Origin of the sequence: Streptomyces sp. NPDC048297 (genome assembly GCF_043201585.1) — a bacterium.
In the GTDB taxonomy this organism is placed as follows: Bacteria; Actinomycetota; Actinomycetes; order Streptomycetales; family Streptomycetaceae; genus Streptomyces.
Genome location: NZ_JBICZA010000005.1, coordinates 102,090 through 158,424 on the forward strand (window position 1 = coordinate 102,090; position 56,335 = coordinate 158,424).

The 56,335-nt window shown below is 71.4% G+C and carries 51 protein-coding genes and 1 riboswitch; of the genes, 32 read left to right on the forward strand and 19 right to left on the reverse strand.

The features are described 5' to 3' along the window. Nucleotides 1–490: 490 nt before the first annotated feature. Complete coding sequence (locus ACGFYV_RS07225) at nucleotides 491–2,455, forward strand: AMP-dependent synthetase/ligase (protein ID WP_393877375.1); 1,965 nt, start codon at nucleotides 491–493, stop codon at nucleotides 2,453–2,455. On the opposite strand, the gene ACGFYV_RS07230 is transcribed toward ACGFYV_RS07225, so the two are convergent. Beyond that, the gene (locus ACGFYV_RS07230) at nucleotides 2,388–2,897 is read right to left on the reverse strand and encodes an ATP-binding protein (RefSeq protein ID WP_393877376.1); all 510 of its coding nucleotides are present in this window, start codon (nucleotides 2,895–2,897) and stop codon (nucleotides 2,388–2,390) included. The two genes, ACGFYV_RS07225 and ACGFYV_RS07230, sit on opposite strands and share 68 nt — an antisense overlap. Nucleotides 2,898–2,980: 83 nt before the next feature. Between ACGFYV_RS07230 and ACGFYV_RS07235 the strand changes: the two genes are divergently transcribed. Beyond that, nucleotides 2,981–3,868, forward strand: coding sequence for a Scr1 family TA system antitoxin-like transcriptional regulator (locus tag ACGFYV_RS07235; RefSeq protein WP_393877377.1), 888 nt, complete (start codon nucleotides 2,981–2,983; stop codon nucleotides 3,866–3,868). Next, on the forward strand, nucleotides 3,865–4,119 hold the full coding sequence (locus ACGFYV_RS07240; RefSeq protein ID WP_393877378.1) for a DUF397 domain-containing protein: 255 nt from the start codon (nucleotides 3,865–3,867) through the stop codon (nucleotides 4,117–4,119). The genes ACGFYV_RS07235 and ACGFYV_RS07240 overlap by 4 nt, the downstream gene beginning before the upstream one ends. A gap of 81 nt (nucleotides 4,120–4,200) precedes the next feature. Here ACGFYV_RS07240 and ACGFYV_RS07245 read toward each other — a convergent pair whose 3' ends face one another. Further along, complete coding sequence (locus tag ACGFYV_RS07245; protein WP_003998944.1) at nucleotides 4,201–4,404, reverse strand: cold-shock protein; 204 nt, start codon at nucleotides 4,402–4,404, stop codon at nucleotides 4,201–4,203. A 287-nt stretch (nucleotides 4,405–4,691) separates the two neighbouring features. Between ACGFYV_RS07245 and ACGFYV_RS07250 the strand changes: the two genes are divergently transcribed. From ACGFYV_RS07250 to ACGFYV_RS07275, 6 genes are all read left to right on the forward strand, one after another. Next, nucleotides 4,692–5,540 carry a menaquinone biosynthetic enzyme MqnA/MqnD family protein gene (locus tag ACGFYV_RS07250; protein WP_393877379.1) on the forward strand — a complete coding sequence of 283 codons (849 nt, stop codon included), beginning with the start codon at nucleotides 4,692–4,694 and terminating at the stop codon, nucleotides 5,538–5,540. An 81-nt stretch (nucleotides 5,541–5,621) separates the two neighbouring features. Continuing rightward, entirely contained in the window at nucleotides 5,622–7,379 is a 1,758-nt protein-coding gene (locus ACGFYV_RS07255; protein ID WP_393877546.1) for a protein kinase, read from the forward strand. A gap of 4 nt (nucleotides 7,380–7,383) precedes the next feature. After that, nucleotides 7,384–8,244, forward strand: a complete 861-nt coding sequence (locus tag ACGFYV_RS07260) for a prepilin peptidase (protein WP_393877380.1) — start codon at nucleotides 7,384–7,386, stop codon at nucleotides 8,242–8,244. 94 nt (nucleotides 8,245–8,338) lie between these two features. Beyond that, nucleotides 8,339–9,538 carry a cyclic dehypoxanthinyl futalosine synthase gene (gene mqnC / locus ACGFYV_RS07265; protein ID WP_393877381.1) on the forward strand — a complete coding sequence of 400 codons (1,200 nt, stop codon included), beginning with the start codon at nucleotides 8,339–8,341 and terminating at the stop codon, nucleotides 9,536–9,538. A gap of 7 nt (nucleotides 9,539–9,545) precedes the next feature. Beyond that, nucleotides 9,546–10,145 (forward strand): hypothetical protein, encoded by a 600-nt coding sequence (locus ACGFYV_RS07270; RefSeq protein ID WP_393877382.1) that lies wholly within the window; start codon nucleotides 9,546–9,548, stop codon nucleotides 10,143–10,145. Between the two features lie 126 nt (nucleotides 10,146–10,271). Next, on the forward strand, nucleotides 10,272–10,964 hold the full coding sequence (locus ACGFYV_RS07275; RefSeq protein WP_393877383.1) for a demethylmenaquinone methyltransferase: 693 nt from the start codon (nucleotides 10,272–10,274) through the stop codon (nucleotides 10,962–10,964). Between the two features lie 59 nt (nucleotides 10,965–11,023). On the opposite strand, the gene ACGFYV_RS07280 is transcribed toward ACGFYV_RS07275, so the two are convergent. Both ACGFYV_RS07280 and ACGFYV_RS07285 read right to left on the reverse strand, forming a co-directional pair. After that, a complete protein-coding gene (locus ACGFYV_RS07280) occupies nucleotides 11,024–11,341 on the reverse strand; it encodes a PASTA domain-containing protein (protein ID WP_393877384.1) in 318 nt (105 codons plus the stop codon). A gap of 162 nt (nucleotides 11,342–11,503) precedes the next feature. Then, nucleotides 11,504–12,010 carry a GNAT family N-acetyltransferase gene (locus ACGFYV_RS07285; protein WP_393877385.1) on the reverse strand — a complete coding sequence of 169 codons (507 nt, stop codon included), beginning with the start codon at nucleotides 12,008–12,010 and terminating at the stop codon, nucleotides 11,504–11,506. Between the two features lie 47 nt (nucleotides 12,011–12,057). On the opposite strand from ACGFYV_RS07285, the gene ACGFYV_RS07290 reads away from it, so the two are divergent. Continuing rightward, nucleotides 12,058–13,392, forward strand: coding sequence for a geranylgeranyl reductase family protein (locus ACGFYV_RS07290; protein WP_393877386.1), 1,335 nt, complete (start codon nucleotides 12,058–12,060; stop codon nucleotides 13,390–13,392). A 61-nt stretch (nucleotides 13,393–13,453) separates the two neighbouring features. Here the strand turns inward: ACGFYV_RS07290 and ACGFYV_RS07295 are convergent, their stop codons facing one another. From ACGFYV_RS07295 to ACGFYV_RS07305, 3 genes are all read right to left on the reverse strand, one after another. Then, entirely contained in the window at nucleotides 13,454–13,900 is a 447-nt protein-coding gene (locus tag ACGFYV_RS07295) for a DNA-binding protein (protein WP_393877387.1), read from the reverse strand. After that, nucleotides 13,897–14,139 (reverse strand): hypothetical protein, encoded by a 243-nt coding sequence (locus ACGFYV_RS07300; protein ID WP_393877388.1) that lies wholly within the window; start codon nucleotides 14,137–14,139, stop codon nucleotides 13,897–13,899. Before ACGFYV_RS07300 ends, ACGFYV_RS07295 begins: the two co-directional genes overlap by 4 nt. A 164-nt stretch (nucleotides 14,140–14,303) precedes the next feature. Next, a complete protein-coding gene (locus ACGFYV_RS07305; RefSeq protein ID WP_393877389.1) occupies nucleotides 14,304–14,753 on the reverse strand; it encodes a hypothetical protein in 450 nt (149 codons plus the stop codon). Between the two features lie 105 nt (nucleotides 14,754–14,858). On the opposite strand from ACGFYV_RS07305, the gene ACGFYV_RS07310 reads away from it, so the two are divergent. Beyond that, on the forward strand, nucleotides 14,859–15,095 hold the full coding sequence (locus ACGFYV_RS07310) for a hypothetical protein (RefSeq protein WP_393877390.1): 237 nt from the start codon (nucleotides 14,859–14,861) through the stop codon (nucleotides 15,093–15,095). Between the two features lie 87 nt (nucleotides 15,096–15,182). Here ACGFYV_RS07310 and ACGFYV_RS07315 read toward each other — a convergent pair whose 3' ends face one another. Continuing rightward, nucleotides 15,183–16,004: a C40 family peptidase gene (locus ACGFYV_RS07315; RefSeq protein WP_393877391.1), complete on the reverse strand. Its 822-nt coding sequence runs from the start codon at nucleotides 16,002–16,004 to the stop codon at nucleotides 15,183–15,185. A gap of 742 nt (nucleotides 16,005–16,746) precedes the next feature. Here ACGFYV_RS07315 and ACGFYV_RS07320 point away from each other — a divergent pair. From ACGFYV_RS07320 to recQ, 15 genes are all read left to right on the forward strand, one after another. Then, nucleotides 16,747–17,106: an NADH-quinone oxidoreductase subunit A gene (locus ACGFYV_RS07320; RefSeq protein WP_030379754.1), complete on the forward strand. Its 360-nt coding sequence runs from the start codon at nucleotides 16,747–16,749 to the stop codon at nucleotides 17,104–17,106. Nucleotides 17,107–17,121: 15 nt separating this feature from the next. Continuing rightward, nucleotides 17,122–17,676, forward strand: coding sequence for a NuoB/complex I 20 kDa subunit family protein (locus tag ACGFYV_RS07325; protein ID WP_393877392.1), 555 nt, complete (start codon nucleotides 17,122–17,124; stop codon nucleotides 17,674–17,676). Continuing rightward, a complete protein-coding gene (locus tag ACGFYV_RS07330; protein ID WP_393877393.1) occupies nucleotides 17,673–18,437 on the forward strand; it encodes an NADH-quinone oxidoreductase subunit C in 765 nt (254 codons plus the stop codon). The genes ACGFYV_RS07325 and ACGFYV_RS07330 overlap by 4 nt, the downstream gene beginning before the upstream one ends. Further along, nucleotides 18,434–19,756: an NADH-quinone oxidoreductase subunit D gene (locus ACGFYV_RS07335; protein WP_393877394.1), complete on the forward strand. Its 1,323-nt coding sequence runs from the start codon at nucleotides 18,434–18,436 to the stop codon at nucleotides 19,754–19,756. The genes ACGFYV_RS07330 and ACGFYV_RS07335 overlap by 4 nt, the downstream gene beginning before the upstream one ends. Continuing rightward, the gene (nuoE, locus tag ACGFYV_RS07340) at nucleotides 19,753–20,535 is read left to right on the forward strand and encodes an NADH-quinone oxidoreductase subunit NuoE (protein WP_393877395.1); all 783 of its coding nucleotides are present in this window, start codon (nucleotides 19,753–19,755) and stop codon (nucleotides 20,533–20,535) included. The genes ACGFYV_RS07335 and nuoE overlap by 4 nt, the downstream gene beginning before the upstream one ends. Further along, nucleotides 20,535–21,881, forward strand: coding sequence for an NADH-quinone oxidoreductase subunit NuoF (gene nuoF, locus ACGFYV_RS07345; protein ID WP_393877396.1), 1,347 nt, complete (start codon nucleotides 20,535–20,537; stop codon nucleotides 21,879–21,881). Before nuoE ends, nuoF begins: the two co-directional genes overlap by 1 nt. After that, the gene (locus tag ACGFYV_RS07350; protein ID WP_393877397.1) at nucleotides 21,878–24,382 is read left to right on the forward strand and encodes an NADH-quinone oxidoreductase subunit G; all 2,505 of its coding nucleotides are present in this window, start codon (nucleotides 21,878–21,880) and stop codon (nucleotides 24,380–24,382) included. Before nuoF ends, ACGFYV_RS07350 begins: the two co-directional genes overlap by 4 nt. Then, entirely contained in the window at nucleotides 24,379–25,743 is a 1,365-nt protein-coding gene (gene nuoH, locus ACGFYV_RS07355) for an NADH-quinone oxidoreductase subunit NuoH (protein ID WP_393877398.1), read from the forward strand. The genes ACGFYV_RS07350 and nuoH overlap by 4 nt, the downstream gene beginning before the upstream one ends. Next, a complete protein-coding gene (gene nuoI, locus ACGFYV_RS07360; protein WP_393877399.1) occupies nucleotides 25,736–26,374 on the forward strand; it encodes an NADH-quinone oxidoreductase subunit NuoI in 639 nt (212 codons plus the stop codon). Before nuoH ends, nuoI begins: the two co-directional genes overlap by 8 nt. Then, entirely contained in the window at nucleotides 26,371–27,213 is an 843-nt protein-coding gene (locus ACGFYV_RS07365; protein ID WP_393877400.1) for an NADH-quinone oxidoreductase subunit J, read from the forward strand. The genes nuoI and ACGFYV_RS07365 overlap by 4 nt, the downstream gene beginning before the upstream one ends. Further along, a complete protein-coding gene (gene nuoK / locus ACGFYV_RS07370) occupies nucleotides 27,210–27,509 on the forward strand; it encodes an NADH-quinone oxidoreductase subunit NuoK (RefSeq protein ID WP_393877401.1) in 300 nt (99 codons plus the stop codon). Before ACGFYV_RS07365 ends, nuoK begins: the two co-directional genes overlap by 4 nt. 15 nt (nucleotides 27,510–27,524) lie before the next feature. Continuing rightward, the gene (gene nuoL / locus ACGFYV_RS07375) at nucleotides 27,525–29,420 is read left to right on the forward strand and encodes an NADH-quinone oxidoreductase subunit L (protein ID WP_393877402.1); all 1,896 of its coding nucleotides are present in this window, start codon (nucleotides 27,525–27,527) and stop codon (nucleotides 29,418–29,420) included. Nucleotides 29,421–29,425: 5 nt separating this feature from the next. After that, nucleotides 29,426–30,997: an NADH-quinone oxidoreductase subunit M gene (locus ACGFYV_RS07380; RefSeq protein WP_393877403.1), complete on the forward strand. Its 1,572-nt coding sequence runs from the start codon at nucleotides 29,426–29,428 to the stop codon at nucleotides 30,995–30,997. Further along, nucleotides 30,994–32,643 carry an NADH-quinone oxidoreductase subunit NuoN gene (gene nuoN, locus ACGFYV_RS07385; protein WP_393877404.1) on the forward strand — a complete coding sequence of 550 codons (1,650 nt, stop codon included), beginning with the start codon at nucleotides 30,994–30,996 and terminating at the stop codon, nucleotides 32,641–32,643. The genes ACGFYV_RS07380 and nuoN overlap by 4 nt, the downstream gene beginning before the upstream one ends. Before the next feature lie 236 nt (nucleotides 32,644–32,879). After that, on the forward strand, nucleotides 32,880–34,886 hold the full coding sequence (gene recQ, locus ACGFYV_RS07390; protein WP_393877405.1) for a DNA helicase RecQ: 2,007 nt from the start codon (nucleotides 32,880–32,882) through the stop codon (nucleotides 34,884–34,886). Nucleotides 34,887–34,975: 89 nt separating this feature from the next. Here the strand turns inward: recQ and ACGFYV_RS07395 are convergent, their stop codons facing one another. Beyond that, on the reverse strand, nucleotides 34,976–35,914 hold the full coding sequence (locus tag ACGFYV_RS07395) for a M56 family metallopeptidase (RefSeq protein WP_393877406.1): 939 nt from the start codon (nucleotides 35,912–35,914) through the stop codon (nucleotides 34,976–34,978). 160 nt (nucleotides 35,915–36,074) lie between these two features. Beyond that, nucleotides 36,075–37,292 carry a fumarylacetoacetase gene (fahA, locus tag ACGFYV_RS07400; protein ID WP_393877407.1) on the reverse strand — a complete coding sequence of 406 codons (1,218 nt, stop codon included), beginning with the start codon at nucleotides 37,290–37,292 and terminating at the stop codon, nucleotides 36,075–36,077. A gap of 195 nt (nucleotides 37,293–37,487) precedes the next feature. Between fahA and ACGFYV_RS07405 the strand changes: the two genes are divergently transcribed. Beyond that, nucleotides 37,488–38,300 (forward strand): HAD family hydrolase, encoded by an 813-nt coding sequence (locus tag ACGFYV_RS07405; RefSeq protein ID WP_393877408.1) that lies wholly within the window; start codon nucleotides 37,488–37,490, stop codon nucleotides 38,298–38,300. Nucleotides 38,301–38,445: 145 nt separating this feature from the next. Here ACGFYV_RS07405 and ACGFYV_RS07410 read toward each other — a convergent pair whose 3' ends face one another. Continuing rightward, nucleotides 38,446–38,934, reverse strand: a complete 489-nt coding sequence (locus ACGFYV_RS07410) for a transglycosylase SLT domain-containing protein (protein WP_393877409.1) — start codon at nucleotides 38,932–38,934, stop codon at nucleotides 38,446–38,448. Nucleotides 38,935–38,938: 4 nt separating this feature from the next. Next, nucleotides 38,939–39,135: riboswitch (cyclic di-AMP (ydaO/yuaA leader) on the reverse strand. Between the two features lie 705 nt (nucleotides 39,136–39,840). Between ACGFYV_RS07410 and ACGFYV_RS07415 the strand changes: the two genes are divergently transcribed. The 4 genes from ACGFYV_RS07415 (at nucleotide 39,841) to ACGFYV_RS07430 (ending at nucleotide 44,562) form a co-directional block, all read left to right on the forward strand. Then, the gene (locus ACGFYV_RS07415; protein WP_393877410.1) at nucleotides 39,841–40,851 is read left to right on the forward strand and encodes a polyprenyl synthetase family protein; all 1,011 of its coding nucleotides are present in this window, start codon (nucleotides 39,841–39,843) and stop codon (nucleotides 40,849–40,851) included. Between the two features lie 451 nt (nucleotides 40,852–41,302). Further along, nucleotides 41,303–42,610, forward strand: coding sequence for an outer membrane lipoprotein carrier protein LolA (locus tag ACGFYV_RS07420; RefSeq protein WP_393877411.1), 1,308 nt, complete (start codon nucleotides 41,303–41,305; stop codon nucleotides 42,608–42,610). 58 nt (nucleotides 42,611–42,668) lie between these two features. Beyond that, nucleotides 42,669–43,670 carry an ABC transporter ATP-binding protein gene (locus ACGFYV_RS07425; RefSeq protein WP_393877412.1) on the forward strand — a complete coding sequence of 334 codons (1,002 nt, stop codon included), beginning with the start codon at nucleotides 42,669–42,671 and terminating at the stop codon, nucleotides 43,668–43,670. After that, on the forward strand, nucleotides 43,657–44,562 hold the full coding sequence (locus tag ACGFYV_RS07430) for an ABC transporter permease (RefSeq protein WP_393877413.1): 906 nt from the start codon (nucleotides 43,657–43,659) through the stop codon (nucleotides 44,560–44,562). Before ACGFYV_RS07425 ends, ACGFYV_RS07430 begins: the two co-directional genes overlap by 14 nt. A gap of 101 nt (nucleotides 44,563–44,663) precedes the next feature. Here the strand turns inward: ACGFYV_RS07430 and ACGFYV_RS07435 are convergent, their stop codons facing one another. Further along, on the reverse strand, nucleotides 44,664–45,995 hold the full coding sequence (locus ACGFYV_RS07435; protein WP_393877414.1) for a hypothetical protein: 1,332 nt from the start codon (nucleotides 45,993–45,995) through the stop codon (nucleotides 44,664–44,666). A 144-nt stretch (nucleotides 45,996–46,139) separates the two neighbouring features. Beyond that, nucleotides 46,140–48,746 (reverse strand): hypothetical protein, encoded by a 2,607-nt coding sequence (locus tag ACGFYV_RS07440; RefSeq protein ID WP_393877415.1) that lies wholly within the window; start codon nucleotides 48,744–48,746, stop codon nucleotides 46,140–46,142. A gap of 112 nt (nucleotides 48,747–48,858) precedes the next feature. On the opposite strand from ACGFYV_RS07440, the gene ACGFYV_RS07445 reads away from it, so the two are divergent. Further along, a complete protein-coding gene (locus ACGFYV_RS07445; RefSeq protein WP_393877416.1) occupies nucleotides 48,859–49,413 on the forward strand; it encodes a hypothetical protein in 555 nt (184 codons plus the stop codon). Between the two features lie 17 nt (nucleotides 49,414–49,430). Here ACGFYV_RS07445 and ACGFYV_RS07450 read toward each other — a convergent pair whose 3' ends face one another. Genes ACGFYV_RS07450 through ACGFYV_RS07475 form a run of 6 tightly spaced genes read right to left on the reverse strand, consistent with a single transcriptional unit; the run spans nucleotide 49,431 to nucleotide 56,104 of the window. Then, nucleotides 49,431–50,564, reverse strand: coding sequence for a zeta toxin family protein (locus tag ACGFYV_RS07450; RefSeq protein ID WP_393877417.1), 1,134 nt, complete (start codon nucleotides 50,562–50,564; stop codon nucleotides 49,431–49,433). Beyond that, nucleotides 50,561–50,830: a hypothetical protein gene (locus tag ACGFYV_RS07455; protein WP_393877418.1), complete on the reverse strand. Its 270-nt coding sequence runs from the start codon at nucleotides 50,828–50,830 to the stop codon at nucleotides 50,561–50,563. Before ACGFYV_RS07455 ends, ACGFYV_RS07450 begins: the two co-directional genes overlap by 4 nt. Before the next feature lie 60 nt (nucleotides 50,831–50,890). Next, on the reverse strand, nucleotides 50,891–51,364 hold the full coding sequence (locus tag ACGFYV_RS07460; RefSeq protein WP_393877419.1) for a DUF4913 domain-containing protein: 474 nt from the start codon (nucleotides 51,362–51,364) through the stop codon (nucleotides 50,891–50,893). After that, on the reverse strand, nucleotides 51,361–53,118 hold the full coding sequence (locus ACGFYV_RS07465) for a type IV secretory system conjugative DNA transfer family protein (RefSeq protein ID WP_393877420.1): 1,758 nt from the start codon (nucleotides 53,116–53,118) through the stop codon (nucleotides 51,361–51,363). The genes ACGFYV_RS07460 and ACGFYV_RS07465 overlap by 4 nt, the downstream gene beginning before the upstream one ends. After that, entirely contained in the window at nucleotides 53,115–54,614 is a 1,500-nt protein-coding gene (locus ACGFYV_RS07470; protein ID WP_393877421.1) for an ATP/GTP-binding protein, read from the reverse strand. Before ACGFYV_RS07470 ends, ACGFYV_RS07465 begins: the two co-directional genes overlap by 4 nt. After that, nucleotides 54,611–56,104 carry an SCO6880 family protein gene (locus tag ACGFYV_RS07475; protein WP_393877422.1) on the reverse strand — a complete coding sequence of 498 codons (1,494 nt, stop codon included), beginning with the start codon at nucleotides 56,102–56,104 and terminating at the stop codon, nucleotides 54,611–54,613. The genes ACGFYV_RS07470 and ACGFYV_RS07475 overlap by 4 nt, the downstream gene beginning before the upstream one ends. Nucleotides 56,105–56,335 lie beyond the last annotated feature (231 nt).

Below are 56,335 nucleotides of genomic sequence, written 5' to 3' on the forward strand. Positions count from 1 at the left end.
CGTGGGTGCCTCGTCGTTGTCGGCTGCGGCTGCGCGGGGGCCGTTCGCGCAGTTCCCCGCGCCCCTTGGGTCGGTGCCTCGCCGTTGTCGGCTGCGGGTGTGTTGGGGTTGTTTGCGTAGTTTCCTGTGCCTCTTGAGAGTGCTGGAGCTGACCAACCTAAGGGGCGCGGGGAACTGCGCGACAAGCCACGAACTACTCGCACCCGGCAACGCTCAGACGCCCTACGGTGACTAGCCCGCACCGGCGCCCTGAAGCGGAGCTGCCCTCACGGAAACTCCGAGGCTGCACACGCCCGGCCCCGGATCGCCGCCGAACCCGCACGAGCCCCCCACACCGGCCTCGTACGATCACCTGGCTAACCGGCGGTAACTCGCTAACCGGCGGTAACTCGCCCCCGAAGGCCCGCCCACGGTGAACGCCTCGGTGTGCGAGGCACGTACGTCATGCAGCCGGCACTTCGCCGCCGCTGCACGCCACAGGAGCCGCCCCGTGTCGACCTCTTACTCGAGCGTCCCCCTCTCCTCCGGTACGCCCGTCACGGCCGTCGACTACGACGGCCGGCCGATCCTGGTGGAGCCCCTGATCCAGCGGCTGAACGGGACCGTGCGGGAGGCGTACGTCCCGCCGTTCACACCCCCGGTGCGGCACGGCTCGCTCGCGGACCTGCCGTTCGACAACGCGAAGGCCGCCCCCGGCACGGTGGTGATCAGCCGCAAGCGGACCGACGGCCACTGGGAGGACGTGACGGCGGAGGCCTTCGCCGCCGAGGTCCTGGCCGCGGCCAAGGGACTGATCGCGGCCGGACTCGTGCCCGGCGACCGGATCGCCGTCATGGCCCGCACCACCTACGAGTGGACCCTGCTGGACTTCGCCGCCTGGGCCGCCGGCCTGGTCACCGTGCCGATCTACCCCACCGCCTCCCTCTTCCAGAGCCGCTGGATCCTGCACGACTCCGGCGCCGTCGCCCTCGTCACCGAGACCGAGGAACAGGCCGCCGAGATCGGCCCCGAGCGGGAGCGCCTGCCCCACCTCAGGCACCTGTGGGCGATGGACCAGGGGCACGTGCGCCAACTGGCCCAGGTCGGCGAGCCCGTACCGGACGGCGAGGTCAGCGTGCGCCGGGGCATGCTCGGCCCCGACACCCTCGCCACGCTCATCTACACCTCGGGCACCACCGGCCGCCCCAAGGGCTGCGCCCTGTCCCACGGCAACTTCTTCGCCGAGGTCGACAACGCCATCGAACTCCTCCACCCGGTCTTCAAGGCGAAGACCAGCGAGGAGACGTCGGTGCTGCTGTTCCTGCCGATGTCCCACGTCTTCGGCCGCATGGTCGCCATCGCGTGCATCCGCGCGCGGGTACGGCTCGGGCACGCGCCCAGCCTGGACGCCGCCCAACTCCTCCCCGACCTCGCCGCGTTCCGCCCGACCTGCCTCCTCACCATCCCGTACATGCTGGAGAAGGTCTTCAACTCGGCCCGCGCGAGCGCCGAGTCGAACGGCAAGGTGTCCACCTTCGACCGCGCCGCCGCCACGGCCGTCCGCTACGGCGAGGCGCTGGAGGCCCGGCAGACCGGCACCGGCAGCGGCCCCGGCGCCTCCCTCAGGGCAGCCCGCTCCCTCTACGACCCGCTCGTCTACCGGCGCATCCGCAACGCCATGGGCGGCAAGGTCCGTTACGCCATCAGCGGCGGATCCCCGCTCGGCCGCCGCCTGGCCGCCTTCTACGCCGGCGCCGGCATCGAGATCTTCGAGGGCTACGGCCTGACCGAGACCACCGCCGCCAGCACGGTCACCCCGCCCCTCAAGCCCCGCCTCGGCACCGTCGGCTGGCCCATGCCCGGCACCCGGGTACGGATCGCCGCCGACGGCGAGATCCTCGTCGCCGGGGACCACGTCATGCGCGGCTACTGGGACCCGGGGGCCGGTGGCGTCGTCCCCGCCACCCGCGACGGCTGGCTGCACACCGGCGACCTCGGCTCGCTCGACGACGACGGCTATCTGACCATCACCGGCCGCAAGAAGGAACTGCTGATCACGGCGGGCGGCAAGTCGGTGGCCCCGGCGCCGCTGGAGAACTGGCTGCGCCAGCACCCCCTGATCTCGCAGTGCATGCTCGTCGGCGACGGCCGCCCCTACATCGCCGCCCTCTTCACCCTCGACCCGGACGGCATCAGCCACTGGCGCCGCATGAACGGCAAGCACCCCGTCCCGCCGGAACTGCTCCTCGGCGACCGCGAGTTGGAGGCGATCCTCCAGCACGTCGTGGACGAGGCCAACCAGCTCGTCTCCCGCCCCGAGTCCATCCGCCGCTTCGCCGTCCTGCCGACCGACTTCACCGAGACGGCAGGACACCTGACCCCCTCGATGAAGCTGCGCCGGGAGAAGATCATGAAGGACTTCGCCGCTCAGGTGGAGGCCCTGTACGAGGGCAACGACCGCCGGCCCCGGCTGTAGCCGCCCTCGCCCCGCGCCCGCCACCGAGCGCGACCTCCGCCCACACCGTCTTGCCGACGTCCCGCTCCACCAGCCCCCACCGCGACGCCAGCACCTGCACCAGGACGAGCCCCCGCCCGCACTCGTCCTCCAGCGCCCCGTCGAGGAACCGGAGCGTACGGTCACCCCGCGCGTCGCTCACCTCGATACGCACGGTGTCCTGCGAACGCAGCAGCAGCAACCGCAGCTCGAAGTCCCGTCCCGGCACGCGACCGTGGGTGACCGCGTTCGCCGCCAGCTCGGCCACGAGGTGCTGCACGGTGTCGTTCGGGTCCCCGGTATGCGGGTAACCCCAGGTCGCGAGCCAGTTCGCGGCCAGCCGGCGGGCCAGCCGGGCACCGCGCGGGGTGGGGCTGAGGCGCTGGACGAATTCGATGAGGGGGGTGGAGATTTCCAGATTCACATCACCGAGCGTGGTGACTTCTCCCTACGCTGACCAGGGGAGATCCCGCGACTGTACGTAGTCGTACGCGTGCGGTTCGTTTGGTGTACGAGTCGTCGGAGGACGTCGTGTCAGAGGAACAGGAGCGCAGGCCGGAGACCCCGGCCGAGGCGAACGGCTCGGCGGCGGTGTTCATCGTCCTGGGCAAGCAGTTGAAGCTGTTGCGCGAGCGGGCGGGGTTCGGCCAGAGGGAGTTCGGCGCGATGCTGGGCTACGGCCCCGATCTCATCTCCGCCGTGGAGCGGGGGGTACGGACGCCGAGGCCGGAACTTCTGGAGAAGGCGGACGACCTGCTGGACGCGAAGGGGTTGTTCAAGGAGGTCATCCCGCAGGTGGAGGAGGCGATGGCGAGGGCGAGGACCCGGCATCCGGAGTGGTACCGGAACTACGCGGCTATGGAAGCGGATGCGGTTGAGCTGCACTTCTATGCCAATCAGGCGATGCCGGGGCTCTTGCAGACTGAGGACTACGCTCAGGCAGTCTTCCGTCAGCGGCGGCCGTTCCTGAGTGAGGAGACCATCGAGAAGCGGGTTGCCGACAGGCTCTCCAGGCAGCAGGTCTTCGAGCGCTGGCCTGCTCCCATCGTCAGCTACGTGCTCGAAGAGGTTCTCCTGGACCGGCCGATCGGCGGAGCCGCCATCTTCAAGGCCCAGCTGTACAACCTGCTGCGGGTGGGCGGTATGCGGAACGTCGAGATCCAGGTGATGCCGACTCATCGTGCCGAACACCCTAATCTGGACAGCGCGTTCAACCTGCTCGTTCCGAAGGGGCACAGCCAGGTGGCGTACATGGAAGCGCAGGGCTTCCCGCAGCTCATCGCAGACGCGGAGGAGGTCCGTAAGATCGCGGACCGCTATGGGATCATGCGCGCCATGGCACTAAGTCCCATGGAGACTCGCACCCTGATCACGCAGAAGCTGGAGGAGCTTTGAGCACCGAGAACCTGCCCTGGTTCAAGTCCAGCTACAGCAGCGGCGAAGGCGGCGAATGCCTCGAATTCGCCTACACCTGGCGCAAGTCCACCTACAGCGACGGCGAGGGTGGCGAATGCCTGGAGATAGCCGCCCACCCCACCGCCATCCACATCCGCGACTCCAAGCAACCCCCCACTGCCCCCCACCTCACCCTCTCCCCTTCGACATGGGCCGCCTTCCTCGGCGGAAGTCATATGAACGGGAAATGAACAGAAAAAGGCAGGAGCCCCGTCGCCTTACGGCGTGGGGCTCCTTGGGTACTGCACTCAGGTTCTGCGACAAGGCAGAGATCAGACGGGGGTGACGTTCTCCGCCTGCGGACCCTTCGGGCCCTGCGTCACGTCGAAGCTCACGGCCTGGTTCTCCTCAAGGGAGCGGAAGCCGCTGGCGTTGATCGCGGAGTAGTGAACGAAGACGTCGGGGCCGCCGCCCTCCTGGGCGATGAAGCCAAAGCCCTTTTCGGCGTTGAACCACTTAACGGTTCCGGTAGCCATAAGCCCTCCTTGGGCTCAAAAGGGTTGCCCTGCTCCAGAACCTGCACGTGCGAAACGGTGCTGCACAATTGCATTCGTCTGAAAACGACGAGAGCCCGCGGTCACATGCTCCGCAGGCTCTGTACTGCAAGGGAAACCAAACTGCAACTTGCGGCGAGCTTAGCACGCAGGCACCGGAAAGCAATAGGGGCCAAGATCACGTCACCCGAATGTTTGAACCGCCGGAAGGCTGTGCGGGGGACGGGGTCGGTCCTGGCACCGTACCGCATGGGGTCTAGTCTCGCGATGTGGACAATTCTCGCACCCGGCCGCGCGTCGGCCACATCCAGTTCCTGAACTGCCTGCCCCTCTACTGGGGGCTCGCGAGAACGGGCACGCTCCTCGACTTCGAGCTCACGAAGGACACCCCGGAGAAGCTCAGCGAGCAGCTCGTGCGCGGCGATCTCGACATCGGCCCGATCACTCTCGTCGAGTTCCTGCGCAACGCGGACGACCTCGTCGCCTTCCCGGACATCGCCGTCGGCTGCGACGGCCCGGTGATGTCCTGCGTGATCGTCTCGCAGGTGCCCCTCGACCGGCTCGACGGCGCCCGTGTGGCCCTCGGGTCGACCTCGCGCACCTCGGTCCGTCTCGCCCAGCTCCTGCTGGCCGAGCGGTACGGAGTGCGGCCCGACTACTACACCTGCCCGCCGGACCTCGGCCTGATGATGCAGGAGGCCGACGCCGCCGTCCTCATCGGCGACGCCGCCCTGCGCGCCAACCTCCACTACGGCCCCAAGCTCGGCCTGGAGGTGCACGACCTCGGTGCCCTGTGGAAGGAGTGGACCGGCCTGCCCTTCGTCTTCGCCGTCTGGGCCGCCCGCCGCGACTACCTGGAGCGCGAGCCCGAGGTCACCCGCCAGGTCCACGAGGCCTTCCTCGCCTCCCGCGACCTCTCCCTCGAAGAGGTCACCAAGGTCGCCGAACAGGCCTCCCGCTGGGAGACCTTCGACCAGGCCACCCTTGAGCAGTACTTCACCACCCTCGACTTCAGCTTCGGCGCCCCCCAACTGGCCGCCGTCTCCGAGTTCGCCCGCCGGGTCGGTCCGACGACGGGCTTCCCGGCGGATGTGGCGGTGGATCTGCTGCGGCCGTAGTCACTACGCTGCCTTCACCACGCCGCGCGTGGTGAAGGCGCACCGGGGGGACCGGGGGAGAGGTGGACGCCAGTGGACGCCATGCAGCCGCTCGCGGCCGACGAGCCGGCCGCCGTCGGGCCCTACCGGCTCCTCGGCCGGCTCGGTTCCGGCGGCATGGGCCGCGTGTATCTGGGCCGCAGCGCGGGGGGCCGCACGGTCGCCGTGAAGATCGTGCATCCGCATCTCGCGCTGGACGAGGAGTTCCGGGCCCGTTTCCGGCGTGAGGTGGCGGCCGCGCGCCGGGTCGGCGGCGCCTGGACCGCGCCGGTCCTGGACGCGGACCCGGGGGCCCCGGTGCCCTGGGTCGCCACCGCCTACGCGGCCGGGCCCTCCCTCGCCGCGGCCGTCCGGGACCTCGGCGGTCCGCTGCCCGCGCACACCGTGCGGGCCCTGGGCGCGGGCCTCGCCGAGGCGCTGGCCGCCGTGCACGAACTGGGCCTGGTCCACCGGGACGTGAAGCCCTCCAACGTCCTGCTGACCATGGACGGCCCGCTCCTCATCGACTTCGGCATCGCCCGCGCCAGCGACGGCACGGCCTCCCTCACCTCGACCGGCGTCTCCGTCGGCTCGCCCGGCTACATGTCCCCCGAGCAGATCCTCGGCAAGGGCGTCACCGGCGCGGCCGACGTCTTCTCCCTCGGCGCCGTCCTCGCCTACGCGGCGACCGGCGAGCCCCCGTTCCCGGGCGACTCCTCGGCCGCGCTGCTCTACAAGGTCGTCCACGAGGAACCGGAACTCGACGGGCTGAGCGGGGACCTGCGCGAGGTCGCCGCCGCCTGCCTGGCGAAGGACCCGGCCGCCCGCCCGGCCCCCGGCCAGGTCGCCCGCCGCCTAGCCCCCGAGGGCGCCGCCCGCCTCGTCTCCGGCGGCTGGCTCCCGGGCGCGCTGGTCGAACAGGTCAGCCGCAGCGCCGTACAACTGCTGAACCTGGAGACGACAGGGGGCCCGGGGGAGGCGCCGTCGGGGCTCGTGGGGTTCAGCAGCGTCTCGGTGGACGGCGCCCCGAAGGGGGCCGCGGTCCTGGGCGAGTTCGGGCCGCCTCCCGTGATGACACAGGGCGCGGGAGGGGCGGGCGCGCAGACGGTCGCACCCGGCGCCATGTCCGGGGCCGGGGGGCCGACCGCGCCCGGCAAGGTCGCCGTCAGCGTGGCGGCCTCCTCGACGCCCGGCGAGAACGGGCGCGGCAGACGCGTGAGCTGCACCGTGGCGCTGGCCGTCGCGGGCGCGCTGGCCGTCACGACCCTGGGGCTCGGCGCGCTGCTGCGGCCCTGGTCCGGCGGCGGCAACGACACGGCAGGCGGCGCCGTCTCCTCCACCCACGCGTCCACCCCCGGGGCCTCGGCGTCCCCGTCCGCGCCCACCCCCGGCGACGGCAGCGGCGACGGCCACTCGCCGACCGCCGAACCCACCCAGACCTCGGACAGTCCGGAACCCACCGCGAGCGGCGCCGTCCCCGCCCGCTACCTCGGCACCTGGGAGGGCCCGGCCAGCGGACTCGGCGGCACCCTGCCCATGGGCACCTTCCGGCTCACCGTCCACCAGGCGGCCGTGGGCGAGGAGTTGGGCCGGCTGAAGCAGACCGACCAGCTCGGCGCCGTCTGCACCGACATCCTCACCCTCAAGCAGGTCACGGCGACACGGATCACCGCCACGTCCACGGGCGCGCCGGGCAACCACGCCGGCTGCGACCCCGCCCCGCACCCGGTCGAGCTGACACCGACCGGCGACGACCTGACCTACACGGGCGACAGTTCGGCCGAGGGGAACCCGGTCGCGCGGATGTCCCGGGTCGGGTGACCCGGTGGACCTGTCGTCCGGCGACACGGCCGACCTGCTGCTGACGGCCCTCGCCGCACTGTGGGGCGCGGCCACGGGCGCCCTGCTGCCCCGCGCCGTGCACCGCTTCGCCGTCCCGCCCGAGGAGCCGTGGCGCACCCACTGCCCGCGGGGACACGCCCTGCGGGGGTGGCTGGGCCGGACCCCGTGCGGGCGATGCGGGGCGCGTGGCCAGGAGAGCGAGAGCGAGAGCGCGCAGGATGCGGCGCCCCTGCCGGGCACGCCCGACGACGCCCCCTCCGCCCCGTCCAGCTCCTCCGCCCCGTCCAGCTCCTCCGCCCCCTCCAACTCCTCCGCCCTCCTCCTCTCCACCGTCACCGCCCTCCTCTGCGCCGCCCTCGCCGTCGCCACCGGCACCCGGCCCGAGCTGGTCGTGTGGCTGTTGGCCGGGCCGGTCGGGGTGTTGCTGGCGGCCGTGGACTTCAGGGTGGGGCGGTTGCCGGACCCGCTGACGCTGCCGCTCGCGGGGGGCGCGCTCGCGCTGCTCGGGGTGGCCGCGCTGGTGCCGGAACACGCCGGGGACTGGCCCACCGCGCTCTACGGGGCACTCGCCCTCGGTGCCGGGTTCTTCGTGCTGTGGCTCGTCAACCAGGCCGGCATGGGCTTCGGCGATGTGAAGCTGGCGCTCGGCATCGGCGCCGTACTCGGGTGGTACGGCTGGCCGACGGTGCTGCTCGGCACGTTCGCCGGGTTCCTGCTGGGCGCGGTGTACGGCGGCGCGCTCGTCGTCGTACGGCGTGCGGGGCGCAGGACGGCGATTCCGTTCGGGCCGTTCCTGCTGGCGGGTGCCCTGGTGGGGCTGCTGATCGGGGCGTACGCGGCCTGAGGTCGGGTGGCCGGAGCGGCTGGCGTAGGCTGGTCCGGTCCGTCCAGAAGCCCCTGACGATGACGAACTCGACGAAGACGAAAGGGACGCCCCGGTGACCGAGCAGGCCGACCTCCAGTCCGTTCTCGACCGTGCCGCAGCCGGTGGGCGGATCACCCCGGAAGAGGCCCTCGTCCTCTACCGTGACGCCCCGCTGCACGCGCTGGGCGCCGCCGCCGACGCCGTACGCCGCCGCAAGTACGCCGGTATCGAGCACATCGCGACGTACATCATCGAGCGCAACATCAACTACACGAACGTGTGCGTCACGGCGTGCAAGTTCTGCGCCTTCTACGCGGCCCCCAAGGACACGGCGAAGGGCTGGACCCGCGACCTCGACGACATCCTGCGCCGCTGCGCGGAGACCGTCGAACTGGGCGGCACCCAGATCATGTTCCAGGGCGGCCACCACCCGGACTACGGCGTCGAGTACTACGAGAAGCACTTCAAGGCCATCAAGGACGCCTTCCCGCAGCTGGTGATCCACTCCCTGGGCGCCTCCGAGATCGAGCACATGGCCCGGATCAGCGGCGTGTCGGTCGAGGAGGCCATCACCCGGATCCACGAGGCCGGACTCGACTCCTTCGCGGGCGCCGGCGCCGAACTGCTCCCCGAGCGCCCCCGCAAGGCCATCGCCCCGCTCAAGGAGAGCGGCGAACGCTGGCTGGAGATCATGGAGGCCGCGCACAAGCTGGGCGTGGAGTCCACGTCCACCATGCTCATGGGCACCGGCGAGACCAACGCCGAGCGCATCGAGCACCTGCGGATGATCCGGGACGTCCAGGACCGTACGGGCGGCTTCCGCGCCTTCATCCCGTACACCTACCAGCCCGAGAACAACCACCTGAAGGGCCGCACGCAGGCCACCCTCTTCGAGTACCTGCGGATGATCGCCATCGCCCGCCTGTTCCTCGACAACGTCCAGCACATCCAGGGCTCCTGGCTGACCACCGGCAAGGAGGTCGGCCAGCTGTCCCTGCACTACGGCGCGGACGACCTCGGCTCGATCATGCTGGAGGAGAACGTGGTCTCCTCGGCCGGTGCCAAGCACCGCTCCAACCGCCTGGAGATCATCGACCTGATCCGCAAGGCGGGCCGGGTCCCGGCGCAGCGCGCGACGACGTACGAGCACCTGGTCGTCCACGACGACCCGGCGAACGACCCCGTCGACGAACGCGTCGTCTCCCACATCTCCTCCACGGCCATCGAGGGCGGCACGGCCCACCCCGAGCTGAAGCTGCTCGCCTCCAACTAGGCGCCCCGTGCTGACACTTCACGTCGCCGAGCGGACTCCCGGGACGGCGGTACTGGTCGACGGGGCGGTCGTCGCCGCCGTCGGCCCGTACGAGGAACTGGCCGCCGCCGAGCCCCGCGCCAAGGTGCGGCGCTGGCCCGGCATCCTCACCCCGGGCCTGCTCAACCCGTACGGCCCCGAGCTGCTGGAGGCCACCTACCACCCCGACCCGCGCGAGGCCGACACCCTCGGCACCGAGCCCATCGGCGGGGAGCGGGCGCGGGCGATCTTCCGCGCCGACCCCGGGCGCCTCGGCGCGAGCGCGCGCCGCGGAGTACAGCGGATGCTGGCGCACGGCACGGTGGCGATCGCCGGTGAGCTGCGCTCGCGCGCCGTGGCCGACGCGGTGCGCCGGGCCGGACTCGCGCTGGGGCGGCGCCCCGACCGCCTCCCGGGCCCGCCCGCCCTGTCCCCGGCCCCGCTGATCCTGCTGCCGCCGCTCGCCCCGGGCGGGCCCGCCCGCTTCGCCGTGTTCGACGTCGCCGACCGCGCCGAACTCGTCCGCCGCGGCGCCGGGACGTGCGTGGCGACCGTGATCGGCGGCCGGCTGGTGTACCGGGGCCGCTGAGCCGCGCGGTCCCCTGGACGCGGCTGCTGAGCCGCGCGGGGTCTCCTGGACGCGGCTGCCGAACCCGGCTGCCGGGCGCGGTCCCCTGGACCCGGGCCGCCGGACCCGGGCTGCAACAATGGGCGCGTGACCCGCGCCTCCCTGAACAAGCAGCCGCACGAAGTCGCCTCGATGTTCGACGACGTGGCGGAACGGTACGACCTGACCAACGACGTGCTGTCGCTCGGCCAGGACCGGCGCTGGCGCAAGGAGGTGGCGAAGGCGGTCGACGCGCGCCCCGCGCAGAAGATCCTCGACCTCGCGGCCGGCACGGCGACCTCCTCGCTGCCCTTCGCGCAGACCGGCGCGTACGTCGTCCCCTGCGACTTCTCGATCGGCATGCTCCAGGTCGGCAAGAAGAAGCACACCTGGCTGCCGTTCACGGCCGGCGACGCGACGAGGCTGCCGTTCAAGGACGACACCTTCGACGCCGTGAGCATCTCCTTCGGGCTGCGCAACGTGCAGGACTTCGACGCGGGCCTGCGCGAGATGTACCGGGTGACCCGCCCCGGCGGCCGCGTGGTGATCTGCGAGTTCTCGCACCCGACGTGGACGCCCTTCCGGACCGTCTACACCGAGTACCTGATGCGCGCGCTGCCGCCGGTCGCGCGCGCGGTCTCCTCGAACCCGGACGCGTACGTCTACCTCGCCGAGTCCATCCGCGCCTGGCCCGACCAGCCCGCCCTCGCCGAGCGGCTGCGCAAGGCGGGCTGGTCCCGGGTGGCGTGGCGCAACCTCACCGGCGGCGTGGTCGCGCTGCACCGGGGCTTCAAGGACTGAGCCCCGGGGGCGGTCTGGGGCCGTGTCCCGCGGGCGTCAGGGGCCGTGTTCCGGGGGTGTCAGGGGCTGAATCCCGCCACGGCGTAGGGATCGTCGCCGGGCTCGTTCAGCTCGCGCCGCATCCCGCCCGAGGGCGGACGCGGGATGCGTGGTTCGCGCACGCCTCCGCCGCCCTCCCCCTCACCGAAGTCGAACCACACGTACACCATCGCGTCCGGCGGCACCTCGGCCCCGGGCTGCGGATACTGCCGTACGACGTGGTCCACCACCGTGAGGTGGAAGTCCGGGCGGTCCGGCGCGTTCAGGAACAGGCCCCGCGCCCGGGCCGTTTCGCGCGCGTCCATGGCCATCAGACCGACCAGACGAGGGACGCGCACTTCGGGTGTTTTGGGTGTTATATGCACAGATGTCACCCCCAGCGGTACTGGAAGGGTAACGCGCACCCGGGGCGACCCGGAAGCGTCATGTGGCGTTATGTAGCAGTTGGTTACTCTGGGTTACGGACTCCGGGATACGGGCTCTGGGTCACGGACTCCGGGTCACAGATCGAGCCGGTAGCAGTGCCCCTCGCGCTGCGCGGACGGCGTCGTGAACGTCTGCGCGAGCCGCATGCCCAGCCGCCGGGTCACCGCGATGGACCGCTCGTTGCGCGCGTCCACCATCGCCACCACGCTCGGCACCCCCGCCGTCCGCAGCCGCTCCACGGTCTCCTCGGCGGCCGTCGTGGCGTACCCCCGGCCCCAGTGCGCCCGGCCCAGCCGCCAGCCGATCTCGACCTCGCCCGTCGGCCCCCACGCGTGCGGCCACGGCTGGGCCCCGGTGAAACCGACGACGTCCCCGGAGCCGTCCAGCACCGACCACAGACAGAAGCCGCGCTCCGCGTCGTGCCGCCGCTGGCGCGCGGTCAGCTCCTCGTAGACCGAGAGTTCGGCGGCCCGGCCCCCGTGGAACTCCATGACCTCGGGGTCGTCGAAGACCCGGTGCCAGGCGAACGCGTCCTCGTCGGTGGGCACACGAAGCCGTACTGCGGGGTGAGTTCGGTTCACGGGGCAGCCCTTCAGCCGGGTGATCAATGCCGCTGAATAGACTGCCCATGTCCAGTGCCCGTCAGCACGCACATTTCCAACCCTGGGGAGATCCCGCCGTGACCGAGCCCCTCTCCGACAACACCGCCGATGTGATCGTCGTCGGCGCGGGCCCAGCCGGCTCCACCACCGCCTACCACCTCGCCAAGGCCGGACTCGACGTCCTCCTGCTGGAGAAGACCGAGTTCCCCCGCGAGAAGGTCTGCGGCGACGGCCTCACCCCGCGCGCGGTCAAGCAACTCGTGGCCATGGGCGTCGACATCTCCGAAGAGGCCGGCTGGCTGCGCAACAAGGGCCTGCGCATCATCGGCGGCGGCAGCCGGCTCGAACTCGACTGGCCCGAGCTGGCCACCTTCCCGAACTACGGACTCGTCCGCAAGCGCGACGACTTCGACGAGCAGCTCGCCCGCCAGGCCCAGAAGGCCGGCGCACGCCTCTTCGAGCTGTGCAACGTCTCCGGCCCGGTCGTCGACGACCGCACCGGCCGCATCACCGGCGTGACGGCCAAGCTCGGCGAGGACAAGCGCGAAGTCACCTTCCGCGCCCCGCTCGTCGTCGCCGCCGACGGCAACTCCACCCGGCTGTCCCTCGCGATGGGCCTGCACCGCCGCGAGGACCGCCCCATGGGCGTCGCGGTGCGCACCTACTTCACCTCGCCCCGCCACGACGACGACTACCTCGAAGCCTGGCTGGAGCTGTGGGACCGCCGCGGCCCCCAGGACCGGCTGCTGCCCGGCTACGGCTGGATCTTCGGCATGGGCGACGGCACCTCCAACGTGGGCCTCGGCGTCCTCAACACCTCCTCCTCCTTCAAGGAACTGGACTGGCGCGAGGTCCTCAAGGCCTGGTGCGCCTCCATGCCCGAGGACTGGGGCTACACCCCCGAGAACATGACCGGCCCGATCCGCGGCGCCGCCCTGCCCATGGCCTTCAACCGCCAGCCGCACTACACCAAGGGCCTGCTGCTCGTCGGCGACGCCGGCGGCCTGGTGAACCCCTTCAACGGCGAAGGCATCGCCTACGCCATGGAGTCCGGCCAGATCGCCGCCGACGTCATCGTCCAGGCCCACGCCCGCGCCACGCCCGCCTCGCGCGAGATCGCCCTCCAGCGCTACCCGCAGGTCCTCAAGGACACCTACGGCGGCTACTACACGCTCGGCCGTGCCTTCGTGAAGCTCATCGGCAACCCGAAGATCATGCAGATCGCCACGCAGCGCGGCCTCACCCACCCGGTGCTGATGAAGTTCGTCCAGAAGCTCCTGGCGAACCTCACCGACCCGACGGGCGGCGACGCGATCGACCGCATCATCAACGCCCTGAGCAAGGTGGCTCCCCGAGCTTGATGGTTCAACGCCGGGTCGTGAGGCACGAGGCCGAGCGGCCCGGCGAACGCCGAGTACACAGTCAGACGTTGACGATTTTCACCCTCGGCGCGCCAGGGAGCCCCTCGGCGGCCTTACACAGGGCCGGGATGTGTGACTTGTCGGATGTGACGAGAAGTACGGGAGGTGTGCAAAGTGCGGCGGTGGCGACGACGAGCGCATCCACCAGACATTCGCGCCCGTCAAGACCGGAAGCGTCCAGCAGCTTTGCGGCGACGTCTGTCACCGCGTCACTGACAGGCTTGACATCGAAACGGGACAACAGGAACTGGAGCCGCTTGGCGGCGTCCCCGGTCCGGCGCACCTCCAAGGGGGTCAGGGCGGAGAGCGCTACTCGGCGACCGCTCTGCTGAGCGACTTCGATGTGTGCCCGCATCCCCTCGTCACCGTCGACGTGCAAGGAAAGTCCTTGGGCGTCCAGGACGAGTGTGCCCTCGCTCTTGGGCTTGATCTTGAGGCGCTTGCTCACCACTCCTGTTCGGCCTGCCTTCGCGCTTCGGCGGAGACAGGGCCAAACATCTTGCGGTCGGCGGCTACGACCTCGCGGAGCTTTTGGGCGGCCAGCCACTCTTCCAGTGCCTCGGCGACGACGGAGGAGAAGCCGTTCCTGCCGGTACGCTCCTCGACTTCCTTGATCAACGACTGGGCCAGCGACACGGATCTCTTACCTGCCCGCTCGGCGGCCTGGGGGACAGTGTGGCTACTCATACATAAAACGTAACACCGCTGGTAGGAAAAATCTCGGCAGGGGCGCGATGTGTGCGGATGCCGGTCCGTGAGTCCTGGCGCGGGTGTCCCGTGAATCACCTCTATCTCAGTGGAATCAAGGTGGCCCGAAGGTGTGATCAGCGCGGGGCGAGGGGTGAGGGCGTTCAGGCCTTGAGTGTCTCCGTGTCGGCGGCACCCTGCGCCGCATCCCCTTCCCCGGCAACGCGAACGGCGTCCACGACAACCTCCGCGGCACGACGGAGGCCCTGTTCGCGCGCGACGCCGGCCGCCCCGACCTCCACTTCCCGCTGCGCCGGGTCACCACCCCGCCCGCGTCCGGCGACATCACGCCGTCCTGGGTGCGCGATCGGATCCTGTCCGTCCTCGACCTCGGCACCCGGCTGCCCGCCCACGAGGCCGCCTACTTCGCCGACCGTCTCCTGGTCCACCTCACCAACTGCGACGCCCGCCGCGAGGACCAGTGGGAGAAGACGGCGTGGTGGGACTTCATCCGGGCCGGAGATCGTCGCCGAACTGTGGGCCCAGCTGAAGGACGGACTGAACGACTCCGGAAAGACGACGCTGCGCGACGAGGACCGGCTCGGCTGGTTCATGGACCCGGCGGTGACGGGCCTGGGCGGCCCCGACCCGCAGAACCGCGAACAACTCCTCATCCACCCCGCGGGCACCTCTACAACCGCCCGTCCGCCCGTACGCGCGTGCCCAACTTCTTCCTCGCCGGCGACTACGTCCGCACCGACGTGGACCTCGCGACGATGGAGGGCGCCAACGAGTCCGCCCGCCGTGCCGTCAACGCACTCCTGGACACGGACAATTCGGGCGCCGGGCGGTGTCAGGTTCTGGAGTTGTTCCGCCTGCCGGAGATGGAACCCCTCAAACGGGTGAACGAACTGCGCTACCGACTGGGCCTGCCCAACACCTTCGACCTGGGCTAGCGCCTGTCCGGGGTGGCCGGAAGGGCCGCTGCCCCCGAGCGGCTGCGGCCCTTCCGTATACCGAACACCGATATGGCGGCGGTGTGCTCAGAGCACCCGCACCGCGCCGGTCGGCGGGTCGTACGACAGCGGCTTCTCCACGATGCCGGTGGAGGGGTTCTGCGCGCCGACGAACATGCCGTCACCGGCGTAGATCGCCACGTGGTACGCGCCGCTGCCCGCGCTGCCCCAGTACAGGATGTCGCCCGGCTGGAGGTTGCTCAGCGACACCTGGGTGCCGGCGGTCGACTGGTCCTGGGAGACCCGCGGCAGGTCGATGCCGACCTGCTTGAAGGCGGCCTGCACCAGGCCCGAGCAGTCCCACGCGTTGGGGCCGGAGGCGCCGAGGACGTAGCTCTTGCCGATCTGGGCCTTGGCGAACGCGAGCACCGTGGCGGCCGAACCGGTCGCCGAGGACGTGCTCGTCGAGACACTGGCGCCGGTGCTGCCGACCGAGGCGGAGAGGGTCGTCCGCGCGGCGGCGCGGGAGGCGCGAGCGGCGGCCTCCTTGCGAGCGGCCTCCTCGGCCTTCTTCTTGGCCTCGGCGGCCTTCTTCTTGGCCTCCGCGAGGTCCGCCTTGGCCTGCTTCGCGGCATTTGCGGCGGCCGCGTCACGCTCGGCCTGCAGCTCGTAGTTCGCGGCGGCCAGCTGCGTGGCGTCCGCGGACTGGGCGACCTGAGTGGCCACGTCGGCCGTCAGGGTGGGCAGTTCGAGGGTCTGCGTCACCGGCTCGGCGGCGTTCGCCGACCCGGACGCCCCGGCGACTGCCAGGGTGCTGAGGACGCCACCGGCAACTCCGGCCCGCATCGCGATGGTGGACGCGCTGCGGCGGGGTTTCCGGTGGCTGCGTATGTGAGCGGTGTGGGACATGAGAACAACCGGTACCAGGGGCTCCTTCATATCTTCAAGAAACGTGTCCTGCGCCACAGTTGTTCAACAGGGCCCCCGAATCCCGGGCGCGTCACTCTTTATTGACGCCGTAACGGACATTGCGGACGGGCGTGATCAAGCCCTTGATCACGGTCTTTGATCATTACGTCCGGATTGCCCCCCACCTACCATCGGTCGGGGTCGATGGCCAAGCCCCGCTCTTACGGGCCGCTCATGAGTGTGGCGGAGGTCACGGAACGGTTACCGGAGGGCGTGCGTCCTGTGTGCGCGGACTTCGTGAACGCGTGCACGTGCCGGATCCGCGTCCACACTCCGCCCCGAACCTCCCCCTGATGTGTGAACGCGGACCTCTAGCAGCCGCCCCCGTCCAGCACCAATTTGCATGCGGCGGAATCGTCTTGATATGGAGACGCCCCCTCCGGCCTGCGGCGATGCGTGAAATTGTCACTTCTGGTGATCAGGTGAACGCTTCGCGTATGAAGATCACTCATCATCCGACTTGATGATCCTTCGTCAGGTGGTGGAGATCACAAAGCTTGTGCAATACCCCGTGTCGCAGATCACAGACCGGCGGGCATAAGATGCGTGGCGACTGGGCTTGTGACCTGCTTCACATGTTCGCGATCTTCGTCGGGACGAACGGGGTTCGTGGGGCTGATGAGGCGGAAGCCGGCCCGGCCAACCGCCAGCAGTCAGTGCCGACTGAGAGGAGCGAGGAGCGGTGAACGCGTATGCGCCCATCCTCGTACTGGGAGCCCTCGGGGCAGGCTTTGCGATCTTCTCCGTGGTCATGGCCACGCTGATCGGTCCGAAGCGGTACAACCGCGCCAAGCTCGAAGCCTACGAGTGCGGAATCGAGCCGACCCCCACGCCGGCCGGCGGCGGGCGCTTCCCCATCAAGTACTACCTGACGGCGATGCTCTTCATCGTCTTCGACATCGAGATCGTCTTCCTCTACCCCTGGGCCGTCACCTTCGACTCCCTGGGGATCTTCGGGCTCGTGGAGATGCTGCTCTTCGTGCTCACCGTCTTCGTCGCGTACGCGTACGTATGGCGGCGCGGCGGCCTGGAATGGGACTGAGGGGCCTTTAACGACATGGGACTCGAAGAAAAACTGCCGAGCGGTTTCCTGCTGACCACCGTCGAGCAGGCCGCGGGCTGGGTGCGCAAGGCGTCCGTCTTCCCGGCCACCTTCGGCCTGGCCTGCTGCGCCATCGAGATGATGACCACCGGCGCCGGACGCTACGACCTCGCCCGCTTCGGCATGGAGGTCTTCCGCGGCTCACCGCGCCAGGCCGACCTCATGATCGTCGCCGGCCGGGTCAGCCAGAAGATGGCACCGGTGCTGCGCCAGGTCTACGACCAGATGCCCAGCCCGAAATGGGTGATCTCCATGGGCGTCTGCGCCTCCTCGGGCGGCATGTTCAACAACTACGCGATCGTCCAGGGCGTCGACCACATCGTCCCCGTCGACATCTATCTGCCCGGCTGCCCGCCCCGGCCCGAGATGCTGATGGACGCGATCCTCAAGCTCCACCAGAAGATCCAGACCTCCAAGCTCGGCGTCAACGCCGAGGAGGCGGCCCGCGAGGCGGAGGAGGCGGCGCTCAAGGCCCTGCCCACCATCGAGATGAAGGGGCTGCTGCGGTGAGCGACGCGAACGGCACCAACGGCGCGAACGGGTCCGCGAACGGGGTGAACCCCGAGAAGGACCTCTCCGCCTCCAACCTCCCCGGCCAGCGCGGCCAGGGCGGCGAGGAGATCCGCGTCCAGCGCGGCATGTTCGGCGCCGACAACGGCGGCGACACCTCCGGCTACGGCGGCCTGGTCCGCTCGGTCCGGCTCCCGGGCCCCGCGAACAGGCCCTACGGCGGCTGGTTCGACGAGGTCGCCGACGAGCTGGAGGGCGCCCTGGAGGAACAGGGACTCCTGCCCGGCAACGCCATCGAGAAGACGGTCGTCGACCGCGGCGAGATCACCTTCCACATCGAGCGCGAGCACCTGCTCCGCGTCGCACAGACCCTGCGGGACGACCCCGCCCTGCGCTTCGAGCTGTGCACCGGCGTCAGCGGCGTCCACTACCCGAACGACAAGGGCCGCGAGCTGCACGCCGTCTACCACCTGCGCTCGATCACCCACAACCGGCTGGTCCGCCTCGAAGTGAGCGCGCCCGACAGCGACCGGCACATCCCGTCCCTGGTCTCCGTCTACCCGACCAACGACTGGCACGAGCGCGAGACCTACGACTTCTTCGGGATCGTCTTCGACGGTCACCCGGCCCTGACCCGGATCATGATGCCGGACGACTGGCAGGGCCACCCGCAGCGCAAGGACTACCCCCTCGGCGGCATCCCCGTCGAGTACAAGGGCGCCCAGATCCCGGCTCCGGACCAGCGGAGGTCGTACTCGTGAGCACACAGTCAGCATCCGCACGCGAGACCACCGAGGGCACCGTCTACACGGTCACCGGCGGCGACTGGGACGAGGTCGTCCAGTCGGCGGCCCGCGCCGACGACGAGCGCATCGTCGTCAACATGGGTCCCCAGCACCCGTCCACCCATGGAGTGCTCCGCCTCATCCTGGAGATCGAGGGCGAGACGGTCACCGAGGCCCGCTGCGGCATCGGCTACCTCCACACGGGCATCGAGAAGAACCTCGAGTACCGCACGTGGACGCAGGGCACCACGTTCGTGACGCGCATGGACTACCTGACGTCCTTCTTCAACGAGACCGCCTACTGCCTCGGCGTCGAGAAGCTCCTCGGCATCGAGGACGAGATCACCGAACGCGCCAAGATCATCCGGGTCCTCCTGATGGAGCTGAACCGGATGTCCTCCCACCTGGTGTGCATCGCCACCGGCGGCATGGAGCTGGGCGCCACCACGATCATGATCTACGGATTCCGTGATCGTGAAATGATTCTCGACATCTACGAGCTGGTCACCGGCCTGCGCATGAACCACGCGTACATCCGGCCCGGCGGACTCGCCCAGGACCTGCCGCCCGGCGCGGTGGACCAGATCCGCGAGTTCGTGAAGAAGATGAAGAAGAACCTCCCGGAGTACGACAAGCTCGCCACCGGGAACCCCATCTTCAAGGCCCGCATGCAGGACATCGGCTATCTCGACCTGGCCGGCTGCATGGCCCTCGGCGCCACCGGCCCGATCCTGCGCTCCGCCGGCCTCCCGCACGACCTGCGCAAGGCCCAGCCGTACTGCGACTACGAGACGTACGACTTCGACGTCCCGACCGCAGACACCTGCGACTCCTACGGCCGCTTCCTCGTCCGCCTGGAGGAGATGCGCCAGTCCCTCAGGATCGTCGAGCAGTGCCTGGACCGGCTCCAGCCCGGCCCGGTCATGGTCGCCGACAAGAAGATCGCCTGGCCCGCCCAGCTCGCCCTGGGACCGGACGGACTGGGCAACTCCCTCGACCACATCAAGAAGATCATGGGCACCTCCATGGAGGCCCTGATCCACCACTTCAAGCTGGTCACCGAGGGCTTCCGGGTCCCGCCGGGACAGGCGTACACGGCTGTCGAGTCGCCCAAGGGCGAGCTCGGGGTGCACGTCGTGTCCGACGGCGGCACCCGCCCCTACCGGGTCCACTTCCGCGACCCGTCCTTCACCAACCTGCAGGCCATGGCGGCGATGTGCGAGGGCGGCCAGGTCGCCGACGTGATCGTCGCCGTGGCGTCCATCGACCCCGTGATGGGAGGCGTCGACCGGTGACCACCTCTTCTTCGGAGCGGGGCGTCAGCCTGGGCATGCCCGAACTGCCCGCGCCCGCGTACCCGGACGACGTCCGGGCCCGGCTGGAGGCGGACGCGCGCGAGATCATCGCCCGCTACCCGGACTCCCGGTCCGCCCTGCTGCCCCTGCTCCACCTCGTGCAGTCGCAGGAGGGCCACGTCACGCGCACCGGAATGAAGTTCTGCGCGGACGTGCTCGACCTGACCACCGCCGAGGTCACCGCCGTCGCCACCTTCTACTCCATGTACCGGCGCAGGCCGTCCGGTGACTACCAGGTGGGCGTGTGCACCAACACGCTGTGCGCGGTGATGGGCGGCGACGAGATCTTCGAGACCCTCCAGGAACACCTGGGCGTCGGCAACGGCGAGACCACCGACGACGGGAAGGTCACCCTGGAGCACATCGAGTGCAACGCGGCCTGCGACTTCGCGCCGGTCGTGATGGTCAACTGGGAGTTCTTCGACAACCAGACCCCCGCCAGCGCCAAGCACCTCGTCGACGACCTCCGCGCGGGACGCCCCGTCGAGCCGACGCGAGGGGCGCGCCTGTGCACCTTCAAGGAGACCGCCCGGATCCTGGCCGGCTTCCCCGACGAGCGGCCCGGGGCCGTCGAGGAGAGCGGCAGCGCGGGACCCGCCTCGCTGGTGGGCCTTCGCCTGGCAAGGGGAGAGGCCGCACCCGCGCGCGTGGTCCATCCGCGGACCCAGGAACCCCAGGACGCGCCGCCCGCGACCCCGGCAGAAGAGGAGGGGGAGTGATGACGGTGGTACCCGAACTGAAGGACACCAGCCCCGAGAAGCTGCTCGCACCCGTGCTGTCGGCCTTCTGGGACGAGGACCGGTCCTGGTCCTTGGACGTCTACCGGAGGCACGAGGGGTACGAGGGGCTCCACAAGGCGCTCGCCATGTCGCCTGACGACCTGATCGCCTACGTCAAGGAATCAGGTCTGCGGGGGCGCGGCGGCGCGGGATTCCCGACGGGAATGAAATGGCAGTTCATTCCCCAGGGTGATGGAAAACCGCACTATCTAGTTGTCAACGCCGACGAATCGGAGCCGGGCACCTGCAAGGACATCCCGCTCCTCTTCGCGAACCCACATAGCCTCATCGAGGGCATGGTGATCGCGTGCTATGCCATCAGGTCGTCGCATGCCTTCATCTATCTGCGTGGTGAAGTCGTCCCCGTTCTGCGGCGGTTGCACGAGGCCGTGCGCGAGGCCTACGCGGCGGGCTACCTCGGCGAGAACATCCTGGGCAGCGGACTCGACCTCGAACTCACCGTGCACGCCGGCGCCGGCGCGTACATCTGCGGTGAGGAGACCGCACTGCTCGACTCGCTCGAAGGCCGCCGTGGTCAACCGCGGCTCCGTCCCCCTTTCCCTGCGGTGGAAGGCCTGTATGCCTGCCCCACTGTGGTGAACAACGTCGAGTCGATCGCGTCGGTTCCCGCTATTTTGCGAAATGGCAAAGAATGGTTCAGGGCGATGGGCAGCGAGAAGTCGCCCGGCTTCACGCTCTACTCGCTCAGCGGCCACGTCGCGAGCCCCGGCCAGTACGAGGCACCGCTCGGCATCACGCTGCGCCAGCTCCTCGACATGAGCGGCGGGATGCGCCCCGGACACCGGCTGAAGTTCTGGACGCCGGGCGGCTCCTCCACGCCGATGTTCACCGACGAGCACCTCGACGTCCCGCTCGACTACGAGGGTGTGGGCGCCGCCGGATCCATGCTCGGCACCAAGGCCCTGCAGTGCTTCGACGAGACGACCTGCGTGGTGCGGGCGGTGACCCGCTGGACCGAGTTCTACGCCCACGAGTCCTGCGGCAAGTGCACGCCCTGCCGCGAAGGCACGTACTGGCTCGTGCAGTTGCTGCGCGACATCGAGGCCGGCAAGGGCGCCATGTCCGACCTCGACAAGCTCAACGACATCGCCGACAACATCAACGGCAAGTCCTTCTGCGCCCTCGGTGACGGCGCCGCATCCCCGATCTTCTCCTCGCTGAAGTACTTCCGCGAGGAGTACGAGCAGCACATCACCGGCCGGGGCTGCCCCTTCGACCCGGCCAAGTCGACGGCCTGGGCGGACCGCCCGGAGGTGAACGCATGACCGTGACCACCAGCGCCCCCACCGGAGGGGGAGAGGCGGCGGTCCCGCCGGAGGACCTCGTCACGCTGACGATCGACGGCATCGAGATCAGCGTGCCCAAGGGCACCCTGGTCATCCGTGCCGCCGAGCAGGTCGGCGTCGAGATCCCCCGGTTCTGCGACCATCCGCTCCTCGACCCCGTCGGCGCCTGCCGCCAGTGCATCGTCGAGGTCGAGGGCCAGCGCAAGCCGATGGCGTCCTGCACCATCACGTGCACCGACGGCATGGTCGTGAAGACCCAGCTCACCTCGCCGGTCGCCGAGAAGGCCCAGCACGGGGTGATGGAGCTGCTGCTCATCAACCACCCGCTGGACTGCCCGGTCTGCGACAAGGGCGGCGAGTGCCCGCTGCAGAACCAGGCCATGTCGCACGGCAACGCCGAATCCCGCTTCGAGGGCCGCAAGCGGACCTACGAGAAGCCGGTCCCGATCTCCACCCAGGTGCTGCTGGACCGCGAGCGCTGCGTGCTGTGCGCCCGATGCACCCGCTTCTCCAACCAGATCGCGGGCGACCCGATGATCGAGCTGGTGGAGCGGGGCGCGCTCCAGCAGGTCGGCACCGGCGAGGGCGACCCGTTCGAGTCGTACTTCTCCGGCAACACCATCCAGATCTGCCCGGTCGGCGCGCTGACCTCGGCGGCCTACCGTTTCCGCTCCCGCCCCTTCGACCTGATCTCCTCACCGTCGGTGTGCGAGCACTGCGCGGGCGGCTGCGCGACCCGCACCGACCACCGGCGCGGCAAGGTCATGCGGCGGCTCGCGGCGAACGACCCCGAGGTCAACGAGGAGTGGATCTGCGACAAGGGACGCTTCGCGTTCCGCTACGCGCAGACGAAGGACCGCCTCGACACCCCGCTGGTCCGGGGCGCCGATGGCGTCCTGGAGCCCGCCTCCTGGCCGGAGGCCCTGGAAGCGGCCGCGCGCGGACTGACCGCCGCCCGCTCCCGCGCCGGTGTCCTCACCGGCGGCCGGCTCACCGTCGAGGACGCGTACGCGTACAGCAAGTTCGCGCGCGTGGCCCTCGACACCAACGACATCGACTTCCGCGCGCGCGTGCACAGCGCCGAGGAGACCGACTTCCTGGCCTCCCAGGTGGCCGGCCGCGGACACGACCTCGACGGTACGGGCGTCACGTACACCTCCCTGGAGAACGCACCGGCCGTCCTCCTCGTCGGGTTCGAGTCCGAGGAGGAGGCGCCCGGCGTCTTCCTGCGGCTGCGCAAGGCCTGGCGGGGGCACAAGCAGCAGGTGTTCTCGGTCGCCACGCACGCCACCCGGGGCCTGCGGAAGGCGGGCGGCACCCTGCTGCCGGCCGCGCCCGGCACCGAGACCGAGTGGCTGGACGCCCTCGCGAGCGGCTTCGGCCTGGAGGAGCCCGGCACGAAGGCCGCCGAGGCCCTGCGGGCCGAGGGCGCCGTGATCGTCGTCGGGGAGCGGCTCGCCGGGGTCGCCGGCGGCCTCACCGCCGCCGTCCGCGCCGCCACCGCGACCGGCGCCCGGCTGGTGTGGATCCCGCGCCGGGCGGGGGAGCGCGGCGCGATCGAGACCGGCGCGCTGGCGTCGCTGCTGCCGGGCGGCCGGCCCGCCACCGACCCCCGCGCGCGGGAGGAGGTCGCCGCGGCCTGGGGGCTCGCCGAACTCCCGGGGCGCTACGGCCGCGACACCCACCAGATCGTCGAGGCCGCCGCCACCGGCGAGCTGTCCGCCCTGGTGGTCGCCGGTGTGGAGGTCGCCGACCTGCCCGACCCGGCACGCGCGCGTGAGGCGCTCGACAGCGTGGGCTTCCTGGTCTCCCTTGAGCTGCGGCCCAGCGAGGTCACCGAGCACGCCGACGTCGTCCTGCCGGTCGCCGCGGTCGCCGAGAAGGCCGGCACCTTCCTCAACTGGGAGGGCAGGGTGCGCCTCTTCGACGCCGCCCTCAAGCCCGAGCAGATGACCCGCCGCCTCGCCCCGACCGACGGGCGCGTGCTGCAGATGCTGGCCGACGCCATGGACGTCCACCTGGGCCTGCCGGACCTGCGCACCACGCGCGCGGAGATCGACCGGCTCGGCTCCTGGGGCGGCTTGAGGGCCACCGAGCCCGTCGAGTCCGGGGGCGCGCTGCCCCGGCCCGCCGCGGGCGAGGCCGTGCTCGCCGGGCACCGGCTGCTGCTCGACCAGGGCGTCCTCCAGGAGGGCGACGAGGCGCTCGCCGGCACCCGGCACGCCGCACGCGCGCGCGTGTCGCCCGCCACGGCCGCCGAGGCGGGCGTCAAGGACGGCGATCTCCTCGCCGTCACCGGCCCGGCCGGCACCACCGAATTCCCGCTCCAGGTCACCGAGATGCCCGACCGGGTGGTCTGGCTCCCGCTGAACTCCGCCGGCCGGGGCGTCGCCTCCGACACCGGCGCACAGCCCGGCTCCCTCGTCCGCATCGGCCCGGCGACCCTCGCCGAAGAGGCCCCCAAGGAGGTGGAGGCATGAGCCCGTACCTCGCCGCTGAAGACCTCTCGATGTTCGGCCGCGACCCCTGGTGGCTGGTCGTCGTCAAGGCGGTGTTCTGCTTCGCCTTCCTGATGGTGACCGTGCTGTTCTCCATCGTGTGGGAGCGCAAGGTCGTCGCCTGGATGCAGCTGCGCATCGGCCCCAACCGGCACGGCCCCTGGGGCATGCTCCAGTCGCTCGCCGACGGCGTGAAGCTGATGCTCAAGGAAGACCTCATCGTCAAGCGCGCCGACAAGGCGGTCTACGTCCTGGCGCCGATCGTCGCGGCCATCCCGGCCTTCATGGCGATCGCGGTGATCCCCTTCGGCCCGGCCGACAACGAGATCTCCATCTTCGGCACCCGCACCACGATGCAGCTCACCGACCTGCCGATCGCGATGCTCTACATCCTCGCGGTCGCCTCCGTCGGCATCTACGGCATCGTGCTGGCGGGCTGGAGCTCCGGATCCACCTACCCGCTCCTCGGCGGTCTGCGCTCCTGCGCGCAGATGATCTCCTACGAGATCGCGATGGGCGCCGCGTTCGCCTCCGTGTTCCTGTACTCGGGGTCGATGTCGACGTCCACGATCGTCGAGCAGCAGCACGACCGCTGGTACATCCTGCTGCTGCCGGTCTCCTTCATCCTCTACATCGTCACGATGGTCGGCGAGACCAACCGCGCCCCCTTCGACATGCCGGAGTCCGAGGGAGACCTGGTCGGCGGCTTCAACACCGAGTACTCGTCCATCAAGTTCGCGATGTTCATGCTCGCCGAGTACGTGAACATGGTGACGGTCTCGGCGGTCGCGACCACGCTGTTCCTCGGCGGCTGGCGCGCCCCCTGGCCCATCAGCACCTTCTGGGAGGGTGCGAACCACGGCTGGTGGCCGATGCTCTGGTTCGTCATCAAGGTGCAACTGCTGCTGTTCGGCTTCATCTGGCTGCGCGGCACGCTGCCCCGCGTCCGCTACGACCAGCTGATGAAGCTCGGCTGGAAGGTCCTCATCCCGGTCTCCGTGACCTGGCTGATGCTCGTCGCGACGGTCCGGGCCCTGCGCAACGCGAACTACGACTTCGCCGACATCGCGCTTTACGTCGGCGGCGGCGTCCTCGCCCTGCTGCTGATCTCCTTCGTCGCCGACATGTTCCGCGACAAGGGGAAGGCGGCCGAGGAGGCCGCCGGACCGCAGCCCGGATTCGACCCGATGGCGGGCGGATTCCCCGTGCCGCCACTGCCCGGACAGGAGCTGCCGCCGGTGCCGAGGCGCCGCCCGCACCGCGAGCGGGAGCTGATTGTCAGTGGAGGGTCGGACACTGTCAGTGACGGATCTTCGGATGGAAAGGAGGCGTCCGATGGCTGAGGAGCCTACGGAGGCCGGGCAGACGAAGCCCGGCTTCCTGAACCCGGTGGCCGGCTTCGGCGTGACCTTCAAGGCCATGTTCAAGAAGCGGCTGACCGAGCAGTACCCGGAGCAGAAGAAGACCACGGCTCCGCGGTTCCACGGACGGCACCAGCTCAACCGCCATCCGGACGGCCTGGAGAAGTGCGTCGGCTGCGAGCTGTGCGCCTGGGCCTGCCCCGCCGACGCCATCTACGTCGAGGGCGCCGACAACACCGACGAGGAGCGCTACTCGCCGGGCGAGCGCTACGGCCGCGTCTACCAGATCAACTACGCCCGCTGCATCCTGTGCGGCCTGTGCATCGAGGCGTGCCCCACGCGCGCGCTGACGATGACCAACGAGTTCGAACTGGCCGACTCCAGCCGCGCCAACCTCATCTACACCAAGGAGCAGCTGCTCGCCGGTCTTGAGGAGGGCATGGTCGACACGCCCCACTCGATCTTCCCCGGAGCCGACGAACAGGACTACTACCGGGGCCTGGTGACGGAGGCCGCGCCCGGGACCGTACGGCAGGTGGCCGTGTCCAACGGCGAACAGCCTCAACCGGCAGGCCCTTCGGGCGCGGCGGAAGACCAGGAGGTGGAGGCATGAGCGCGCAGCTCGCGGCCTACACCACCTCCACCGGTGAGGCCTTCCAGTTCTGGGTCCTCGGCACGGTCGCGGTGATCGGCGCCCTGGGTACCGTCTTCATGAAGAAGGCCGTGCACAGCGCGCTCAGCCTCGCCGGGACCATGATCGTCCTGGCGGTCTTCTACCTCGCCAACGGCGCCTACTTCCTGGGCATCGTGCAGATCGTCGTCTACACCGGCGCGATCATGATGCTGTTCCTGTTCGTGGTGATGCTCGTCGGCGTCACGGCCGCGGACTCGCTGAAGGAGACCATCAAGGGCCAGCGCTGGCTGGCCCTGCTGTGCGGGGTCGGCTTCGGCGTCCTGCTCTTCGCGGGCATCGCGAACGCCTCCCTGAAGGAGTTCAACGGCACGGGACAGGCGAACGCGGGCGGCAACGTGGAGGGCCTCGCGTCCCTCCTCTTCACGAAGTACGTGTTCGCCTTCGAGATCACCGGCGCCCTGCTGATCACGGCGGCCGTCGGCGCCATGGTGCTCACCCACCGCGAGCGCACGGAACGCCCGAAGACCCAGCGCGAGCTGGCCGAGCAGCGCGTCCGCGACGGCAAGCACCTCCCGCCGCTGCCCGCCCCGGGTGTCTACGCCCGGCACAACGCCGTGGACATCGCCGGCCTGCTGCCCGACGGCACCCCGTCCGAGCTGACCGTCAACAAGACGCTGCGCGAGCGCGGCCAGATCCGTGACGTGTCCACGGAGGCGCTGAACGACCTGCGGGCCCTGGAGCAGCGTTCCGAGGAACGTCTGGAGCGGACCGAGATCGAGCCGACGACGTTCAAGCGGCCCGAGGAGGCGTCGAAGTGAACCCCGTCAACTACCTCTATCTCGCCGCTCTGCTGTTCACCGTCGGCGCGAGCGGGGTGCTGATCCGGCGCAACGCGATCGTCGTGTTCATGTGCATCGAGCTGATGCTCAACGCCTGCAACCTCGCGTTCGTCGTCTTCTCCCGGATGCACGGCAATCTCGACGGCCAGATCGTCGCCTTCTTCACGATGGTCGTCGCCGCCGCGGAGGTCGTGGTGGGTCTCGCGATCATCGTGTCGCTGTTCCGCACCCGCCACTCGGCCTCGGTCGACGACGCCAGCCTGATGAAGCTGTAAGGGGTCGGAAGAATCGTGGACAACCTGATCGCGCTGCTCGTCGCGGCGCCCCTGCTCGGAGCGGCCGTCCTCCTGGTCGGCGGCCGGCGCCTGGACGCCGTCGGCCACTGGATCGGCACCCTGCTGTCGGCCGCCTCCTTCGTGGTCGGCCTGATCCTCTTCGCCGACCTGCTCGGCAAGGACGCCGAACACCGCACTCTGACCCAGCACCTGTGGACCTGGATCCCGGTCGGCGGCTTCCAGGCGGACGTCACCTTCCGCCTGGACCAGCTGTCGATGACGTTCGTCCTGCTGATCACCGGCGTCGGCTCGCTGATCCACCTGTACTCGGTCGGGTACATGGAGCACGACGAGCGCCGCCGCCGCTTCTTCGGCTATCTGAACCTGTTCCTCGCGGCGATGCTCCTGCTCGTCCTCGCCGACAACTACCTGCTGCTGTACGTCGGCTGGGAGGGCGTCGGACTCGCCTCCTACCTGCTGATCGGCTTCTGGCAGCACAAGCCCAGCGCCGCGACGGCCGCGAAGAAGGCCTTCCTGGTCAACCGTGTCGGCGACATGGGCCTGTCGATCGCGATCATGCTGATGTTCACCACCTTCGGCAGCTTCGCCTTCGGCCCCGTCCTCACCCACACCGGCGGCGCCTCCGAGGGCAGGCTCACCGCGATCGGCCTGATGCTGCTGCTCGCCGCGTGCGGCAAGTCGGCCCAGGTGCCGCTGCAGTCCTGGCTCGGGGACGCCATGGAGGGCCCGACCCCGGTCTCGGCCCTGATCCACGCCGCGACCATGGTGACCGCGGGCGTCTACCTGATCGTCCGCTCCGCCGCGATCTTCAACGCGGCCCCCGACGCGCAGCTCGCCGTCACCGTCGTCGGCGCCGTCACGCTCCTGTTCGGTGCGATCGTCGGTTGCGCGAAGGACGACATCAAGAAGGCGCTGGCCGGCTCGACCATGTCGCAGATCGGCTACATGGTGCTGGCGGCGGGCCTCGGCCCGATCGGCTACGTCTTCGCGATCATGCACCTGGTCACGCACGGCTTCTTCAAGGCCGGGCTCTTCCTCGGCGCCGGTTCGGTCATGCACGGCATGAACGACGAGGTGGACATGCGCCACTACGGTGGCCTCAGGAAGTACATGCCGATCACGTTCGTCACGTTCGGCCTCGGCTACCTCGCCATCATCGGCTTCCCGTTCCTGTCCGGCTTCTACTCCAAGGACGCCATCATCGAGGCGGCCTTCGCGAAGGGCGGCACCCAGGGCTGGATCCTCGGCGGCGTGGCCCTGCTGGGCGCGGCCATCACCGCGTTCTACATGACGCGCGTGATGCTGATGACCTTCTTCGGCGACAAGCGCTGGCAGCCCGACGCCGAAGGCCACGAGCCGCACCCGCACGAGTCCCCGAACGTCATGACGATCCCGATGATCGTGCTCGCCGTCGGGTCGGTCGGCGCGGGCTTCTTCTTCCACCTCGGCGACCGCTTCGTCAACTGGCTGGAGCCCATCACCGGGCACAGCGAGGGGAACTCCCCGGTCAGCGCCATGACCGTCACCGGTGCGACGCTGGTCTGCCTGGTCGTCGGCGTCGGCCTCGCCTACGCCATGTACGGGCGGGGGCCGGTCCCCGCCGTCGCCCCGCGCGGCTCCCTGCTCACCCGGGCCGCCCGGCGCGACCTGCTCCAGGACGACTTCAACCACGTGGTCCTGGTGCGCGGCGGCGAGCACCTCACGCGCTCCCTGGTCTACGTGGACCACACCCTGGTCGACGGTGTCGTCAACGGCACCGCGGCGGGCATCGGCGGCCTGTCCGGGCGGCTGCGCCGGATCCAGAACGGCTTCGCCCGCTCCTACGCGGTCTCGATGTTCGGCGGTGCCGCACTCCTGGTCGCCGCGACCCTGCTGATGAGGGCGGTCTGATACCGATGTCCTTTCCTCTGCTGACAGCGACGGCGGCGCTCCCGGCCATCGGGGCCATCGCCACGGCCGCCGTACCGGCCAGGCAGCGCACCGCCGCCAAATGGCTGGCGCTGCTGGTCTCGCTCGCGACCCTCGCCCTGGCGGTCGTCGTCCTGGTCCGCTTCGACCCGGACGGCGCCCGGTACCAGCTCACCGAATCCCACGCCTGGATCAGGGACTTCGGGGTCCGTTACGAACTGGGCGTCGACGGCATCGGGGTGGCGCTGGTCGCGCTGACCGCCCTGCTGATCCCGTTCATCGTCCTCGCGGGCTGGCACGACGCCGACCCGCTGGAGACGGGCAGCAAGCGGTGGCGGCCCACCCAGGGCTTCTTCGCCCTGATCCTGGCCGTCGAGGCGATGGTGCTCATCTCCTTCGAGGCCACCGACGTCTTCGTCTTCTACATCTTCTTCGAAGCCATGCTCATCCCGATGTACTTCCTCATCGGCGGTTTCGGGGACCGTGCCCACGAGCACGGCGAGCAGGCGGCCGCCACGCAACGGTCGTACGCGGCCGTGAAGTTCCTCCTCTACAACCTGGTCGGCGGCCTGATCATGCTGGCCGCGGTGATCGGCCTCTACGTGGTCGCCGGGAACTTCAGCCTCCAGGAGATCGCGCAGGCCCGCGCGAGCGGCACGCTGCACATGGCGACGGACACCGAACGCTGGCTGTTCCTCGGCTTCTTCTTCGCCTTCGCGGTGAAGGCGCCGCTGTGGCCGCTGCACACCTGGCTGCCCAACGCCATGCAGGAGGCCACCACCCCGGTCGCCGTCCTCATCACCGCGGTCGTCGACAAGGTGGGCACCTTCGCGATGCTCCGCTTCTGCCTCCAGCTGTTCCCGGAAGCCTCGAAGTGGGCGACGCCCGCGATCCTCGTCCTGGCGCTGATCAGCATCGTCTACGGCGCACTGCTCGCCGTCGGCCAGCGCGACATCAAGCGCCTGGTGGCCTACGCGTCGATCTCCCACTTCGGCTTCATCATCATGGGCATCTTCGCGATGACCAGCCAGGGCCAGTCCGGCGCCACGCTCTACATGGTCAACCACGGCATCTCCACGGCCGCGCTGATGCTGGTCGCCGGCTTCCTGATCTCCCGGCGCGGCTCGCGGCTCATCGCCGACTACGGCGGTGTGCAGAAGGTCGCCCCGGTGCTCGCCGGCACGTTCCTGATCGGCGGCCTCGCCACCCTCTCGCTGCCCGGCCTCGCGCCGTTCGTGAGCGAGTTCCTGGTGCTGGTCGGCACGTTCACGCGCTACCCGGCGATCGGCATCGTCGCCACCTTCGGCATCGTCCTCGCCGCGCTCTACACCCTCGTCCTGTACCAGCGGACGATGACGGGCCCGGTGAAGCCGGAGGTCTCCGCGATGCCCGACCTGCGTCCGCGTGAACTGCTGGTCGTCGCCCCGCTGATCGTGCTGCTGATCTTCCTGGGCGTCTACCCGAAGCCCGTCACGGACATCGTCAATCCGGCGGTCAAGCAGACCATGTCCGATGTACACAAGACCGACCCCAAGCCCTCGGTGGAGGCGGCCAAGTGAGCGCAACAGCCGTCCACAGCCTGTGGACAACCGCGGCCGAGCCGATCTCGAAGATCCCGGCACCGAAGATCGAATACGGGCAGTTGTCGCCGACCCTGATCGTCGTCGGCGCGGCGCTGGTCGGGGTGCTCGTCGAGGCCTTCGTCCCGCGCAGGTCCCGCTACTACGCGCAGGTCCTCGTCTCCGTCGTCGCGCTGTGCGCCGCGTTCGCCGCGGTCGTCGCCCTCGCGGCCGGCGGGTACGGCACCACGAAGGCGCACATCGCGGCGATGGGCGCGATCGCGGTCGACGGACCGTCCCTGTTCCTGCAGGGCACGATCCTGCTGGCCGGTCTCGTCGGCCTGTTCACCTTCGCCGAACGGCGCCTTGACCCGCAGGCCCACGGCAACCGGGTGGACTCCTTCGCCGCGCAGGCCGCGTCCGTGCCGGGCAGCGACAGCGAGAAGGCGGCGGTGAAGGCGGGCTTCACCACCACCGAGGCCTTCCCGCTCCTCCTCTTCGCGGTCTCCGGCATGCTGGTCTTCACGTCGGCCAACGACCTGCTGACCCTCTTCGTGGCCCTGGAGGTCTTCTCCCTCCCGCTGTACCTGCTGTGCGCGCTGGCCCGCCGCAAGCGGCTGATGTCGCAGGAGGCCGCGGTCAAGTACTTCCTGCTCGGCGCGTTCGCCTCGGCGTTCACGCTGTTCGGCATCGCCCTGCTGTACGGCTACGCGGGCTCGGTGTCGTACGCGCGCATCGCGCAGGTCGTCGACGGCTCGGTCACCGACGTCGACCCGGCGCTCGCGAACACGATGGGCAACGACGCACTGCTGCTCATCGGCGCGGCCCTGATCGTGATGGGCCTGCTGTTCAAGGTGGCCGCGGTCCCGTTCCACATGTGGACGCCCGACGTCTACCAGGGCGCGCCGACCCCGGTGACCGGCTTCATGGCGGCGGCGACGAAGGTCGCGGCGTTCGGCGCGCTGCTGCGCCTGCTGTACGTCGTCCTGCCCGGGATGCGCTGGGACTGGCGGCCGGTCATGTGGGCCGTCGCGATCATCACCATGCTGGGCGGCGCGATCCTCGCGATCACGCAGACCGACATCAAGCGGCTGCTGGCGTACTCGTCCATCGCGCACGCCGGGTTCATCCTCGCGGGTGTCATCGCCACGTCGAAGGACGGCGTCTCCTCGGTCCTGTTCTACCTGGCCGGCTACTCCTTCGTGACGATCGGCGCCTTCGCCGTGGTCACGCTGGTGCGCGACGCGGGCGGCGAGGCGACCCACCTGTCCAAGTGGGCGGGGCTCGGGCGCCGCTCCCCGCTGGTGGCGGCGGTCTTCGCGGTGTTCCTGCTGGCCTTCGCCGGCATCCCGCTGACCTCCGGCTTCGCCGGGAAGTTCGCCGTGTTCAAGGCGGCGGCGGACGGCGGCGCGGCCCCGCTGGTCGTGGTCGGTGTGATCTCCTCGGCGATCGCCGCGTTCTTCTACATCCGGGTGATCGTGCTGATGTTCTTCAGCGAGCCGAAGCCGGAGGGCCCGACCGTGGCCGTGCCCTCACCCCTGACGATGGCGACGATCGGCATCGGCGTGGCGGCGACGCTGGTCCTCGGTGTGGCCCCGCAGTACTTCCTGGACCTGGCGAACCACGCGAGCGTGTTCGTGCGCTGACGCTGCGCTCGCTCCGGGGCGACGGCCCGGCACCCGCGACCGGGTGCCGGGCCGTCGTGTTCACCGCGGGGGCGGGGCCAGGCGGGAGTGAGGGCGGGGGCGGAGGCGAGGGCGAGGGCGGGGGCGAACCTGTGGATAACTCCGGGGCTGTCGGTGGGGACCCCTATCGTTGAGGCAGTGGTCGAGGGACGACGTACGGGGGCACGGCGATAGGCGGGACGGGCGTGATCAAGGAGATGGCAGAGGCTGCCGAGAGTGCCGGGAGCGAGGCGGTCGCCACGCTGCACCGGGTCTTCGGGTACGAGGCCTTCCGCGGCGAGCAGGAAGCGATCGTCGAGCACGTGGTCGGGGGCGGCGACGCCCTCGTCCTGATGCCGACGGGTGGCGGCAAGTCGCTGTGCTACCAGATCCCGGCCCTGGTGAGGCCCGGTACGGGCGTGGTGGTCTCCCCGCTGATCGCGCTGATGCAGGACCAGGTGGACGCCCTGCGCGCCCTCGGTGTGCGGGCCGGCTTCATCAACTCCACGCAGGACTTCGACGAGCGGCGCGTGGTCGAGGCCGAGTTCCTCGCCGGGGAGCTGGACCTGCTGTACCTGGCCCCGGAGCGGCTGCGTGTGGAGGCCACGCTCGACCTGCTCTCCCGCGGCAAGATCTCCGTCTTCGCGATCGACGAGGCGCACTGCGTGTCCCAGTGGGGCCACGACTTCCGCCCCGACTACCTCTCCCTGTCCCTGCTCGGCGAGCGCTGGCCCGACGTCCCCCGGATCGCGCTCACGGCCACGGCGACCCACGCCACCCACCAGGAGATCACCCAGCGCCTGAACCTGCCGACGGCCCGCCACTTCGTCGCCAGCTTCGACCGGCCCAACATCCAGTACCGGATCGTGCCCAAGGCCGACCCCAAGAAGCAGCTGCTCGCCTTCCTGCGGGAGGAGCACCCGGGCGACGCCGGCATCGTGTACTGCCTCTCCCGCAACTCGGTGGAGCGCACGGCCGAGTTCCTCAGCGCCAACGGCGTCGAGGCGGTGCCCTACCACGCGGGCCTGGACGCGGGCACGCGCGCGGCCCACCAGTCCCGGTTCCTGCGCGAGGACGGCCTGGTCGTGGTCGCGACCATCGCGTTCGGCATGGGCATCGACAAGCCGGACGTCCGTTTCGTCGCCCACCTCGACCTGCCCAAGTCGATCGAGGGCTACTACCAGGAGACCGGCCGCGCGGGCCGCGACGGCCTCGCCTCCACCGCCTGGATGGCCTACGGCCTCAACGACGTCGTGCAGCAGCGCAAGCTGATCCAGCTCGGCGAGGGCGACGAGGCGTTCCGCCGCCGGGCGGCCTCCCACCTCGACGCGATGCTCGCCCTGTGCGAGACCGCCGGCTGCCGACGCGGCCGGCTGCTCGCCTACTTCGGCCAGGAACCGGGGACCTCGGGCTGCGGCAACTGCGACACCTGCCTGACCCCGCCGGAGACCTGGGACGGCACGGTGGCCGCGCAGAAGGTGCTGTCGACGGTGGTGCGGCTGCAGCGCGAGCGCGGGCAGAAGTTCGGCGCCCTGCAGATCGTCGACATCCTGCTCGGCAAGCGCACCGCCAAGGTGATCCAGTTCGACCACGACCAGCTGTCCGTGTTCGGCATCGGCCAGGACCTCTCCGAGGGCGAGTGGCGGGGCGTCGTCCGGCAGCTGCTGGCCCAGGGGCTACTGGCGGTCGAGGGGGAGTACGGCACGCTCGTGCTGACCGGGACGAGCGGCGAGGTGCTGCGCAGAGAGCGGGAGGTGCCGCTGCGCAAGGAACCGAAGAAGCCGTCCGTCTCCCGGTCCGGTTCCGGTTCTGGTTCCGGCGCGGGTTCCGGCCGTGGCGGCGGCAAGGCCAAGGCCGCCGTTGTCGAGCTGCCCGAGGAGCTGCTCCCCGCCTTCGAGGCGCTGCGCGTCTGGCGCACCGGGCAGGCCCGGGAACAGGGCGTCCCGCCGTACATCATCTTCAACGACGCGACCCTGCGCGCGATCGTCTCCCGCATGCCGGGCTCGGTGCGCGAGCTGGCCACGGTCAGCGGGGTCGGCGAGAAGAAGCTGGCGACGTACGGCGAGGAGGTCCTCGCGGTACTGGCCACCCTGGACGGTGCCGCCGGCTCAGCATCAGTCGCCGGTGCCGCCGGCTCCGTCGGTGAGCCGCCCGCACCCGGCGAGTCACCCGCGGACGACTGGCCCGCGGACGAGCCGGAACCGGAGCCGGAGGACTGGATATAGGGGCCCGGGGCCGACCAGTCGGAGCGGCTCGGGGCTGACCGGTCCGAGCGGCCGGTCCGAGCGGCTCGGGGCCGGCCGGAACCGGCGCCTCAGGACAGTGCCGTCAGTCCCGGGGCGAAGGTGATGAGCAGCGGCAGCAGCGGCACCAGCGCCGCCACCGTCGTCGTCAGCGCCCGGTGCCTGCGCAGCAGCCGCGGCGGCGGCTCCAGAAGGCGGTCGACGCGCTCGCCGAGGAGACGGTTGCTGGAGGCGCAGGACAGGACACCCCGGTGCTGGTTCAGCTCGATCAGGGCGAGGGCGGTGGTGAGGTGGCCGCAGCGCCGGGAGGCGGTGTCGTCGGCGGCCAGCTCGACCAGTCGGTGCGTCTGGTCGCAGAAGTGGGCGAAGAGCGGGACACGCGGGAAACCGGTGGCGAGGGCGGTGGACAGGTGGAGCAGCCAGTCGTGGTGGGCGCGGGCGTGGCCGCGCTCGTGGGTGAGGACCGCGTCCAGCTGGTGGTCGGTCAGGCGCTGCAGCGCCCCCGTGGTCACGACCAGCTGGGGCGGGTGGCCGGGCATCCACCAGGCGTCCGGGTACTCGTCCTCCAGCACCAGCATCGGCCCCCGCGTCGCGGGCAGCCCCGCGGGCAGGTCGGGGGCGCGTTCGCGCAGCTGGGCGCGGGCCTGGCCGCGGTGGCGGCGCATCTCGGTCAGCTCCCGGGCGAGCATCGCGGTCGTCCAGGCGGCCCCGCAGGCCAGCAGCACGGTGAGGGCGGTGGCCCACACCGGAGCGGTGGACAGGTCGTACGCGGCGGTGACCGCGGGCGGCGCGGGCGCGAACACCCGGTCGCGGACGGTGTGGAAGACGGCCGCCGTGCCCAGCACCAGCGCGGTCAGACAGCACAGCAGGACCGTGACGACGAGGCACTGCCACACCCACAGGGCGACCACGGGTTCCCGCTCGGGCCACACGGCCCGGGTCAGCGCGCGCGGCACCGGTACGGCGGCTGTCAGGCCGACGACGGTCAGCAGGAGCAGGCAGATGGCCATGCCGGGGCTCCGGTTCCTGGTCGGAGAGGGGGCGGGGCAGGTGGTGCGGGGTGACACGCCGAGGGCGCGTCGCGTGGTGCGTGTCCCCGCCAGTATGACGGGGACACGGCCACGCGTCAGGTGTCCGGCTCCGATCGCGTCGCGCCCGGTGGTTGCTGGCTCAGCCCGACACGACGCGCCCGCTGACCTCGCCCAGGCCGACCCGGCTCCCGTCCTCGCCGGGCGCCCACGCCGTCATCGTCACGACATCGCCGTCCTCCAGGAACGCGCGCTTGCCGTCGGGGAGTTCGAGCGGGTCGCGGCCGTTCCAGGTCAGCTCCAGCAGGGAGCCGCGCTGGTGGTGCGCCGGGCCGCTGACCGTGCCCGAGCCGTACAGGTCACCGGTGCGCAGCGAGGCCCCGTTGACGGTCATGTGGGCGAGCTGCTGGGCGGCGGTCCAGTACATGGTGGAGAACGGCGGCTCGGACACCACCTGGCCGTTGACGGCGACGGAGATCCGCAGGTCGTAGCCGCCGGGCTCGATCCCGGGGGCCGCGTCGTCCAGGTAGGGCAGCAGCGGGTGCGTGCGCTCGGGCGGTGCCACGCGCGCGCTGTCCAGCGCCTCCAGCGGGGTGATCCACGCCGACACCGAGGTCGCGAAGGACTTGCCGAGGAACGGTCCGAGGGGGACGTACTCCCAGGCCTGGATGTCCCGCGCCGACCAGTCGTTCAGCAGGCAGAGACCGAAGACGTGCTCGCGGAAGTCGCCGAGTGCGACCGGGCGGCCCGGTGCGGAGGGCGCGCCGACCACGAAGCCGACCTCCGCCTCGATGTCGAGCCGGACGGAGGGGCCGAAGACGGGGGCCGGGTCGCCGGGGCCCTTGCGCTGCCCGGACGGCCGTACGACGTCCGTGCCCGAGACCACGACGGTGCCGGAGCGGCCGTGGTAACCGATCGGCAGGTGCTTCCAGTTGGGGGTCAGGGAGTCCTCGGCGTCCGGGCGGAAGATCTGGCCGACGTTGCGGGCGTGGTTCTCGGAGGCGTAGAAGTCGACGTAGTCGGCCACCTCGAAGGGCAGGTGCAGGGTCACCGACGACAAGGGGTGGAACAGCGGCTCGATCGCGGAGCGGTGGGAGGGCACCGTCACCCACGCCGTCAGCGCGCGCCGCACGTCCGACCAGGCGGTGCGCCCGGCCGCCAGCAGCGCGTCCAGGCCGGGCCGGGCGAGCAGGGAGACGTACGGGGAGCCGAGCGCGGCGGCTGCGGCGCCCGCGTCGAGGACGTGGTCACCGAGCCGGACGCCGACCCTGCGCTCCGCGCCGCCGGCGGGCGAGAACACACCATAGGGAAGATTGTGCGGACCGAAGGGGTCGCCCTCGGGGACGTCGAAGGGGGGCATGGGGTACTGCCTCGCTCTCATCCTGGCCGTGCATGGCGCTGTGTTCCATGTGGTCGCGCCACACGTTACGGCCGAGGTGCGCTTCTTGGGCAGTGCCTCCGGGGGCGCCCCGGCGGTGTCGCACGGGGCAGGGCAGCGCACAAGTGCGGGAAGCGCGGGGTGAGTCGAGGGGTGCGCGGTCCGTATTCTCTGGGCATGGCCGCACCTCCCGTATACACATTGATCGCCACCGACCTGGACGGGACGCTGCTGCGCGGCGACGACACCGTCTCCGACCGTTCGCGCGCCGCGCTCGCGCGGGCGGCGCGCGCTGGTGCGCGTCATCTGGTGGTGACGGGGCGCCCGGCCCCTCGGGTACGGCCGCTGCTCGACACCCTCGGCGGCACCGGGCTCGCGGTGTGCGGGCAGGGCGCGCAGGTCTACGACGCCGGGGCCGGCCGGCTGCTGTGGTCGGTCAGGCTGGACCGGGAGCTGGCGGAGGTCGCGCTCGGCAAGATCGAGGCCGAGGTGGGCCAGGTGTACGCGGCCGTCGACCAGGACGGGGTGGACGGGCTCACGCTGATCGAGCCCGGGTACCGGATGCCGCACCCGACCCTGCCCGCCGTGCGGGTCGGCCGGCGCGACGACCTGTGGTGCCAGCCCATCAGCAAGGTGCTGCTGCGCCATCCCGAGCTGTCCGACGACGAGTTGGCGTCGGTCGCGCGCGCGGCGGTGGGCTCGCTCGCGACGGTCACGATGTCGGGGCCGGGGACCGTGGAGCTCCAGCCGTGCGGTGTCACCAAGGCGACGGGGCTCGCGCTGGCCGCCGGGCATCTCGGGGTCCGTGCCGAACAGGCCCTCGCCTTCGGCGACATGCCCAACGACATCCCCATGTTCGACTGGGCCGCCCACGGTGTCGCCATGGCCGGCGCCCATCCGGAACTCAAGGCCGTCGCCGACGAGGTCACGACGTCGAACGAGGACGACGGTGTCGCCGTCGTCCTCGAAAGACTGTTTCCGGCCGGCTGACCAGGGGCTCGTCAGGGCCCCCCGCCGGATGGGTCAGCCGGCCGGATCAGGCCTGTGGGGGTCAGGCCTGCGGGGGCGGGGCCTGTGGGGGGCAGGCCCGCGGGTCAGGCCCGTGGGGGTCAGGCCTGTGGGTGGGGCCGGTGGATCAGTAGGCGCCGAAGACGTTGTCGATCGACCCGTAGCGCGCGGCCGCGTAGTTGCAGGCGGCCGTGATGTTCGCGACCGGGTCGTACGGGTCGAAGGCCGTGCCCGCCACGTGGTACGTGTTGAAGGTCGGGTCGATGACCTGGAGCAGGCCCTTGGACGGGATGCCCTTGGCGGCGTTGGAGTCCCAGAGGTTGATGGCCTTCGGGTTGCCCGACGACTCACGGATGATGTTGCGGTAGATGCCGTTGTACGTGCCCGGGATCTTCTTCTCGCCCATGATCGCGAGCGACTCGCGGATCCAGCCGTCCAGGTTGTTGGGGTACCCGGCGAGCGTGGTGGAGGGCGTGGAGCCGGTCGTGCCCGCGGCCGAGGCGCTGGTGGCGCCGACGATCGGAAGGGCGAGCAGGGCCGCGCCGGTCCCGGCGACGGCGAGCGTGCGGAAGAGGCGGGGCGAGCGGGTGCGGCGGGGCTGAGCGGCAGCGGGCATGTCGTATTCCTCTCCGTCGCCTGCGGGGTGAGCTGTCGGGTTCGGGCGGGGAGGTGCCCGGCCGCGCCGCCAGGCCCGTCGGGCGCTGGAGGTGGTGCGACTTCACCCCTAGCCGTTCCGGTGCGACATGTGCCGACCGGTCCGGCGACTTACCTGGGTCCCCCGCTCCTGCCGTACGAATGAGTTCGTCGAGTGGGTGGTGTCAGACGCGGCAGGATTCGGCGTCCGTCTGACGGCCCGGAACGTATGCGAGAGCACATGTCCGGAACAAGGGGTGGATTCACCTGAAGTGCTAGTTGACCTTGTTCTGCGGCTTTTGGGGCACTTGATCCTTTGCGATCGCCAATCCTCAACTGCCCGGCAGGGCAAGGCGAAAGGGGCGATCGGGCGGGCGGGGTCGCCGAGGGGTGCGAGTGACCCAATTCACGAAACGGCAAAATGCGCAAAAGCGGACATGGGGGATTGGCTGGATTCGCTCTTAATGCGGCCATTAGGGGGTGTCGGTCCACCCGGGCCCGGAACCTCTGGGGAGGCGCCCCTCGTTGAAGAGGGGGGAGACGGCCTCCTGGTTGCCTCCCGGTCCTCTCCGGATCGTCTCCGGGTCGCCTCCGGATCGTCTCCGACTTGTCACCTGGCGGTCCCCGGAGTCGTACTCAGGGGCGTCGAACGCGCGCACGGTCGGCGTGGCGTTCGACGGCGGGGTGCATCGTCCCGTTAAGTCAATAAATGTCCATTCTTATTGGGTGATCAAAAACATAACGGTCATGATCCCGATACCGCCCGGGGTGGACCGGTGGGTGCTATCGGTGATCGAAAGAGGACCGGATACGCTGACTTGAGTGATGGCAGCGACCTATCGACAAACCGTGTAATCGCCAGCAGACACCAGCAGACAGGAGACCCCTCGTGACCGTCGTCGGGCCGTTCGGGCTGAGCGTGCGGGACCAGGCTCTGGAAGCCGATGTCCAGGCCGGATTGGCGGCTGTCGAGGAAGGCTTGCTCGAGGCCACCAAGAGCGAGGTCCCGTTCATCACGGGGGCCGCGCAACACCTGGTACGGGCCGGCGGGAAGCGGTTCCGGCCGCTGCTCGTGATGCTCGCCGCCCAGTTCGGCGACCCCTACGCGCCGCGCGTCGTGCCGTCGGCCGTGGTCGTGGAGCTGACCCACCTGGCCACGCTGTACCACGACGACGTCATGGACGAGGCGGCCGTACGACGTGGTGTGGACAGCGCCAACACCCGCTGGGGCAACTCCGTCGCGGTCCTCACCGGCGACTTCCTCTTCGCCCGCGCCTCCCAGATACTCGCGGACCTCGGCCCCGAGGCGGTCCGTGTCCAGGCCCTCGCGTTCGAGCGGCTGGTCACCGGGCAGATCCTGGAGACCGCCGGTCCCCAGGACGGCCGCGACCCGGTCGAGCACTACCTGGACGTGCTGGGCGGCAAGACGGGCTCCCTGGTCGCGGTGTCCTGCCGGTTCGGCGCGATGATGTCCGGCGCCGACGAGACGGTGATCGACGTGCTCACCCAGTACGGCGAGCGCCTCGGTGTCGCCTTCCAGCTCGCGGACGACGTCCTGGACATCGCCTCCGACTCCCACGAGTCCGGCAAGACCCCGGGCACCGACCTGCGTGAGGGCATCCCCACCCTGCCCGTGCTGCGGCTGCGCGAGCGGACCGCCCGGCTGGGCCTCGCCGAGGACGTCGCCCTGTGTGAGCTGCTCGACTCCGACCTCAGCGACGACACCCTGCACGCGCGTGCGCTGGAGAGCCTGCGCTGCCACCCCGCGCTGGAGCAGGCCCGCCGGGACACCGTCCGGTACGCCGAGGAGGCGCGCGCCGCGCTCTCCCCGCTGCCCGAGGGCTACGCCAAGTCGGCGCTGACCCAGCTCTGCGACGCCGTGGTGCACCGCGCCGGCTAGGACCTGGCGAGCCCCTACGGGGCCCGGGGCGGAGTGCCCCTGCGGACAGCCCCTACGGCTCAGGGCGGGCACAGGGCGGGCTGCTCCCTGCGGGGAGAGCCTCCGAGGCCGCGCGGACAGCCTCTGCGGGCCTCTGCGGCCCGGGGCGGACAGCCCCTGCGCACCGCTCACCGCCCGGCCGGCCGTCTCTCCCGAGCCCCGGCCGCCGCCCCGCCGCACACCACGAGGGCGGCGCCTCCCCCACGACCCCTACGGATCGGGGAGGCGCCGCCCCTCGTGCGTCATACCCCAGGCGTACGCGGACTTGGCTCCGTGGTCTGACGCCTTCGCACGGCGGATTTGGTCTGATGGAAACCACGGACATCCCACTCCTCACCGATTCGGGTGAGAATGGCGGCTCAGGTGGACCAGCGTGAGGACAGCCGCCGCCGACGACGGAGGTAACGCACACATGGCACCGTACGAAACCGACGACGCGACGGGCGCCGCGCCGGACGAGGATCTGCGCTCCGGACGCCGCAAGGCGGCCCGGTACGTCGTCCCGGTCGCGGTGATGGGGGTGGCGGCGGCCACGATCGGGCTGGTCCCGGCGCTCGCCGACTCCGGTGACCCCAACCTGCCCAAGATCACCGCACAGCAGCTCATCCAGAAGATCGCCGCGTCGGACGTCCAGGAACTGTCCGGCACGGTGAAGGTCAGCACCGACCTCGGCCTGCCGGACCTCGGCGGCCTGGAGAGCAGCCTCGTGTCCGGTGCGGCCCAGGGCGGCCGGGGCGGCTCGTCCGCGGACCCGAAGGCCAAGCTCACCGAGCTGGTCACCGGCACGCACACCCTGCGCGTGGCCGCCGACGGCCCCGACCGGCAGAAGCTCTCCCTGCTGGAGAGCGGCGCCGAGTACAGCCTGATCCACAACGGCAAGGACGTGTGGGGCTACGACAGCAAGAGCAACGAGGTCTTCCACGGCACCGCCGGCGAATCCGGCGGGAAGGACCGCGCCGAGGAGCCGCCGGCCACGCCCAAGGACTTCGCCGACGAGGCCCTGAAGGCGGTCGACGACACCACGTCCGTGACGGTCGACGGCACCGCCCAGGTCGCCGGGCGCGACGCCTACAAGCTGCAGATCAAGCCCAAGCAGTCCGGCACCACGGTCGGCGCGATCAACATCGCGGTGGACGCGAGGACCGGGATGCCGCTGAAGTTCACGCTGACCCCGAGGAGCGGCGGCGCCGCCGTGCTCGACGCGGGCTTCACGCAGGTCTCCTTCGCCCGCCCGGCCGCCTCCACCTTCGCCTTCACCCCGCCCAAGGGCGCGAAGGTCACCGAGCAGCAGAAGGACGGGTCGAAGGACGGGTCGAAGGCCGGGGAGCACGCACCGGAGCACGGCACGAAGCCTGGTTCGCAGCACGGCATGAAACCCGGTTCGCAGCACGGTACGAAGCCCGGCTCGGGTCCCGGTGGGGGCTTCGGCCGCGGCGGGGAGGGCGGCAAGGTCATCGGCAAGGGCTGGACGGCCATAGCCACCTTCGACACCGGCGCCAAGGGCGGCCTGCCGTCCGGCACCTCGGGCCCGTCCGGCTCCCCGGGCGGTGACCTCGGCGGCTTCCTCGGCTCGCTCGGCGACCACGTGTCCGGCAAGTTCGGCAAGGGCACGGTCTTCTCCACCCGCCTGGTCAACGCTCTGATCACCGACGACGGCAAGGTGTACGTCGGCGCGGTGACCAAGGACGCGCTGGTGAAGGCGGCGAACGAAGGGAAGTGACCCTTCCGGGGCCGCCAGGTCCTTACCGTCCGGACCACGACGAGTCGAAGGGGAGCCGATGGACGAACCGTCCGCCGCGCAGCAGGGTGAACCGTCCGCCACACAGCAGGGCGGCCCGTGGGACGACGCGGCGAGTGTCATCGCCACGCACGGCCTCACCAAGCGCTACCGCGGCGGACAGCTCGCCGTCGACGGTCTCGACCTGACCGTCCCGGCGGGCAGCGTCTTCGGCTTCCTCGGCCCGAACGGCTCCGGAAAGACCACCACCATCCGCATGCTGATGGGCCTGATCGAGCCCACCGCGGGCACGGCCCGGGTCCTGGGCCGCCCCATGCCCCGGGCGGCCCGGCAGGTCCTCCCCGAGGTCGGCGCCCTCATCGAGGGCCCGGCCCTGTACGGCTTCCTCTCCGGCCGGGACAACCTGCTGCGCTACGACTGCGCCGACCCGACCGCCGACCCCCGCACCCGGCGCGCCCGGGTCGCCGCCGCACTGGACCGGGTGGGCCTCGCGGCGGCGGCGGGCAAGAAGGCGAGGGCGTACTCGCTCGGCATGAAACAGCGCCTCGGTCTGGCCGCCGCGCTGCTCCGGCCGCGCCGGCTGCTCGTGCTGGACGAGCCCACCAACGGGCTCGACCCGCAGGGCATGCGGGAGATCCGTACCCTCGTCCGCGAACTGGCGTCCGATGGCACGACCGTCTTCCTGTCCTCGCACCTCCTCGACGAGATCGAGCAGGTGTGCACGCACGTGGCGGTGATGACACAGGGCCGGCTCGTCACCCAGGGCCCGGTGGCCGACCTGGCCGCCGGGGCGCGCGGCCGTCTGGTCGTGACCACTCCGGACGCGGGTGAGGCGGCCCGCGTGCTGAAGGAACAGGGCGTCGCGGACGTCACCGTGGACGGCGACCGGGTCAGTGCCGAGCCGCCCGCCCAGGACCTCGCCGAGGTGAACGCGGCGCTGGTCGGCGCGGGCGTCCGGGTGCGGGGCTTCACGCTCGAACGGGCCTCCCTGGAGGACGCGTTCGTGGCACTGACAGGGGAGGGCTTCGATGTCGCGGGCTGAGACGCGTCAGGCACCGGCCGCACCCGCACCCGCACCCGGCCGGGCCCGGCCGAATCCGCTGTGGACCTTCGGGCTGCTGCGCAGCGAACTCGTCATCACCGTCCGCCGCTGGCGCACCCTCGCACTGCTCGGGGTGCTGGCGGCGGTGCCGGTGCTGGTCGGGATCGCGGTCAAGATCGAGACAGGGGACGGTTCGACGGCCGGCGGGGGCGGCGGCGAGGGCCCCGCCTTCATCGCGCAGATCACCAACAACGGGCTGTTCCTGGTATTCACGGCGCTCGCCGCCACCCTGCCGTTCTTCCTGCCGATGGCGGTCGGTGTCGTCGCCGGTGACGCGATAGCGGGCGAGGCGAGTTCCGGCACCCTGCGCTATCTGCTGGTCGCCCCCGCCGGCCGTACCCGGCTGCTGCTCACCAAGTACACGACGGTGATGGCGTTCTGCGTGCTGGCCACGCTCGTCGTGGCCGGCTCCGCACTGCTCGTCGGGGCGCTGCTGTTCCCGCTCGGCGACCTCACCACCATCTCCGGCACCCGGATCAGCTTCGCCGAGGGGCTGGGCCGGGCCCTGCTGATCGCCCTGGTCGTGGCCGCCTCACTGCTCGGCATCGCCGCTCTCGGCCTGTTCGTGTCGACCCTGACCAACAGCGGCATCGCGGCGATGGCGACCACCATCGGCCTGCTGATCACCGTCCAGATCCTCGACCAGATCCCGCAACTGCACGCGCTCCAGCCGTACTTCTTCTCCCACTACTGGCTGTCCTTCGCCGACCTGATGCGTGCCCCGGTCTACTGGGACGACCTGGTGAAGAACCTCGGCCTGCAGGCGCTGTACGCGGCGGTGTTCGGTTCGGCGGCGTGGGCGAGGTTCACGGCGAAGGACATCAGCGCCTAGGGAGTGTCGTTTGGATCAGGCCGGCCGGGACCGACGGTTCGGCCCGGCGCCCTCAGCCCTCAGCCCTCAGCCCTCAGCGCTCAGCGCTCAGCCCTCAACCCTCACCGCTTCATCCGCACCGAGAGGCGCAGCCCCCTGCCGTTCTCCCGCTGGGTGAACACGGCCGCGCCGGTCAGCGTCGCCAGGGGGGCCAGGGTGCCCGCGGTCAGGGCCTTCGGGGTGTTCGAGCCCGCCGGCACCTCGATGACGGGCTTGCCGGCGGAGTCGTCGTCGGTCGTCCCGTAGGCGGTGCCGTCGTCGGCGAGGGCGAGGATCTCGACGGCGCGGCGGCTGTCGTCGCCTGCCAGGCACTGGGCCGTGCCCTTCTTGACGTCGAAGACGATCGGCCCGTAGGCCAGGTAGGTGCCGTTCGGTGACGCCACGGCCCGGTGCGTGTGGTCGTTCGGGTCGCTGTCGCACGTCGTGCTCGCCAGCAGCCGGCCGCTGTTCAGATCGTGCGCGGACCAGATGCGGGGCTTGGAGTCGTCGGTGTCGTCGGCCTGCTGCCAGTCGGCGACGAGCACGCCGCCGCGGACGCCCTCGACCGTGCCGCCCGCGTCACCCGCCACGCCCTTCGGCGCGACGCCCTTCCCGGTCCAGCCGCCGGGCACGGACGGGCCGTCGGGCTTGCCCGACACGACGGGGCCCTTCGGGGTGACGGCGTCGACCGTGCAGTCGGCGCAGCCGGGGAGCGGGGGAGTGTCCCCGTCGTACCGCGTGACCGAGCCGGTCGCCGCGTCGACGGCCACGCTCTGCTCGCCGGCGGACTCCCACCGGACCAGCAGCCCGTTCCCGCTGTCCCGGACGTCGACGTAGCCCGAGCGCAGGTGGTCGTCGGGCACGGACAGCTGGTGCAGCGGCTTGACGGAGCTGCCGGAGGCGTCCGCCGGGTAGATGGTGACCTGGGTGACCTCCTTGGTCGTGCTCAGGGCGTCGTCCGGCGCGCCGACCGCCCAGGCGGCGAAGTAGGTGCGGCCGCCCTGCCGAACCGCGGTCAGCCCCGGCGTGTTCATGGCCCAGCGGGCCTCCGGGTCCTCCACGGCCGGCGTCCGGTACGACGCACTCGTCCACCGCACCTTGCCCGTCGCGCCGTCACGGGCCTGGACCGCGTACCCGGAGCCGGACCGGACGATGGAGGCGACCGTCTCGCCGTCCGTCGCCACCGGAGCCGTGGCGGCGTCCTCGGGCACCCAGTCGATCTCCTGGTCCCAGCCCTTGGCGCCGTCGTACGCGGCGGGCACGGCGAGCTTCACGGCCGAGGCGCCCGTACCGGAGCCCTGATGCCCGCTGCCGCCGGATCCCGAACCGCCGCCGTCGCCGCCGCCCGATCCGCATCCGGCGAGCAGCGCCCCGACCAGTGCTGTCGTCGCCATGGTCATCCGCTTGCTGTGCACGTGCTGATCCCTCCGAGTGGGTCGTGATGCGTGATGGGCGTGCGGGGCCGCGCCGGACTCCTGCCGGCGGGCCCTCTTCCGGACGGTCACCTTCGGTCCGTGTGCCGGATGGTCACCTTCGGGTCCTCTTCCGGACGGTCATCGTCACCTTCCCGCGCCGCGCCCGCCGTTCCCGGGCTGCGGCGGGCGGGGGATGCGGGCCGTCTGCGGCGTGGAGGAGGTCGCGGGGGACTGGCCGGGGCGAGGGCCCGGAACGGACGGGCCGCGGGAGGAGCGGATGGCGGCGGCGCCGCCCAGCGGGTTCGTCGACCGGGTGGCGCCGGGGCCGCCGGGTCCGCCCGCCGGTGCCGTGGAGGGGGTGACCGCGGTGGGCCTGAGCCAGCCCTCGGGCACCGTGCCGTGCAGCTGCACGCTCCCCTGGGCGCGGGCCGTCGCGAGCTGGGAGGCCTGCCAGGCGGTCGGGGCGAAGCCCGGGGCCGCGTTGCCGGTCTGGGCAGGCACCAGCCGCCCGTTCATCGCCGCGAGCGCCCGCTGCGTGTCGGGCGGGAACACGTCACGGGGCAGGGTCCGGGAGGCCGCGCCGGTCACCTCGACCCGGACCCGCTGCCCGCCCGACTCGAACGTGAGCCCGTACCCCAGGTACTGGCGGTCCTGGTCGAACATGAGGTCCCCCCGGACCTGGCCGCCCGCGGCCCTGGTCCGGTCGCCCAGCTCCTGCACCGCCTGGGGCAGGGGCGAGGTACGGCCGAGGCAGCCGACGTACCCCTCCGCCTCCGCGCCGGCCGCGCGGAACCGCGGCCGGCCGTCCGGCCCGTCGACCATCTCGACGGCGCCGACGCGGTTGCCGCGGTCGATGGCGATGGTGAGCCGGCCGTCACCGCCGTACTCGGTGGCGAAGCGCTCGCGCATCGCGGTGAACTGGACCTGGTTCTCCAGAGCCGGCGGCAGGTTCGGGCCGATGATCGTCACCCGGGCCGCCGGGTCGGCCTCCAGGATGATCTCGGCATTGGCCACACCGGTGCCGCCCGCGCCCGCGACGACCCACGTCTTGGGGGCGCCCTCGGCATGCGGGTCGAAGCGGTTCTCGGCGATCTCGTCACCGATGAAGATCCGGCCCGGCGCCTGTGCCCTCGCCTGCTCCCACTGGGCCGTGGCGTCGAGCGTCTGCAGGGCACCGCGCGCCTCGGGGTCGGCCCGCAGGGAGTCCAGCCGCCCCCCGTCCTGGAGCGCTTGAAGCGTCTCCTGGGCGGTGGTGGCGCCGGCGAGGCGCGGGAGCACCGGATCGTCGGCCTCCAGCCGCTCGCCGAGGGCGTCGACGGCCTCGCGCAGGTTCTGCACACCCCGGTCGACACCCGGCACCATCTCCGGCGGCAGACCGGTGGCGATGGTCGGCGCGCCCTCGACCCTGACGTACAGGTCCTGCGTGCCGTCGGCCGGGGACCCGTTGGGACGTATCTGGGCGTACAGCTGACCGTCCTCGGCGGCGATCAGACGGGCCTGTCCGTCGACCACCGGGCCGCGCACGGCGAGCGTGTCCTCCCACAGCCGCACCGCGTCGCGCGGAACCCTGCTGGTGGCGTCCCCGAACTGATGGGCGTCCCCCAGGCCGGTCAGCCGCATGTCACGCACCTGGTCGGCGGACTGCACGATGCCCTCGCCGGGGTCCAGGTGCCAGCGGCCCCGCGCGTCGACGAGGAGGGCGTCCGGATCGCGTCCGACGAGGCTGGCGCCACCGCCGATGACGATCTTGCGGGACGGCCACTGCCCCGTCGCCGTGGCCTCCGCGCGCAGCTGCTCCACCGTGGTCCGGCTCGCCGCGGTGCGCGCCTCGGCGGCCTGGGCCGCGGCGGCGGCCAGCTCCGCCCGGGGGATGGGGGAGCCGTCCGGGCGCAGGCCCGGCATGAGGTGGGCGCCCTGCGCGCCCAGCCCCGGCTGGACGGCCGGCTGCGCCTGCGCGGCGCGCGTGCGGAAGCCCTGGAGGGCGCGGGCGTCGGACGCGGACAACTGCTCGACGGGCCGCGCGAGTTGTCCCACGGCGTCCATGGCCAGGGGGGTCAGGTGCTGGTCGGCGAGACGGAGCCGGAGTTCCGCGCTGTGCAGCTCCAGGGTGTGCGCCGGGGCGTTCTGGGCCGGGGACAGCGGACGCAGGCCCGTGTGGTCGAGGAGGGCGGAGAACTCGTTGCGCGCCTCCGTGCGCTGGGACAGCCCGAGGCTCGCGTCGTGCATGCGGGCGGCCAGGTAGTTCAGCTCGCCCACCCGCCCCCGGTCCTCCTCGGAGAGGGCGAACCGGTCGGACGTCAGGGGGCCGCGCGTCAGGGCGTCCCCGCGGACCCGTTCGGCACCCGAGGCCGCGCGGTCGCGCACGGCCAGCATCTCGCCGACCTCGTGGCTCAGGGCCCGGCCGACCTGCTGCGGGTCCATACGGTCGGACAGCTGCACGACGTGGTTGTCCGACGTCGTGTTGACGTACGTCCGGGCGATCACCCCCGACGGCAGCGGCACCGCGTCCAGTGTCACGGTCAGGGTGGCGCCCCGGTCGTCGGTCAGCACGAACCGGCGGTCGTCGCCGTCCGGTTGCTCGATCGAGCGCAGCCGGTCCCCGTACAGGCTCTGCACGACCATGGGCAGGGTGTTCTCGGCCTGCGCGACGATCGCGGCCTGGTCGGTGCCCGCGGCGGACGCTGTGGACGAGGCGGACGCGGCGGACATAGCGGTGAAGCGGCTGCCCGCGACATCGGTCGCGGTGATCACGTCCGGTTCCTGAGGCAGGCCGGGCCGGGACCGGTCGGTCCCGCGGTCATTCGGGTCCTGTTCCACTGGTGCTCTCCCCCTCCGCGTGCCGTACAGCACGTAGGATCCTTCCATGTTGACCGCCCGCTCGATGCAAGAAGCGCACCTCTACATGGACCTGCACACCTGCGACTGCGGGGCCGGGAACTTCGAGCGCGCGCACCGTCTGGAGCAGCGCGACGGTGTGATGGTCGCCGTGTTCGAGGGCGTGTGCGGGCAGTGCGGGCGTCCGCGCCGCTTCGAGTTCCGGATGGCCGACGAACTTCCCCCGGCGCCACCGGCGTTCGGCGGCCCCGAGCCCTCGCGGATCATCGACCCGGGCGAGTTCATGTGGGTCAGTGACGAGGTGGGGACGGACGCGGGCATCCGCCTGCTCAACACCCCGCCCGCCGAGCAGGGCCGGCACCGTGCGACGGCCGCCTACGCCTTCGCCGCGCTGGAGGAGGTCGCCAAGTTCCTCCCCGCCGGCGCCGACCGGATCCCCGAGGAACTGATCACCTCGGACCGGGGCCGTGAGACGTACCGGAAGAACCCGAGCCGCTTCGAGCGCGCCAGGCTGCTGGACCGCCTGGAGCGCGACCGGCGCATCCTCGACGGCATCGACCACTTCAGCCCTCCGCAGCGGTAACCGTCCCGTCAACCGCCTCATCGCGTCCGGGGTTTCCCGGCCGACGGGGGCGGTACGACCGGAGCCTTGGCCCCGGGAGTCGTCGTCCGCGCCGCCGACGCACCCGGCCCTGCCCCCGTCCCCGTGCCCACTCCCTTGCCCGTCCCTGTCCCGGTTCCCGTGGCCGACGGCGACCGCAGCCGCCCCGCCGCCGCGATGCGCACCACGGCGTCCCCCTGCTGGAAGCTCTGAGCGGCGGTTCCGGGCGTGCTCGCGCGTGCCGGGAAGGTGCCGCGGTCCGAGGTGATCAGGCCGGTCGCCAGGCCGCCCGAGACCAGTTTCTCCGCGTTCTCGCGGCCGATCGAGTGACCCCGGCCCGTCGTGCTGCGCGCGTACAGGTCCTGGATCAGCCCCTCGGGAGCCATCCGGCCGCCGTACCAGTCCCGCCCCGCGTCGAACGCGGCCCTTCCGTGCTGCCAGCGGCCCGCGTTCTGCGCGAGGCACTGGTCGAGCGGTACCTCGACGGACAGCAGGACCCGCTTGTCGTAGCCGTCGGCGCGCAGGTCGCCGAGCAGCTTCACGTTCCAGTGCTGGTCGCGCAGGGTGGCGTCGTAGAGCAGGTTGTACCCCTCGGCGCGCGCCCACTGCTCGAACACGCCCTGCAGATAGGCGGATTCGCGGTGGGTGAGCGAGGCCGTCTCGGACGGCGACAGGCGCAGCCCTCCGGGCAACTCATAGGCGGAGGGCGGCAGTTCAGGTCCGCCGCCGTGCTCGAACAGGGCGACCTTGAACTCGTCCGGGTCGAGGACGACGTAGTCGCGTACGTCGATGCCGTGCACCCCGGCCAGTGCGCGCCCCAGTTCGTCGTCGCGGCCCTGCCACTCGGCGAGCCCGCGCAGCGCGCCGCCCTTTCCGGCGCCGGGCGCCCCCGCGGTCAGCAGGGCCGCGTGACCGTCACGGGGCAGGCCGGCGCGCCGCTGCCTGAAGTCCTCCAGGATCGCGGCGTGCAGCAGTTCGCGCCCCGGCTCCCACAGGACGCCGCGCCGGTATTGGCCGAAGGTGTCGTGGTCGCCCGGCGAGAGGTCGCCGCCCGGACCCATGCGCCGCTGCAGCTCGCGGTAGAGCCCCTGGTACTCGGGGCTCAGTGCGGCTTCCGGCCTGGCGGGGGTCATGTCCGGCGGTCCAGTCTGCGCTGGATCTCCTCCACGTCCTGCCGGGTCAGCTGCCCGAGCAGACGCGCGGCCGAGACCACGGACATCGTGTTGTCCTGATGGGTGGGCTCGGGGTGGCCCGGGTCCAAGTCCTCGGGTTCGAAAGGCCAGTTCGCCACGGTGGCGAGCATCTCCTCGCGCGAAACCCCGCCGGCCGCGTACCGGCCGAGATAGGCGCGCAGGGAGGGGCTGGTGCGGTGTTCCTCGTTCATGACGTCCTCGTCCATCGGAGGCTGACTGCGTACGGACCCGGGCCCACCGGAGGCCGGCCGGGTACGGACCCGGGTCTACCAGAGACTGACCTCGTACGGGTCCGGATGGTCGGAGTCGGTGCCGGTGCCGGTGCCCGTGTCGCCGCCGGCGACCGGGCCGTCGTACGGTTCCACGACCGGGGCGGTCTTCGCCCGGTGGCTGCCCTCCTTGCAGCCGGCGAACGGGCCCGAGGGCGACCGCAGTTCGGCCAGCGCCGGGCCGAGATGGTCGCGCTGCCACACCGAGGGGCCCGAGGCGCCCGCCTCCGCGCCGGTGTACTCCTGCCAGGCGAGCCACAGGGCGTGCAGCCGGGCGATCGCCTCCAGGTGCTCCCACCAGCGGGGGCACCAGGGCTGCTGGGAGGTGGTCTCGCGGCCGTAGAGGGGCAGCAGCAGGTCCGAGACCCAGGTGGTGAGGTTGCGCAGCTCGTCGAGGTATTCGTCGCCGTCCATGTAGAAGATGAACGGCGGCCGGTCGGAGTGCTCCTGGGGCAGGGCGGACTCGGTCATCGGAACGCTTTCTGTGCGGCGCGGGCGGTGATGGCCTTCACCTCGGCCTGGGCGGCGGCCTGGATGCGGTCGGCGCCGGGCTCGGCGTACCAGGGGCGCAGCCGGACCAGGGCCGGCTTGACGCCGGTGGCCAGGAGGAGGGCGGTGCCCTTGGGGAGGGCGCGGATGCGGTCGGCGGGCAGGATGCGCTCCAGGCGGTAGGAGGTGGAGCGGGAGCGGCCGTCCTTGCTCCTGGAGTAGCTGACCGTGGAGACGTCGTGCTCGCCCACCAGCCGGGAGACCTTCTCGACGAAGTCCGCGTCGTCAAGGCCGGCGCCCAGCAGCTTGATGGTGGCCGCTCCCCACAGGGCGTCCATGCCTGGCTCGCCCCAGACACGTACGCCCTGCCGGTAACTCTGCAGCAGCGTCACGATGTTGATGCCGCGCGAGCCGAGGTGGGAGTAGAGGTCGGGCAGGTCGGAGATGCGGCAGACGTTGGCGGCCTCGTCGAGGACCGCCGTCATCGGCGGGTCGAGACGGCCGCCCATGCGCTCGGCGGCGACGACGCCCGCCCGCAGCACCGAGTCCGCCGCCGCCGCGATGACGCCCGCCGCCGAACCGCCGCCGTCCTTGGACAGCAGGTACAGCGTGTCCTTGGTCAGGACGTGCCGCTCCGGCCGGAACTGCGGCATCCGCGGATCCGGGGTCACCCAGGCGGCGATGGCCGGGTCGAGGAGGCAGGCCACGCACTGGCGGGCCGTCTCGTAGATGCCGTCGCGCGTCTCGACGGCGCCCTGGACCGTGCCCTGCAACTGGTCGGCGAGCGCCGGCATGGCCGCGTCGCGCAGCAGGTCGACCGGGGTGCGGTCGGCAGGGTCGGCGAGCCAGCCCAGCACCTCGCCGATCCCCCGCCCGCCCCGGTTGGCGGCGTGGAAGAGGGCGGTGAGGGTGTTCTGCGCCGCCGAGATCCAGAAGTCCCGCTTGGACGCGTCGTCGTTGACCGCGCCGACGAAGTGGCCGGCCAGCCGCCGGGCCCCCTCGATGGTGGCGGCGTCGGCGAGCATGTCCCACCACATCGCGCGCTCGCTGTGCGCGATGCCCTGCGGGTCGAACACCCAGACCTGGCCGGTGCGTTCGCGCTCGGCGCGGGTCACGCTGTAGACGTCGGACTTGTTGGAGGTCAGCAGCACGCTGCCCTGGGCGCGCAGCACGCGCGGTACGGCGATGCCGGTGGACTTGCCGGCGCGCGGGGCCATCAGGTCCAGCTCCACGTCCTCGTAACTGGAGCGCAGCTCGGGGCCGTTCGGTTCGAGGTTGCCGAGCAGGTTGCCGGTCTCGTCCGGCTGCAGCCTGGCCGCCTTGGACAGGGACGGGCGCAGGGAGCGGGCCCGGTCGGCGGCACCCTTGGGCAGCATGCCGGCCAGTTCCTTGCGCCCGGCGAGGCCCTCGGTGCGGTTCGTACGGCCCCGGACCAGGATGACCAGGACGACGACCAGGGCGACGAACACACCGAAGACCGTGGCCATGCCGGCGGTCACCATGCCGCTCGACGCGCTGGGCCACAGGGCCCCGGGGCCGTCCTGGAGCAGGGTCCTCAGCGTCTTCAGGGAGAACGGCGGCGGGTTCCAGCCCGCGCCGCCCGCCGCCGCGCCCAGCGTGCCGCCGAGCCAGGCGCCGGCGAACACACCGCCGACGAGGACGGCGACGCCCGGGATGATCCAGGGCAGCAGATCGTCCCCGGCGGAATGGCCCTTGCGCGCGGGGCGTGTACTCATTGCGGCGACCCCTCCCTCTGCTTCGCGAGGTTCAGTCCGTTGCCCGTCCAGCGGTTGTTGGTGTTGTGCAGGTTGCGTTCCGTGTCGGTGATGGACACCTTGATCGGGATGCCGGGACGGCCACCCACCTTGATCAGGAAGCGCCCTCGGCCGGGCGGCTCCTCGTGCCCTCCGCTGCTGGCCCAGCCGGGCGGCGAGGACCAGGACGAGACCAGCTCGATCTCCCGCTCCGACATGCCGACGATCTCGCCCAGCTCCCGCATCTCGGTGCGCGGCAGGCCGGCGCACACGACCATGCCGGCGCGCTCCACGAAACCGCGCGCCTTCGCCCGGTCGGCCTCGCTGCCGAGCGCCTCGGCGTCCTTGAGCGTGTGCGTGATCTTGGCGTCGCCGAGGCCGAGGGAGCGGTTGAGCCGGGTCAGGGCGTCGATCCGCTCGACGATGCCGGACGCGGCGCGCAGCGGGCGCCACAGCTCGTCCAGGACAGTGAAGAACCAGCGCTGCGGGGCGAGTCCGGCGTCCGCGAGGGCGTGCGCGGCGGACACCGTGCCGAGGCCGTCGGACCAGGCGGCCAGCATCGCCGCGGCGGTCAGCTGGGTGTCGGCCTCGCCGATGCGGGAGATGTCCACGCACACCGCGGGGGAGGCCGGGTCGATCCTGGTCGACGTCTCGGAGGCGAACGTGTCGCCCAGGGGGCCGTCCAGCACACCGAGGAGGGAGCGGTGCAGTGGGTCGACGGCCTCCCGGTAGCGCGCCATGTCACCGCGGTCCAGGGTCACGGCCCGCACCCGGTCGGGCCCTTCGTCCAGCACGCGCAGCAGGTCGGGCAGCAGCGGCGCCCGGCCCTTCTCGGTGCGCTCCGTCAGATGGTGCAGACAGGCCGAGAGCACCGACTGCTCGTGGTCGTCCATCGGCCGGCCGCGCACGATCGTGATCAGCGCGGCGACCATGTTGAGGACACGGCCGTGCGCCTCCGCCGCCAGCACCCGCCCGGCGTCCCCGCCGATCCGCGCCGCGGCCTGACCCATCGCGCCGGGGTCGAGCACGTTGATGCCGCCGACCCCGCGCCCGATGGAGATCACCTGGCCGCCGAGGGCCCGCACGGTGTCCGCGTAGTCGGGCTTCAGGTCGCCGAGCACCAGCGGCGTGATGCCGGTCGCCGACAGGCCGATCAGGATCCGGTTGATCAGCGTCGACTTGCCGAGGCCCGGCATGCCGAGCATGAACAGGGACGGGTTGGAGATGTACCGGGCCCGGGTGAACCAGGAGATCGGGTCGCCGCACACGGTGGCACCGGTGTGCAGGTGCTGGCCGAGCGGCACGCCCGTCATCGGGGCGCCCGAACCGGCCGCGAACGGCCACAGGCCGCACGCCTGCACGGTGGTCGCCCGCCACATCGTGGGCGGGTCGAGATGGCCGACCTGGCCGCCGCCCGGCCCGTACCAGCCCCTCGGCGGGGCCACGGCCGGGCGCTGCGGACGCTGCTTGCCGCTCACAGGGCCTCCCTGATCTGGTACGGGACGAGGGTGTGCTCCCAGGGCAGGATGCCGACCGGGAGGGTGCAGCTGAACGCGGACGCCTGCATGCGGTCGGCCGGGCGCATCAGGATGCGCGAGGACGCCTGGAGGTTGCGGACGGTGATCGCCGCGTCGTGCAGTTCCTGCTCGTTGTCGACGGTGACCGTCACCATCATCGAGAACTCGACCAGACCGGCGCCGGACGCCTCCTCGGCCGCGGTCTGCTCGGCCGCCCGGATCTCGGAGCTGGCGCGGGCCTGGACCAGGCCGCCGCGTGACGAGGCCATGAAGTGGGCGGCGCGGCGGTCGGCCTCCACGATCCGGGCGGAGGTCGCCGGGTCGATCGGCCGGTAGACGAGCGAGACCCGCTTGCGGCGGGTGCCGGGCGCCGGTTCGAGCAGCCCGCGCAGCACACCGGAGCGGACGGTGCCGCGGGGCGCGAGGGTCAGCATCCAGGTGCGGGAGACGCCCGAGTCGTGCTTGTACGCGGTGACGGTCTCGACGGCGGCGGCCGGTCCCGCGTCGACCCACTCCACACCGGTGGTGTTCTGCTCCGCGCGCACGCTGAGCACGTCGGGCGCCACGGCCGGGTCGAAGGCGACCCGTACGACCTCGGCGATGCGCTCGGCGGACAGCGGGGACGCCGATCCGCCGCCCGCCGCGACCAGCCCGGTCAGCAGCCCGGGAAGCCGCATGGACAGGTCGGTGATGACGTCGTCGATCTCCCGCTTGGGGCCGCCGGAGGGGCCGTAGGTGAGCGCGATGTACGTGTGCATCTCCGAGGACGCGGTCGGGTAGCGCTCGACGACCTCCTCCATCACGGCGCGGGCCGCGGCGGGCGCGTCGGGGGAGATGCGGGGCAGGACCTCGGCGGCGAGCCGGGTGCCGGTGTCGGGCGCGGTCTCGACGACGACCTGGGCGCCGCGCAGCCCGGGTTCGTGGGCGAGCCGGGACAGCCAGTCGCCCCAGGACGCCACCCAGATGTCGACCTGCTGGGGATCGACCAGGGAACCGCCGTCGGGTTCGCAGGCCAGGACCAGGGTGTACAGGTTGCGGCCCGGGTGGTGGATCACGCCGAACGGGCGGTCGTACGCGTCGCGGCCCTCGTACATCTTGGTGCGGGCGAGCAGTCCGGGCGGCTGGAACCGGCCGCCGGGGCGCCGGGACAGGGGGCCGGAGATGTAGGTGGTCGAGCCGTCCGCCTTGCGCTTCATCCAGCCGATGCGCAGGGCCAGGATCTGGTAGACGTTGCGGCCGTCCGCCGTGCGCAGCGCCAGCGGGGCCAGGCACAGGGCGGTCGGGACCAGGACGACGATGGCCGCCGCCAGGGAGACCAGCGACGCCAGCAGCGCCACGAGGAGACCGCCGAAGGCGACGACGGTTCCGAGAAGCCCCAGAGGACCGAGGCCGGGACGGCGCGGGCGTCGCCAGTTCCCGTAGGTGGGACGCGTCATGGCGTCGGAGGACATGGGGTTCTTCCTTCTTCCGGTCTGCCGACTTCAGCGTGGGGGTGAGGTGAGGTGAGGTGAGGTGAGGTGAGGTGGGTGGGGTGCGGGTGCGGGTGAGGCGGGGGCGGGGGGGCCGGGCCGGGGGGGGGGGCCCCCCCCCCCCGCGGGGCCCCACCCCCCCCCCCCCCGGAGAACCCCCCAAAACCCAGGGTAGAACCACAACAAACAACCCCCCACCCCCGCAAAAAATCT

Excerpts from the sequence above, each read along its gene's own strand:
- ACGFYV_RS07300 (WP_393877388.1), bottom strand. The coding sequence starts at position 14,139 with ATGAGTAGCCACACTGTCCCCCAGGCCGCCGAGCGGGCAGGTAAGAGA.
- ACGFYV_RS07380 (WP_393877403.1), top strand. The coding sequence starts at position 29,426 with ATGTCCTTTCCTCTGCTGACAGCGACGGCGGCGCTCCCGGCCATCGGG.
- ACGFYV_RS07465 (WP_393877420.1), bottom strand. The coding sequence starts at position 53,118 with ATGAGTACACGCCCCGCGCGCAAGGGCCATTCCGCCGGGGACGATCTG.
- ACGFYV_RS07410 (WP_393877409.1), bottom strand. The coding sequence starts at position 38,934 with ATGCCCGCTGCCGCTCAGCCCCGCCGCACCCGCTCGCCCCGCCTCTTC.
- ACGFYV_RS07255 (WP_393877546.1), top strand. The coding sequence starts at position 5,622 with ATGCAGCCGCTCGCGGCCGACGAGCCGGCCGCCGTCGGGCCCTACCGG.
- ACGFYV_RS07425 (WP_393877412.1), top strand. The coding sequence starts at position 42,669 with ATGGACGAACCGTCCGCCGCGCAGCAGGGTGAACCGTCCGCCACACAG.
- ACGFYV_RS07450 (WP_393877417.1), bottom strand. The coding sequence starts at position 50,564 with ATGACCCCCGCCAGGCCGGAAGCCGCACTGAGCCCCGAGTACCAGGGG.
- ACGFYV_RS07460 (WP_393877419.1), bottom strand. The coding sequence starts at position 51,364 with ATGACCGAGTCCGCCCTGCCCCAGGAGCACTCCGACCGGCCGCCGTTC.
- ACGFYV_RS07405 (WP_393877408.1), top strand. The coding sequence starts at position 37,488 with ATGGCCGCACCTCCCGTATACACATTGATCGCCACCGACCTGGACGGG.
- ACGFYV_RS07365 (WP_393877400.1), top strand. The coding sequence starts at position 26,371 with ATGAGCGCGCAGCTCGCGGCCTACACCACCTCCACCGGTGAGGCCTTC.
- ACGFYV_RS07325 (WP_393877392.1), top strand. The coding sequence starts at position 17,122 with ATGGGACTCGAAGAAAAACTGCCGAGCGGTTTCCTGCTGACCACCGTC.
- ACGFYV_RS07395 (WP_393877406.1), bottom strand. The coding sequence starts at position 35,914 with ATGGCCATCTGCCTGCTCCTGCTGACCGTCGTCGGCCTGACAGCCGCC.
- ACGFYV_RS07245 (WP_003998944.1), bottom strand. The coding sequence starts at position 4,404 with ATGGCTACCGGAACCGTTAAGTGGTTCAACGCCGAAAAGGGCTTTGGC.
- nuoF (WP_393877396.1), top strand. The coding sequence starts at position 20,535 with ATGACGGTGGTACCCGAACTGAAGGACACCAGCCCCGAGAAGCTGCTC.
- ACGFYV_RS07350 (WP_393877397.1), top strand. The coding sequence starts at position 21,878 with ATGACCGTGACCACCAGCGCCCCCACCGGAGGGGGAGAGGCGGCGGTC.
- nuoI (WP_393877399.1), top strand. The coding sequence starts at position 25,736 with ATGGCTGAGGAGCCTACGGAGGCCGGGCAGACGAAGCCCGGCTTCCTG.
- recQ (WP_393877405.1), top strand. The coding sequence starts at position 32,880 with ATGGCAGAGGCTGCCGAGAGTGCCGGGAGCGAGGCGGTCGCCACGCTG.
- ACGFYV_RS07305 (WP_393877389.1), bottom strand. The coding sequence starts at position 14,753 with ATGAACCAGCCGAGCCGGTCCTCGTCGCGCAGCGTCGTCTTTCCGGAG.
- ACGFYV_RS07430 (WP_393877413.1), top strand. The coding sequence starts at position 43,657 with ATGTCGCGGGCTGAGACGCGTCAGGCACCGGCCGCACCCGCACCCGCA.
- ACGFYV_RS07475 (WP_393877422.1), bottom strand. The coding sequence starts at position 56,104 with ATGTCCTCCGACGCCATGACGCGTCCCACCTACGGGAACTGGCGACGC.
- ACGFYV_RS07445 (WP_393877416.1), top strand. The coding sequence starts at position 48,859 with ATGTTGACCGCCCGCTCGATGCAAGAAGCGCACCTCTACATGGACCTG.
- fahA (WP_393877407.1), bottom strand. The coding sequence starts at position 37,292 with ATGCCCCCCTTCGACGTCCCCGAGGGCGACCCCTTCGGTCCGCACAAT.
- nuoH (WP_393877398.1), top strand. The coding sequence starts at position 24,379 with ATGAGCCCGTACCTCGCCGCTGAAGACCTCTCGATGTTCGGCCGCGAC.
- ACGFYV_RS07290 (WP_393877386.1), top strand. The coding sequence starts at position 12,058 with ATGTCCAGTGCCCGTCAGCACGCACATTTCCAACCCTGGGGAGATCCC.
- ACGFYV_RS07455 (WP_393877418.1), bottom strand. The coding sequence starts at position 50,830 with ATGGACGAGGACGTCATGAACGAGGAACACCGCACCAGCCCCTCCCTG.
- ACGFYV_RS07420 (WP_393877411.1), top strand. The coding sequence starts at position 41,303 with ATGGCACCGTACGAAACCGACGACGCGACGGGCGCCGCGCCGGACGAG.
- ACGFYV_RS07315 (WP_393877391.1), bottom strand. The coding sequence starts at position 16,004 with ATGTCCCACACCGCTCACATACGCAGCCACCGGAAACCCCGCCGCAGC.